The organism is Pseudoalteromonas sp. (assembly GCF_036960685.1).
In the GTDB taxonomy this organism is placed as follows: Bacteria; Pseudomonadota; Gammaproteobacteria; order Enterobacterales; family Alteromonadaceae; genus Pseudoalteromonas.
The window spans coordinates 1-57,671 of record NZ_JBALXK010000019.1; the positions used below are offsets into that span (position 1 = coordinate 1).

Annotated in this window: 56 protein-coding genes (1 of these 56 running past the window's edge); 23 read left to right on the plus strand and 33 right to left on the minus strand. The window is 41.3% G+C overall.

Translation table 11 applies throughout. From position 1 onward, the window contains the following. The 18 genes from V7783_RS14995 to ftsY all read right to left on the minus strand — a co-directional run. Window positions 1-362 (minus strand): hypothetical protein (locus V7783_RS14995; RefSeq protein WP_335679404.1); only part of this gene is annotated, 362 nt, incomplete at its 3' end. Window positions 363-476: 114 nt separating this feature from the next. Further along, window positions 477-857 (minus strand): hypothetical protein, encoded by a 381-nt coding sequence (locus V7783_RS15000; protein ID WP_335679405.1) that lies wholly within the window; start codon window positions 855-857, stop codon window positions 477-479. A 98-nt stretch (window positions 858-955) separates the two neighbouring features. Next, window positions 956-1,222: a hypothetical protein gene (locus V7783_RS15005; protein ID WP_335679406.1), complete on the minus strand. Its 267-nt coding sequence runs from the start codon at window positions 1,220-1,222 to the stop codon at window positions 956-958. A gap of 130 nt (window positions 1,223-1,352) precedes the next feature. After that, window positions 1,353-1,649, minus strand: a complete 297-nt coding sequence (locus V7783_RS15010; protein WP_335679407.1) for a hypothetical protein — start codon at window positions 1,647-1,649, stop codon at window positions 1,353-1,355. Between the two features lie 114 nt (window positions 1,650-1,763). Then, entirely contained in the window at window positions 1,764-2,252 is a 489-nt protein-coding gene (locus V7783_RS15015) for a hypothetical protein (RefSeq protein ID WP_335679408.1), read from the minus strand. Window positions 2,253-2,321: 69 nt separating this feature from the next. Then, a complete protein-coding gene (locus tag V7783_RS15020; RefSeq protein WP_182740870.1) occupies window positions 2,322-2,816 on the minus strand; it encodes a hypothetical protein in 495 nt (164 codons plus the stop codon). Between the two features lie 79 nt (window positions 2,817-2,895). After that, on the minus strand, window positions 2,896-3,366 hold the full coding sequence (locus V7783_RS15025) for a hypothetical protein (protein WP_335679409.1): 471 nt from the start codon (window positions 3,364-3,366) through the stop codon (window positions 2,896-2,898). A gap of 121 nt (window positions 3,367-3,487) precedes the next feature. Then, entirely contained in the window at window positions 3,488-3,868 is a 381-nt protein-coding gene (locus tag V7783_RS15030; RefSeq protein ID WP_335679410.1) for a DUF7668 domain-containing protein, read from the minus strand. A 126-nt stretch (window positions 3,869-3,994) separates the two neighbouring features. Then, complete coding sequence (locus V7783_RS15035; RefSeq protein ID WP_335679411.1) at window positions 3,995-4,429, minus strand: GFA family protein; 435 nt, start codon at window positions 4,427-4,429, stop codon at window positions 3,995-3,997. A gap of 108 nt (window positions 4,430-4,537) precedes the next feature. Further along, window positions 4,538-4,900, minus strand: coding sequence for a hypothetical protein (locus tag V7783_RS15040; RefSeq protein ID WP_335679412.1), 363 nt, complete (start codon window positions 4,898-4,900; stop codon window positions 4,538-4,540). 140 nt (window positions 4,901-5,040) lie between these two features. Beyond that, window positions 5,041-5,418 (minus strand): hypothetical protein, encoded by a 378-nt coding sequence (locus tag V7783_RS15045; RefSeq protein WP_335679413.1) that lies wholly within the window; start codon window positions 5,416-5,418, stop codon window positions 5,041-5,043. Between the two features lie 931 nt (window positions 5,419-6,349). Next, a complete protein-coding gene (locus tag V7783_RS15050; protein WP_335679414.1) occupies window positions 6,350-8,221 on the minus strand; it encodes a methyl-accepting chemotaxis protein in 1,872 nt (623 codons plus the stop codon). 410 nt (window positions 8,222-8,631) lie between these two features. Next, entirely contained in the window at window positions 8,632-9,045 is a 414-nt protein-coding gene (locus V7783_RS15055; RefSeq protein WP_335679415.1) for a hypothetical protein, read from the minus strand. Continuing rightward, entirely contained in the window at window positions 9,038-9,319 is a 282-nt protein-coding gene (locus tag V7783_RS15060) for a hypothetical protein (RefSeq protein ID WP_335679416.1), read from the minus strand. Before V7783_RS15060 ends, V7783_RS15055 begins: the two co-directional genes overlap by 8 nt. 170 nt (window positions 9,320-9,489) lie before the next feature. Then, window positions 9,490-10,353: an RNA polymerase sigma factor RpoH gene (gene rpoH / locus V7783_RS15065; RefSeq protein WP_169020506.1), complete on the minus strand. Its 864-nt coding sequence runs from the start codon at window positions 10,351-10,353 to the stop codon at window positions 9,490-9,492. Between the two features lie 224 nt (window positions 10,354-10,577). Next, complete coding sequence (gene ftsX, locus V7783_RS15070; protein WP_335679417.1) at window positions 10,578-11,564, minus strand: permease-like cell division protein FtsX; 987 nt, start codon at window positions 11,562-11,564, stop codon at window positions 10,578-10,580. After that, on the minus strand, window positions 11,561-12,238 hold the full coding sequence (gene ftsE, locus V7783_RS15075) for a cell division ATP-binding protein FtsE (RefSeq protein WP_064665448.1): 678 nt from the start codon (window positions 12,236-12,238) through the stop codon (window positions 11,561-11,563). The genes ftsX and ftsE overlap by 4 nt, the downstream gene beginning before the upstream one ends. Before the next feature lie 52 nt (window positions 12,239-12,290). After that, complete coding sequence (gene ftsY, locus V7783_RS15080) at window positions 12,291-14,642, minus strand: signal recognition particle-docking protein FtsY (protein ID WP_335679418.1); 2,352 nt, start codon at window positions 14,640-14,642, stop codon at window positions 12,291-12,293. Between the two features lie 212 nt (window positions 14,643-14,854). On the opposite strand from ftsY, the gene rsmD reads away from it, so the two are divergent. The 13 genes from rsmD to V7783_RS15145 all read left to right on the plus strand — a co-directional run bounded on the left by rsmD (window position 14,855) and on the right by V7783_RS15145 (window position 30,188). Continuing rightward, the gene (gene rsmD, locus V7783_RS15085) at window positions 14,855-15,454 is read left to right on the plus strand and encodes a 16S rRNA (guanine(966)-N(2))-methyltransferase RsmD (protein WP_335679419.1); all 600 of its coding nucleotides are present in this window, start codon (window positions 14,855-14,857) and stop codon (window positions 15,452-15,454) included. A 163-nt stretch (window positions 15,455-15,617) separates the two neighbouring features. Continuing rightward, the gene (gene rpsU, locus V7783_RS15090; RefSeq protein ID WP_002957797.1) at window positions 15,618-15,833 is read left to right on the plus strand and encodes a 30S ribosomal protein S21; all 216 of its coding nucleotides are present in this window, start codon (window positions 15,618-15,620) and stop codon (window positions 15,831-15,833) included. Window positions 15,834-15,853: 20 nt separating this feature from the next. After that, window positions 15,854-16,300, plus strand: coding sequence for a GatB/YqeY domain-containing protein (locus V7783_RS15095; RefSeq protein WP_054203056.1), 447 nt, complete (start codon window positions 15,854-15,856; stop codon window positions 16,298-16,300). 162 nt (window positions 16,301-16,462) lie between these two features. Continuing rightward, on the plus strand, window positions 16,463-18,214 hold the full coding sequence (gene dnaG / locus V7783_RS15100) for a DNA primase (RefSeq protein ID WP_335679420.1): 1,752 nt from the start codon (window positions 16,463-16,465) through the stop codon (window positions 18,212-18,214). Window positions 18,215-18,338: 124 nt separating this feature from the next. After that, window positions 18,339-20,180: an RNA polymerase sigma factor RpoD gene (gene rpoD / locus V7783_RS15105; RefSeq protein WP_335679421.1), complete on the plus strand. Its 1,842-nt coding sequence runs from the start codon at window positions 18,339-18,341 to the stop codon at window positions 20,178-20,180. Between the two features lie 71 nt (window positions 20,181-20,251). Further along, window positions 20,252-21,133, plus strand: a complete 882-nt coding sequence (prmA, locus tag V7783_RS15110; protein ID WP_064665444.1) for a 50S ribosomal protein L11 methyltransferase — start codon at window positions 20,252-20,254, stop codon at window positions 21,131-21,133. A 282-nt stretch (window positions 21,134-21,415) separates the two neighbouring features. Then, window positions 21,416-22,387, plus strand: a complete 972-nt coding sequence (dusB, locus tag V7783_RS15115; RefSeq protein WP_335679479.1) for a tRNA dihydrouridine synthase DusB — start codon at window positions 21,416-21,418, stop codon at window positions 22,385-22,387. 20 nt (window positions 22,388-22,407) lie between these two features. Continuing rightward, a complete protein-coding gene (gene fis, locus V7783_RS15120) occupies window positions 22,408-22,698 on the plus strand; it encodes a DNA-binding transcriptional regulator Fis (RefSeq protein WP_002957804.1) in 291 nt (96 codons plus the stop codon). A 190-nt stretch (window positions 22,699-22,888) separates the two neighbouring features. Beyond that, on the plus strand, window positions 22,889-24,475 hold the full coding sequence (purH, locus tag V7783_RS15125) for a bifunctional phosphoribosylaminoimidazolecarboxamide formyltransferase/IMP cyclohydrolase (protein WP_335679422.1): 1,587 nt from the start codon (window positions 22,889-22,891) through the stop codon (window positions 24,473-24,475). Window positions 24,476-24,582: 107 nt separating this feature from the next. Next, window positions 24,583-25,401: a class I SAM-dependent methyltransferase gene (locus V7783_RS15130; protein ID WP_335679423.1), complete on the plus strand. Its 819-nt coding sequence runs from the start codon at window positions 24,583-24,585 to the stop codon at window positions 25,399-25,401. A 14-nt stretch (window positions 25,402-25,415) separates the two neighbouring features. Continuing rightward, on the plus strand, window positions 25,416-26,699 hold the full coding sequence (gene purD / locus V7783_RS15135) for a phosphoribosylamine--glycine ligase (RefSeq protein WP_335679424.1): 1,284 nt from the start codon (window positions 25,416-25,418) through the stop codon (window positions 26,697-26,699). A gap of 92 nt (window positions 26,700-26,791) precedes the next feature. After that, window positions 26,792-29,302 (plus strand): EAL domain-containing protein, encoded by a 2,511-nt coding sequence (locus V7783_RS15140; protein WP_335679425.1) that lies wholly within the window; start codon window positions 26,792-26,794, stop codon window positions 29,300-29,302. A 76-nt stretch (window positions 29,303-29,378) separates the two neighbouring features. Continuing rightward, entirely contained in the window at window positions 29,379-30,188 is an 810-nt protein-coding gene (locus V7783_RS15145; protein ID WP_335679426.1) for a DUF2797 domain-containing protein, read from the plus strand. Here V7783_RS15145 and V7783_RS15150 read toward each other — a convergent pair. Beyond that, the gene (locus tag V7783_RS15150; protein ID WP_335679427.1) at window positions 30,167-32,683 is read right to left on the minus strand and encodes an EAL domain-containing protein; all 2,517 of its coding nucleotides are present in this window, start codon (window positions 32,681-32,683) and stop codon (window positions 30,167-30,169) included. The genes V7783_RS15145 and V7783_RS15150 overlap by 22 nt on opposite strands. Before the next feature lie 81 nt (window positions 32,684-32,764). On the opposite strand from V7783_RS15150, the gene V7783_RS15155 reads away from it, so the two are divergent. Next, complete coding sequence (locus V7783_RS15155; RefSeq protein WP_335679428.1) at window positions 32,765-33,055, plus strand: DUF4144 family protein; 291 nt, start codon at window positions 32,765-32,767, stop codon at window positions 33,053-33,055. Here the strand turns inward: V7783_RS15155 and V7783_RS15160 are convergent. The 6 genes from V7783_RS15160 to V7783_RS15185 form a co-directional block, all read right to left on the minus strand. Continuing rightward, window positions 33,038-33,958, minus strand: coding sequence for a histone deacetylase family protein (locus tag V7783_RS15160; protein ID WP_335679429.1), 921 nt, complete (start codon window positions 33,956-33,958; stop codon window positions 33,038-33,040). The two genes, V7783_RS15155 and V7783_RS15160, sit on opposite strands and share 18 nt — an antisense overlap. Before the next feature lie 99 nt (window positions 33,959-34,057). Next, window positions 34,058-35,605, minus strand: coding sequence for a serine hydrolase (locus V7783_RS15165; protein WP_335679430.1), 1,548 nt, complete (start codon window positions 35,603-35,605; stop codon window positions 34,058-34,060). Window positions 35,606-35,625: 20 nt separating this feature from the next. After that, window positions 35,626-36,126 (minus strand): gamma-glutamylcyclotransferase family protein, encoded by a 501-nt coding sequence (locus tag V7783_RS15170; RefSeq protein ID WP_335679431.1) that lies wholly within the window; start codon window positions 36,124-36,126, stop codon window positions 35,626-35,628. A 48-nt stretch (window positions 36,127-36,174) separates the two neighbouring features. Next, the gene (locus V7783_RS15175) at window positions 36,175-36,798 is read right to left on the minus strand and encodes a LysE family translocator (RefSeq protein WP_335679432.1); all 624 of its coding nucleotides are present in this window, start codon (window positions 36,796-36,798) and stop codon (window positions 36,175-36,177) included. A gap of 3 nt (window positions 36,799-36,801) precedes the next feature. Further along, window positions 36,802-37,584 (minus strand): hypothetical protein, encoded by a 783-nt coding sequence (locus V7783_RS15180; RefSeq protein WP_335679433.1) that lies wholly within the window; start codon window positions 37,582-37,584, stop codon window positions 36,802-36,804. A 35-nt stretch (window positions 37,585-37,619) separates the two neighbouring features. Further along, complete coding sequence (locus V7783_RS15185) at window positions 37,620-38,093, minus strand: CreA family protein (protein ID WP_335679434.1); 474 nt, start codon at window positions 38,091-38,093, stop codon at window positions 37,620-37,622. Window positions 38,094-38,191: 98 nt separating this feature from the next. On the opposite strand from V7783_RS15185, the gene V7783_RS15190 reads away from it, so the two are divergent. Together V7783_RS15190 and V7783_RS15195 are read left to right on the plus strand one after the other, a co-directional pair. Continuing rightward, window positions 38,192-38,779 (plus strand): hypothetical protein, encoded by a 588-nt coding sequence (locus tag V7783_RS15190; protein ID WP_335679435.1) that lies wholly within the window; start codon window positions 38,192-38,194, stop codon window positions 38,777-38,779. Between the two features lie 16 nt (window positions 38,780-38,795). Then, entirely contained in the window at window positions 38,796-39,125 is a 330-nt protein-coding gene (locus V7783_RS15195) for a 5-carboxymethyl-2-hydroxymuconate Delta-isomerase (RefSeq protein ID WP_064665428.1), read from the plus strand. Here the strand turns inward: V7783_RS15195 and V7783_RS15200 are convergent. Beyond that, on the minus strand, window positions 39,122-41,248 hold the full coding sequence (locus V7783_RS15200) for a winged helix-turn-helix domain-containing protein (protein ID WP_335679436.1): 2,127 nt from the start codon (window positions 41,246-41,248) through the stop codon (window positions 39,122-39,124). The genes V7783_RS15195 and V7783_RS15200 overlap by 4 nt on opposite strands. Window positions 41,249-41,622: 374 nt before the next feature. Between V7783_RS15200 and V7783_RS15205 the strand changes: the two genes are divergently transcribed. Then, the gene (locus V7783_RS15205; protein WP_335679437.1) at window positions 41,623-44,649 is read left to right on the plus strand and encodes a TonB-dependent receptor domain-containing protein; all 3,027 of its coding nucleotides are present in this window, start codon (window positions 41,623-41,625) and stop codon (window positions 44,647-44,649) included. 115 nt (window positions 44,650-44,764) lie between these two features. On the opposite strand, the gene zapE is transcribed toward V7783_RS15205, so the two are convergent. Next, window positions 44,765-45,877 (minus strand): cell division protein ZapE, encoded by a 1,113-nt coding sequence (gene zapE / locus V7783_RS15210; protein ID WP_335679438.1) that lies wholly within the window; start codon window positions 45,875-45,877, stop codon window positions 44,765-44,767. A gap of 58 nt (window positions 45,878-45,935) precedes the next feature. On the opposite strand from zapE, the gene rsuA reads away from it, so the two are divergent. Together rsuA and V7783_RS15220 are read left to right on the plus strand one after the other, a co-directional pair. Beyond that, complete coding sequence (gene rsuA, locus V7783_RS15215) at window positions 45,936-46,634, plus strand: 16S rRNA pseudouridine(516) synthase RsuA (protein WP_335679439.1); 699 nt, start codon at window positions 45,936-45,938, stop codon at window positions 46,632-46,634. A gap of 125 nt (window positions 46,635-46,759) precedes the next feature. Beyond that, window positions 46,760-48,388, plus strand: coding sequence for a methyl-accepting chemotaxis protein (locus V7783_RS15220; RefSeq protein ID WP_335679440.1), 1,629 nt, complete (start codon window positions 46,760-46,762; stop codon window positions 48,386-48,388). A gap of 73 nt (window positions 48,389-48,461) precedes the next feature. On the opposite strand, the gene V7783_RS15225 is transcribed toward V7783_RS15220, so the two are convergent. Continuing rightward, window positions 48,462-49,235 carry a YggN family protein gene (locus tag V7783_RS15225; RefSeq protein ID WP_335679441.1) on the minus strand — a complete coding sequence of 258 codons (774 nt, stop codon included), beginning with the start codon at window positions 49,233-49,235 and terminating at the stop codon, window positions 48,462-48,464. Window positions 49,236-49,369: 134 nt separating this feature from the next. Beyond that, complete coding sequence (locus V7783_RS15230; protein WP_335679442.1) at window positions 49,370-51,799, minus strand: zinc-dependent metalloprotease; 2,430 nt, start codon at window positions 51,797-51,799, stop codon at window positions 49,370-49,372. Between the two features lie 162 nt (window positions 51,800-51,961). Here V7783_RS15230 and V7783_RS15235 point away from each other — a divergent pair, with 162 nt between their 5' ends. Continuing rightward, the gene (locus tag V7783_RS15235) at window positions 51,962-52,930 is read left to right on the plus strand and encodes a class 1 fructose-bisphosphatase (protein ID WP_335679443.1); all 969 of its coding nucleotides are present in this window, start codon (window positions 51,962-51,964) and stop codon (window positions 52,928-52,930) included. Between the two features lie 182 nt (window positions 52,931-53,112). Here V7783_RS15235 and rpmG read toward each other — a convergent pair whose 3' ends face one another. From rpmG to radC, 3 genes are all read right to left on the minus strand, one after another. Continuing rightward, window positions 53,113-53,268 (minus strand): 50S ribosomal protein L33, encoded by a 156-nt coding sequence (gene rpmG, locus V7783_RS15240; protein ID WP_004335545.1) that lies wholly within the window; start codon window positions 53,266-53,268, stop codon window positions 53,113-53,115. An 11-nt stretch (window positions 53,269-53,279) separates the two neighbouring features. Next, on the minus strand, window positions 53,280-53,516 hold the full coding sequence (gene rpmB, locus V7783_RS15245) for a 50S ribosomal protein L28 (RefSeq protein WP_054203012.1): 237 nt from the start codon (window positions 53,514-53,516) through the stop codon (window positions 53,280-53,282). Between the two features lie 276 nt (window positions 53,517-53,792). Beyond that, window positions 53,793-54,467: a RadC family protein gene (gene radC / locus V7783_RS15250; protein ID WP_335679444.1), complete on the minus strand. Its 675-nt coding sequence runs from the start codon at window positions 54,465-54,467 to the stop codon at window positions 53,793-53,795. 155 nt (window positions 54,468-54,622) lie between these two features. On the opposite strand from radC, the gene coaBC reads away from it, so the two are divergent. Further along, entirely contained in the window at window positions 54,623-55,840 is a 1,218-nt protein-coding gene (gene coaBC, locus V7783_RS15255) for a bifunctional phosphopantothenoylcysteine decarboxylase/phosphopantothenate--cysteine ligase CoaBC (protein WP_335679445.1), read from the plus strand. Window positions 55,841-55,955: 115 nt separating this feature from the next. Beyond that, window positions 55,956-56,543, plus strand: coding sequence for a nucleoid occlusion factor SlmA (gene slmA, locus V7783_RS15260; protein ID WP_064665419.1), 588 nt, complete (start codon window positions 55,956-55,958; stop codon window positions 56,541-56,543). 28 nt (window positions 56,544-56,571) lie between these two features. On the opposite strand, the gene V7783_RS15265 is transcribed toward slmA, so the two are convergent. Beyond that, on the minus strand, window positions 56,572-56,952 hold the full coding sequence (locus tag V7783_RS15265) for a four helix bundle protein (protein ID WP_335679446.1): 381 nt from the start codon (window positions 56,950-56,952) through the stop codon (window positions 56,572-56,574). A 137-nt stretch (window positions 56,953-57,089) separates the two neighbouring features. Here V7783_RS15265 and V7783_RS15270 point away from each other — a divergent pair, with 137 nt between their 5' ends. Then, a protein-coding gene (locus V7783_RS15270; protein ID WP_335679447.1) for a S9 family peptidase crosses the window boundary here: on the plus strand, window positions 57,090-57,671 show its 5' portion. The gene runs 2,193 nt beyond the window's last position; only the first 582 of its 2,775 coding nucleotides appear in the window; the start codon lies at window positions 57,090-57,092; the stop codon falls past the right edge of the window.

Sequence of the window (57,671 nt, forward strand, 5' to 3'; positions counted from 1 at the left end):
CGATATAAGTACGTGATTAAATTATACTCTACATACATTGAGATATTAATTCGATCGTACTCTTGAGACATGCGCTCATTAATCGGATTTATCTCAATCTTCGTGAAATCATCAACATGTTGTAAACGAAGAATTGTAAATCCACTCATATCAATAAGCTCAGAAACTTGCTCTTTATCAAGCTGTGTTTCGAACTTGTTGAGTTCAGCTTCTTCAATCCATAGATTTCTTAAAGTGAACTCAGATTCTTGATTTTGAGTATTAAACTTTATATGTAGATCAAATTTAATAGAGCCAACCTGATCTTCAGTTTCCAAAGGATCAAGTGAAATCGAAATACCAGTCGTTTCTGCTGCGATCAACTTACCCTCTCCTGCCGCCTAACGCTTAACGCTTAACGCTTAACGCTTAACATAACTGGAAAATACGAGCGCTTTACAGCGAGTAGTTTTCCAGTTGATGTTTTTGTTATATTTTTAGTTAAAAGTAACCGGTACAGTTACCGAGATACCACAACCCTTACCATAAACGAAAACAAAAAAATGTTTGCGAACCAGTTCAGGACCAACTGTATACCAAACTATCTTTCCTTCATCATGCTCAAAAGCTTCTGCCAACAAAAATAATGACGGCTCCTCAAGACTGTCGATGAAAAGTGCTGAACTTTCATATTCTCGATTTTCAATTTTGTTGGGTAGCAAAATTTCTACTGAATAACTGCCATCAGAATACTCTGTATTAACTTTAAAAAGTGGGCGATATTTTTGATTCCAAAGAAACTCTTGTTCCTCGGTTAAAATACAGGTTGATGCGTTCGAGGCACCGCAGAATAATAAACTTAATAAAATCCATCTCAATTTGGACTTACTCCGAAAATATAACGCTTAATATAACTGGAAAATGCGAGCGCTTTTCAGCGAGTAATTTTCCAGTTGATGTTTTTGTTATGTTTACGTTACTCACCATACTCAGATAAGTACAATTTAATTCCTAACTTGCCCATTATTGCCATAGCTTCTGACGATAGAATAGCGCCACCGCCACAAGCGTTTTCCCTAATACTAAAGCCCACGTCAACTATGTATTTTGAGGGAGCTAAATTTAGCGGGTTTTCAAACAACCAATTTTCGAGTTCCGTAATTTGAACAGGAAGCTCCCAGTGCTCTTTTGCAAGGTGGGCAAGTTTCTCATTAGATTGTTCGTCTTTAACGTAAATCGGCACTCAATTTCCTAGTAAACATAACGCTTAAAGCACGCGCCAAATACCGGAGCTTTGTTTTTGTGCGAGTATTGTCCCGCACAAAAACGAAGTGGAGAGTATTTGGTCAACGTGACTTTTCTTGTTATGTGATTTACCACTCTTCTGGCTTCAATTTTGATGCTGCTATTTTAAGTTCATCTTTGGTTAAGCCGATAATAGTGTGAAAATCCTTATCATCTAATCCAAAGCCAAGATTGTGGGCATTGAGCGCATTTATGATACCACCAAGCTCCGATGCCGATAGAAGATTAGGTGAGACCTGTTGTACGGTGTTGAATAGCTTATTAGCTACAGCACCCTCAATAGGATTAACCACGACAATATCGCCAGACTCCTCAAGCTCTTTTATGGCTTTGGCTAATACTTCTTTGACTACAGATTCGCTCATGCTAATTTTTCACATAACGCCCGCATAAATAGCGGATAATAGTTGGCTAAAATTAGCGAAGAATGAGCGTCAGCCAACTGTTAGACGTCCATTTTAATGCGTTTGTTATGCATCCTACCCAAAGTAACGCTCAAACAAACGTGGACACATAAATTGATCACAACTTTCTTCAAACAACCAATCTGAGGAAAATTGAATATGGCAAAATACATAATCAATAAAATAAGCCATCTCTATTAGATATTTCCTAGAATCTCTGTTATTCAATCCTTTAGAGATCCTCACTTGAACTAGGTCAGCCTTAACATCTTTATTGACTCTAAAGTAAACGCGAACACCTTGTTCAGAATAATATTCGGTTCCAAACGCATTGCCTTCAATTTCCCATTCACTTTGATGAATTTGCTTTTTAGTTGCGACTCCCCGAAGGAAATTTCTAGCGACTTTCAAGTTTTTGGGCAAGCACTCACCAGACCGAAATCGTATTAATTTTACACAACAGTCCAGCAAGTAGCGTTTCACCAAAATCTCTTTGCTTTTGTTCTGATTAATTAATCTTAGCTTATTAGTTAAATTCATATTTTGGGCATCATCTGGATGCATAACGCTTTAAACAGCGGAAAACGCGAGCGCAGCGAGTGGTTTTCCGATGATTTAACTTGTTAGGATCTGTTATTGAGTTTTGCAATTCTGATCCAGCCATTTATTGGTTGCATTTTTTTCATGGGAAAGGCTTGATAGTGCGTAGAGCCTTTTCCCTGAGTCTTCATAGACAATATCGAAAAACCAAATTGCCCCATATGCTGCATCAAACCCTTTATATTTATCGTAAATCATATTTTGAGGTGTAATACAGTTAATTAAATCTATGAGGGTATCAGTAAAAATTTCATCAAATCTTTGCTGCAACTCCTCTTTAGTTAATATTTTTTGAGGCTTAATAGGTAAAGCATCATCCTTTGTAATTACTTGGGCACTACTAATATTTAATGGGAAAAAAATATAGCTACTAAATAGTTCTACATTTTTCGTCCTAACCCCTTCCTTTAAAGCATTCAAAACAGGAGCAACCTTAGCTTCAGCAGTTTCCCTATCGTAGATAGCATATGTTTGCGAGTTGCTTGGAAGTGCAAGCAGAATTAGCAGGAAAAACGTAAGTATTTGCATTAGATCCTAACGCCCAAAGCAGCGGCGCGCGTTAGCGTGTCCAGCCCGCAGGGCGATGCTGCCTTTGCTTGTTATGTTTTTAATAGTATTGGGTATAGTCTGCTTCAATGTCAGCCAACCTTGCCAATTGATCTAGGATTGATTTCCCTGTAACTAATAAGTCTTGTGTTCGTGCTGGATTATCCCAGCCCTCTGCACCGTGTTTACCTCCGTGAAAGAGGTTGTTTCTGATTGTTTTAAGTAAGCGAACAACTCTACAGAGTTCAGAGTTACAATCAGCTAAACCTACTTCTCGCCACTGAAGGTCTGAATGCTCCCCAACCTTTTGTCTTTTGGGGTTAAGTTCAATTAGCTTATTGGTTTCCGCTGTGTGTTCGAAAGTCCCTGCGTACTTTTCTACGAACGCATCCCACCCCGGCTCTGCATTTTCTCCAACGTCATTGCGTTTTAAGAAACTGTTTTCTTTAAGTGCAAACTCAAATCGTGAGAACCAATAAAAGAAATCAAACGCACAATCCTTTAAAGGGTCTTTAATATCTTCTTTACGCACGATCTCTCCAGAAAACATAACGCCTCAGTTAAAAGGCAAAATTTGGTTGGCTATAATGTGAAGCGGAGCGAAACCAGCCAACTGAATTTTGTCCGCTTTTAAACTGTTTGTTATATGCCCATTACGGCACATACACCATCTCGACAGTAAATTTAAAATCAGCTTCAAGCTCGGAAATAGATAGCTGCATTACCAAGCCGCTAACTTCTTCTTTATCTGTCGACAAATCAACTAATGCCAGCCAGTCTTTGCCTTGCCAAATATATACTGATGAATCCCAACACTTTTCAGATAATGATATAAGTTTTTCGCCATAATCTTCTATATATGATCTCATCTGACTTGCTACATCTGGGCTTCTTAGCTCTGAATTTGGAACAACAGAACGTAAAACGTAATCTTTAGCAACCAAAGCGTCGACTATTTTAGCAATAGTGCTTCGCCATTTAGATGGTATTGGAAGCTCTGCCTCTCTATTCTTTATTACACTATTCGTTTCCATTCAACTCAGATCCTTCGAGGGCATATAACGCCTTTAGCATGGGCTGGCAGAAGTGGCACGTAATTGCGAAAGCAATTTAAGTGACGCTTTTGACAGTCCTATGCCTAATATTGTTAGGCGCAGCTACTACTCCTCCTGATAAAGTAGACCATCTGTACCCCTTAAGTATTTTGGCAAATCATCTTGAATATCGGTAACTCTTTGCTCATAAAAGAAGTGGCGATTTGAGATGAGTTCTTGCGGCAACTCATTTCCATTACACTTAGATATTAATAGCTGCGATACCACACACCAATTCATGCCGTTGGTGTTAAATAGCACCTCGCCACAATGTTTGCAGAAGTGCTTTTGCATGTTGAGCGTTGGATGCTGAAAAACCGTAATTGTATCCAAACCTTTATTTATGGAAACTTCTTCCTCTTTCCATGCGGTGACAGAATGGAAAGGAATATCCAAGAGTTCTCTGCAATCTTCGCAATGACAAAAGGCATGTACTATTGGTTTATTCGATAATGAGATTTCAACTCTTTCGCAATTGCAATGAATTTTGTAAGTCATCATCTATCCTCTTCATATCGCCTAACGCCCTAATAATGGGCAAAAAAGTGTTTGCTAAAATGTTGAGGAACGAAAACAGCAAACTGTTTTTTGTCCTTATTTATTAGCTTGTTAAGTGCCCCTAACATACTCAACCATAATCAAAAAACTACCCAAACACAAGCTAATTGCCGACACTAAAAACCAAGGCTCTGCGTATAGTCCCATGTACAACGCTATTGATAATGAAGCACAACCTGCGCCGACAGAGTAAATGGTAAACTTATTTATTTGAGGGTAGAGAATCACAGCTATTACTGCGACTGATAGTGAAAATAATCCAACCAAAATTACTGCGGTTATAAAAAATGAAGGGAAATCACGGAAAGTACCATGCGCAAAAATAGTCAAACCAAGCAAGCACATCCCTAACCAATGAAAACTAGCAGGAATAAATAAAATGATTAATACTGCTTTCTTAAATATTATGCTCATACTTCCTTGGGGCATTTAACGCCTTTGTCAGCCGCGTTTTGGTTGTAGTGGATTTTTGTGCAAAGATGGCCGTAGGCCATGCACAAAAAGGAGCGAAGACCAAAACGTCGGCTGGACAAAATTGTTAGGCTTATCACTCATTAGAATATCTCCATAACGAAGGCTTCGCCTTCAGGAGGAAAATCGAATATTACAGATTCGAATTGGTTTTCCTCAGTCTCGATATCGATTGAATCACCACTTTCGAACTCTATGGTTAATAGCTTGGGTGATTTCAACGCTGCCTTTTTAGCAAGCTGCCTACCTAATGCACCCCACGGCCCGGAATTCGGAGCATCATCCCACTCGTATTCTCTTCCACCTATTGAAGCGAATACCCGCTCATTACATTGAATTCTGAAATTAACAAACTGAATATTGAAGCCATATGACGCAAGTAATATCGACTCAACATACTCCTCCTCTTTGGCGAAGTACTGATTGAGCAGCTCAACAATTTTTTCGTTAAATAAGATCACTCTCAATTCACCCAGGGCCTAACAATTTTATAGTGCGCTCGTCGCGCATCTTTGTGCCGATGTTACGCGCATGTATTAATGAATCTATTTTTAACAAATAACGTAATGCATTGCCAACTTTAATATTTTTATGACACTAAAGGTATTCAGAAAAAGAAATTACGCTCGTCGCTCATTTTCTTGAATATGGGAGCACAACAACAAAACAGTATATTAATACAGTTATTTATGTCATCACCAACATAAAAGTTAGTGGAATATCAGATTATGGAGTAGAGCCAATATCATTAGATGAATAAAAATGTATCTGATAGCTCATAGCCGCCCTTAGAGCATTTACGTTAACTCGTTTTGGGGGCAGAAACGAGTTACCCCTGAACGTCTGCAATTGGCGCATCCAAAACAGCCGACAATGCAAAATATTGACGCTAATTGGTTGGGTATTTTTTCGTTGGGTTTCGCTGCGCTCAAACCAACCTACGTTGATAACTCTAAAGCGCAGCGCCTCTAAACCTCTTTGTGAATAATTCACTTTACGCTCTTTTCTATAATGTTTCGCAACAGAAAGCCAAAGGGGTCAAGCCAAAGGGGTCAAATCTTGACTTCAGACATTATAACTCCTGATCACCTGAAACTGACACTGAGCCTTACTTTAGCAAAGGACTTACTTCAGACAGCCGATAATGCTAAATATTGACGCTAATTGGTTGAGTATTTTTTCGTTGGGTTTCGCTGCGATCAAATCAACTTACGTTGATAACTCTAAAGCGCAGCGCCTCTTAACCTCTTTGTGAATAATTCACTTTACGCTCTTTTCTATAATGTTTCGCAATAGGGCAAGAAAATAGTGATCTGACTCCATAAAACTTACCACTTAAAACTAAAAAGAAGCTAGTGGGGCTGTATCCGCCCTACTAGCTATATCAACAAGCTACAGGATAAAAGTGGCGACTTTGTCATTTAAGTCAGTGGCGCGGTCTTTAAGTGTTTTAGCTTGGCTTAAGTGGGTCATCGCTGATGCCGTGATTTCATCCGTGACGTCTTTGATAGCCACTGTGTTACGAGTGATTTCGTTAGTCACTTGAGTTTGCTCCTCGGCTGCGACTGCAATTTGCCCTGCCATGTCGGAAATCTCATTCACTGCTAGGGTAATTTCCTCTAACGCTTTTGCTGCTGCATTGACGTCGTTAACGCTGTTGTTAGCTAGCCCTTTGCTGCTGTCCATCAAGTTAACTGCTTGTTTAGTGGTATTTTGCAATGTTTCGATTGTGGTATAAATCTCTGCGGTAGAGTTTTGCGTTCGGTGCGATAGCACCCGCACTTCATCAGCAACTACAGCAAAGCCACGGCCTTGTTCACCGGCACGCGCCGCCTCAATTGCAGCATTTAATGCCAGTAAATTAGTTTGCTCAGCAATTTCCTGAATGGTGGTTAAAATGCTTGAAATCGCTTGTGCATGATGACTCAACTCACCTATCACCACGGTAGTTTCATCTATTTCAGAGGCTAAAGAGTTAATCGTGGTTCTGGTTTTATCAACCAAGCTTTTACCCTGAATGCTGCTTTGCGCCGATTGCTGTGATGCGGCAGCGGTATTTTCTGCATTTGCTGCAATCTCATGGGTGGCACTGGACATTTCAGTGACCGCGGTTGCAACCATAGTAACTTCTTGTTGCTGACGCTGTAGTTCATTAACGCTCGAGTGATTTGTCAGTAAGCTTTTTTCTGCGTCTAAATCTAAGTCAATCGCGAGTTGTCGAATATGACTAATTAGCTGATGTTGGCTCCCAACAAAGGAGTTAAAGCTATCTGCTAATGCTCCCACTTCATCTTTGCTATCGACATTAATACGCTGGGTTAAATCGCCATTGCCTTGTGCAATGCGTGATAAAGCTTGCGATACACGACTTAGCGGTTCAAGTAACAGCCCCAATAGCCACGAAATAGCCAATACGCTAATAATTAGTGCTAAGGTCGCTAATCCTAACTGCGTGACCATTAGGCTCAGCAGTGGCGCTTCTAGGGTTTGTTTGTCGAGTACAAAAACAAGTTGCCAATCGGTACTAGGTATTTTTTCACTCCACACTAGTTTGTCACGATCTTCGCCTGAAAAATACACCGGCGTGAGCTGGCCTGTTTGCTCACTTAATTGAATAAGGCGGTTATCTAATTTGGCCTCAATATTAGTTATTTTACCCATTAATTTATTTGCATCACGGTAGGCAATCACTGTGCCATCGTTATGCATCATGATCGCATAGCCATTTGCAGGTAATGACATGTTACTCACGCTATCAACAATGCTCGCAATTGATACATCACCGCCAACTACACCGTCACGGGTTGATTGAGCAATCGTTACCACGAGTAGATTATACGCGACATCTAAATAGGGCTTGGTAATAATACTGTCACGAGTTTGTTGTGATTGTTGATACCAAGGCCTAGTGCGTGGGTCATACCCTGAACGGTCAATTCTCGGATTCGAGTCAACCATTACGCCATCACGGTTACCATAATAAGTTAACTGAAAATCGCCAGAGCGCTGTGCTTGCTGTAATCCATACAGGGTATTTTCTTCAATCTTAGATGCCACAGAAGTAATAACTCGCTGGCGATCAGCAAGCCACCCTGCAATACGTTCCGCTTGTTGTTTGCCCGATTGACTTACACTAGCAACGCTACTTTGTAGCAACAATGCTTTTTGTGTGGAATAGCTATACCACGATAATAAGGCAACCACGATTGTCAGCGCGAGAACGACTGATAATAATATTTTTTTCTTGAGTGAATAAGAGTTCATAGTGAGTGCTAATACTGATTTTAATTAAATAGAAACGAGGATAAATACAGCTTGGAGTTAGCTTAATTTAGAGTATGAATTGAGAGGCAATCTCAACCTTGTTCTATTTTCGCATACTAAATTTAAAAAAAAATTAAAATCAAACAATTAGATTAAAATTAAAGAGAGGTGACACCGAAAAAACCTAAACGTTAATTTAAAAAATAAAACTAGTGTAAATGAGTAGCGTTGTATAAATACTAGATGTATATTTTTGTTTAAAATAAATGTAGCTCCTAGTCATTATATTAAATTAAACAAAAGTAATAAGCCGTGATCAGGAAATTGTCGCTCTGTATGAAATCGATATTAATGATCTGCTGTTTAAAATTGAACACAGCAGATTTGCTTATTAAATTGAATTGTCGCTATTATTTCGCATTCTTTTGAGCCTGCGCTTGGTAATATTTAATGATGCTCTTTTGATCATCTTCTGTAAAAGCTCTTAACGGGATTTTTCTCGTCAGCTGTTTATCTTCTTCATTAATTTTTAGTAGTAACGTTTTTCCATCCACCTCAGCGCTTTCAATACTGGTATCTAAAATAAGCCAACGCGGACGTACTATTGCTAACTTCACTTCAGAGTATTTTGGGTAAATTCTTACCACTTCAATGCTGCTATTCACAAAATAAAATATGATCAGCATGACGCCTAAACCAATAATGTTTGGGATCATCGCAATACCTGCAATGACGATTATAAAACCGACAATTAGTTGTGGGATCAGCTTTTCACTCGCTACTTTAATTACCGTGGTTGGCTTTTCAATTACCATATCAGTCATTATTCAATTTCCTTATAAATTTAAGTTTCATTTGTTTATCCATTGCCTCTCGAATAGACAAAATGCCTAAAGCGCCAATGGGTAAAAAAACGATAAATCCTGCCATAGATATATAACCAAAAATATTCTTTTTACTGTACTGATAAGCAAAGCCAAATAAAGCCATTATCAAAGCTGGGAGCGTGACATAGTTAATCACGTAATAGGTAGGATCAAGCTGGATGAATACAATAAACAGAACAATAATAATAAGTGATAGATAATAAAGTCGCACATTAACTCCCTTTAATAGTGGCTAATGCTGAGGATATAGAAGTCAGCTCAATTTTTCAACTAAAGGTACACAATGAGGCTAAACGAAAATTGCAGTTTAATTCTTCAAGGGATTAAAACAAAAAACCCCGCATTTTCATGCAGGGTTTTAATAATTTTGCAAGGCAGGTATTAGCTCATTGCTGTTTGTAGCTTTTTCATCGCTGTTTTCTCAAGCTGACGAACACGTTCTGCAGATACGCTGTATTTTTCAGCCAGTTCTTGCAGTGTTGCTTTGTCATCAGATAACCAACGAGCGCTAACAATATCTTGCGAACGTTCATCTAGCGTTTTTAATGCGCTAAATAAGCGTGTATGCGACTGCTCTTGCCATTGCTGTTGCTCAACTTCTTCAGCTAAATCGTTGCTGCCATCAGTTAAGTATTGCACTGGTGAGTAAGTGCTTGTTGGAGCGTCATCGCTGTCGTCACCGGTTAGGTCAAAGCCCATGTCTTGGCCGCTCATGCGCGATTCCATTTCACGTACTTCTTTTTCACTTACACCTAGCTCATTCGCTACAGTGGCAACTTCAGCTTGGTTAAACCAACCTAAACGTTTTTTGTTCTTACGAAGATTGAAGAACAATTTACGTTGCGCTTTAGTGGTCGCAACTTTTACGATACGCCAGTTTTTCAGTACGAATTCGTGTATTTCAGCTTTTATCCAATGCACTGCAAATGAAACTAGACGTACACCCACTGATGGGTCGAAACGTTTTACAGCTTTCATCAGGCCGATATTGCCTTCTTGGATCAAATCAGCTTGTGGTAAGCCGTAGCCTGAATAGCCTTTAGCTATATGTGCCACAAAACGAAGGTGAGACATGATGAGTTGCTTTGCAGCGTTAAGATCGCCATCTTCCTGTAAGCGAGTCGCCAACTCTTTTTCTTGCTCAGCACCTAGCATAGGTATCGTGCTTACCGCTTGAAGGTAGCCGTCCATACTTGCGCTTTGCTGTCCAACTGTGAGTGCCATTGCGTATAAATCTTTACTCATTTTTCACCTCAGTGATAAACATTTGAAACCATCTTAGCACTCTTTAACTTAGAGTGCTAACTTCAATTTAAAACTTTTTTTAGATTGAAGCAAGTGGTTTTTTAGTGTTTTTTTATTCTACTTTAACCGTCTGAATAAGCGATGAATTCTAGCTTAGTGAACAATTGGCTGCGGGAAAAAAATTCATCGCAACCAATTTAATCGATAATAATAGATACTAATTGTTACACTTTATCGGGTTCAATTTCTTTAATGTAACGATTAACCGATAAATAAGAGCCTATAAATCCTAAGCTTGTTGCCAGCAATACCAAAGCACCAAACTCAGTTATACTTAAACCAATTAAGTTAAAGCTCGTTTGATACACGCCTGCCACTTCTGATACCGCAGAACCTAGCCACCACATCATTAAAGCAACGCATACAAATGCAAACAAACCACCCACAATACCATACCAAATCCCGGTCCATAAAAATGGCGCATGAATGAAGGTATTGGTTGCACCTACTAATTTCATTACTTGGATCTCTTCTTTCTTATCCATTATTGATAAGCGAATGGTGTTGCCTATGATCAAAGTAACCGATGTTAGTAATAGCAAGGCAATGGTGATAACGCTTTCTTTTAATAAGCTTAGTAATGCGTTTAAGCGCTCAAGCCAGGCAATATCTAATTTACCAAAATCAACTTCGCGCTCTGCTTCAAGCTTTTTTAATAATGCTTGCGCGGCGTTTGGCTGACGATGGCGAGAAGTCGGCGTGACGATAACAACATCTGGCAGAGGATTGCTATCCAAATATTCAAGTGCTTGGCCAAACCCTGATACTTCTTTAAATTCAGTGAGCGCATTTTGTTTAGAAATAAAGCTGACATTGTCTATTTCGGGATACAGCGCTAAACGTTTTACCAAGGTTTGCGTTTCTTGCTCACTCATAGACTCTTTAACAAATAATGATATTTCTGCCGCTTCTTCAAAGCCGCTACTTACTTGCTGCACGTTTTTAACCACTAAATACAAGGTTGCTGGCAAGGTTAAACTCAACCCCAGTACCGCGATGGTCATCATTGATGCCATGGGTGTACGCCACATTTCACCTAAGCTATGTACGCCTTGGCGAAAAATATTCAGCACAAAAAAATAGCCGGCTGCAAATAGTGATTTTTTAGCACGCTCATTTTGGCTTTTTCGGCCTTTAAATAACAAGCTCATAGTGTTGCCTCTGCCAATGGATCTTGGCTCATGCGGCCATCTTTTAACGTTAAGCTGCGGTATTTCATTCGCGAGATCAGTCCTAAATCATGGGTAGCAATAAGCACTGTAGTGCCATGATTATTAAACTCTTCAAACAACCGTAAGATATCCATTGAAAGCTCAGGATCTAAATTACCTGTTGGCTCATCGGCAAGTAATAGTGGCGGAGAGTTGACGATTGCACGGGCGATACCAACACGCTGTTGTTCACCACCAGAGAGTGTTGACGGGTGGCATTTCACTTTGTCGAGCAAACCAACTTTGTCCAGCGCACCGTGAACACGCTTTTCAATTTGCTTATGATGCGTGCCCTCAATAATCAATGGCAAAGCAACATTATCAAAAATAGTGTGACGCTCTAATAAACGATGGTTTTGGAAGATAATCCCAATATCACGACGAACGTACGGTATTTGCCGCGATTTAACTGCATTTAAATCAACGCCATTAATGAAAACGTGTCCCGCAGATGGGCGTTCCATTAAGCTTATTAATTTAAGCAAGGTACTTTTACCTGCGCCACTGTGGCCCGTTAAAAAAGCGAGTTCACCTGGTTTAACATGAAAATTAACTTTTTCCAGCGCTCGATGACCACCGGGATATGTTTTACTGACTTGCTGAAAATTTATCATTTTAATTATCAATCATCCGCAGCTAAAAAGGGAGCAAGCTCCCTTTTGAAAGTTAAACTTCGTCCTCATCTTGGCTAAATAGCGCATCAATGAAGTCATTACTATTAAATGCGCGTAAATCTTCAATACCTTCGCCCACACCAATATAGCGGATCGGAATATTAAATTTATCGGCCACAGCGAAGATAACCCCACCTTTGGCTGTCCCATCTAACTTAGACAAAGTGATCCCAGTAAGGCCAACACATTGATTGAATAAGTTAACTTGGCTAATAGCATTTTGCCCGGTTCCAGCGTCGATAGTTAGCATCACTTCGTGTGGCGCATCGGCATCGATTTTTTTCATCACGCGAGCTATTTTTTCAAGCTCTTGCATTAGGTTATCTTTATTTTGCAAGCGCCCAGCTGTATCAGCAATTAATACATCTATATTACGTGCTTTTGCAGCTTGAAATGCGTCAAATACGACTGATGCACTGTCAGCACCGGTATGTTGTGCGATCACAGGAATTTTATTACGCTCACCCCACACTTGTAATTGCTCAACAGCCGCGGCACGGAAAGTATCACCCGCCGCTAGCATGACCGATTTGCCTTGATCTTGAAATTGCTTTGCAAGTTTACCAATCGTCGTTGTTTTACCAACGCCGTTAACACCCACCATTAATATAACAAATGGTTTTTTATCAGCAGGAATTTCTAATGGTTGCTCGGCTGTTTTAAGCATTGCTGCCATTTCTTGCTTCATTAACTCATACAGCGCATCACCATCTTTTAATTGCTTGCGATTGGCTGCATCAGTCAGACGGTCAATCAGCTTCATGGTGGTATCAACACCTAAGTCGGCTGTTAATAGCTGGGTTTCAAGATCTTCAAATAATTCATCATCAATTTTCTTACCGGTGAAAATCGATGCAAAGCCAGAACCTAAGTTTACTTTGGTTTTTAGTAAGCCTTTTTTAAGACGTGCAAAAAAGCCTTCTTTTTTTGGTTGTTCAGCTTTTTTAGCTTCATCATTAGCAAGCTCGGCTGTTAATCGCTCTTGCTCTACACGTTCAGCTTCAGCCTCCTCTGCAGCAATGCGCTGTTGCTCTACCCGCTCAGTTTCCGCTTTTTCTGCTGCGATACGTTCCTGCTCTAAACGTTCTGCTTCAGCCTGCTCTGCGGCAAGTCGCTGTTGCTCTACACGCTCAGTTTCCGCTTTTTCTGCTGCGATACGCTCCTGCTCTAAACGTTCTGCTTCAGCCTGTTCTGCGGCAAGTCGCTGTTGCTCTACACGCTCGGCTTCTGCTTGCTCTGCGGCAAGTCGTTGTTGTTCTATACGCTCAGCTTCTGCTTTCTCTGCGGCAATGCGCTGTTGCTCTTCACGTTCTGCTTCTGCTTTCTCTGCGGCAATGCGCTGTTGCTCTTCACGTTCTGCTTCTGCTTTCTCTGCGGCAAGTCGCTGTTGCTCTGCACGTTCAGCTTCTGCTTGCTCTGCGGCAATACGTTCGGCTTCACGTTGCGCTTGCTCGGCTGCTTGACGCTCTTGTTCTAGCTGCATTGCCTCTTGTTGCTGGGCTAAACGAGTGGCTTCATCGCGACGTTGCTGCTCTGCTTTTTCAGCCGCAGCTAATTCAGCATTTGCAATTGCTACACGTTCCGCTTCCACTTTCTCTGCGGCAACACGCTGCTGTTCTGCACGCTCAGCTTCTGCCTTTTCAGCGGCAATACGTTCGGCTTCACGTTGCGCTTGCTCGGCTGCTTGTTGTTCTTGCTCTGCTTTCTCAGCTGCGGCTAATTCTGCTTCTGCAATTGCGACACTTTCAGCTTCCGCCTGCTCTGCAGCAATACGCTCTTGCTCTACACGCTCTGCGTCAGCCTTTTCTGCTACAATGCGTTCGGCTTCACGTTGCGCTTGCTCGGCAGCTTGTCGCTCTTGTTCTAGTTGCATTGCCTCTTGTTGCTGAGCTAAACGAGCGGCTTCATCGCGGCGTTGCTGCTCTGCTTTTTCGGCCGCAGCTAATTCAGCATTTGCAATCGCTACACGCTCTGCTTTTTCTGCAGCAATGCGTTCTTGCTCTACACGTTCAGCTTCCGCCTGCTCTGCAGCAATACGCTGTTGCTCTGCACGTTCTGCTTCGGCCTTTTCTGCGGCAATACGCTCTTGCTCTACACGCTCAGCTTCTGCCTTTTCTGCGGCAATGCGCTGTTGTTCTGCACACTCAGCTTCGGCCTTTACTGCGGCAATGCGCTCTTGCTCTAAACGCTCAGCTTCAGCCTTTTCTGCAGCAATGCGCTCTTGCTCTAAACGCTCAGCTTCCTCATTTTGGTTATTGAGCTCTTCAGTGTTTTGCTCTGTTTGTTGATTTTTATCTGGCTTACCAAAGCCGAACCAAGACAGGAATTTACTTTTTTTTGCCATACTTGCTAATAACCACTTATAAAAATCTGATAAACTAACGGTAATAATTTGTGAATTAGCTGCTTTGCATTAAAGCCAAGCCGCTCATAATCACAATATATTGTCTAAGACGCTCATAGTAACACTTTTAGTGCAGTTGAAAAATGACACGCTGCTATATGAGTGCAATATTATCTGAGCTAGATACTAGATACCATTTTTTAGTGAGCTAAATGAGAAATAAATCACCACAAAAACAAATGAGTAATAAAGCCAATGATGGCGTTATTAGGATCATTAGCGGGCAATTTCGTGGCCGTAAATTACCAGTAAAAGATGTGCAAGGCTTGCGCCCAACCACAGATCGTATAAAAGAAACGGTATTTAACTGGTTAATGCAAGATACCCGCGATGCTAAAGTGCTCGACTGTTTTGCAGGCTCTGGCGGATTAGGCTTTGAAGCGCTGTCGCGATTTGCTCACTCAGCCTGTTTTTTAGAAATGGATAAACTCGCAGCGGCGCAATTAAAAACCAATATAGACACATTAAAACTTATAAATGCTGAAGTTGTATGTACTGATAGCTTGCTGCATTTAAGTAAAAACTCGCAACAACAGCAGTTTAATTTAGTGTTTATTGACCCGCCATTTCGCCAAGGTTTAGCGCAACAATGCTGTGATTTACTCACAGAAAATGCTTGGTTAGATAAAAATGCCCTCATTTATGTTGAAGTAGAAAGCGACATGCCGGCATTACAAACGCCTAGCAATTGGCTGTTAATAAAAGAAAAAGCGGCTGGACAAGTATTGTCCCGCCTCTATGAATTACAGTAAAATTAGTAACATACAAATATTTTCGGTTTCCTATTGGAACAGACTATATTTATCCTTTACATGTGGTGTGGCTTCGGATTACAATACTGCACCATTTTTGAACCACTTGATCATTGTTTGATCAACTTGAGCAACGCTCATTATTTAGGTAGGTGAATTTTTAATGCCAGTAATTAAAGTAAGAGAGAACGAACCGTTTGACGTAGCACTTCGTCGCTTCAAGCGTTCATGTGAAAAAGCAGGTATCCTTTCAGAAGTTCGTCGTCGCGAGCACTATGAAAAGCCAACAGCTGAGCGTAAGCGTAAAAAAGCTGCAGCGGTTAAGCGTCACATGAAGAAGCTTTCTCGCGATAACGCACGTCGCGTTAAATTATATTGATCAGTATTGGTCTTGTATAAATGAGCCTTTTAATAAAGCTAAAAGATGCGCAAAAAGATGCGATGCGAGCGAAAGACAAACAACGTCTTAATCCAATTCGTATGGTACTTGCTGCAATCAAGCAGCGTGAGATTGACGAGCAAATAACACTTGATGATGACGGTATTACCGCAGTATTAGTGAAGCTTGTTAAACAACGCCGTGACTCTTACACTCAGTATACTGATGCTGGCCGTGAAGATTTAGCCGAAATTGAAGCCAATGAAATTACAGCACTTGAAGAATTCTTACCTCAACAATTGAGTGAAGATGAAATCATAGCTCTCATTGATGCGGCTATTGCTGATACTAACGCAGCCGGTATGCAAGACATGGGTAAAGTAATGGGTATAATCAAAAGCAAAGCTGAGGGTCGCGCCGATTTAGGTAAGATCTCTGGTTTAATTAAGCAACGATTAACTGCCTAATACTCCCACATACAGATGTATGATTTAAGCAAACCGAGCCATGCGCTCGGTTTCTTCGTTTTTAGCTTTAATAAAAATAGCATTTGTGTTCAAATCTAAATTTGTAGAACTCAAGCTAGTTCGTTCACCTTTTTCTATTTATCTCAGGACTACATTTTACTAATGGCTGGAAAGATCCCACGTAATTTTATAGATGACTTACTTGCCAGAACCGATATTGTTGAGCTAATTGACTCCAAAGTTGGCTTAAAAAAAGCGGGCAAAGATTACCAAGCCTGCTGCCCTTTTCACAACGAAAAATCACCATCATTTACCGTATCTCAAGACAAACAGTTTTATCATTGCTTTGGTTGTGGCGCCAATGGCAATGCAATTTCATTTGTTATGGAATATGACAAGCTAGAATTTGTTGATGCTATTGAAGAACTTGCCAGTATTCTCAATTTGGATGTACCTCGAGAGCAAGGCACCAGCAATGGCCCCGAACGTACTGCAGAACAAAAACGCTCCGATTACGATTTAATGCTGCACAGTGCCCGTTTTTACCAACATCAATTAAAGCATCATGCCAATTCTGCAACCGTAATAGACTACGTAAAAGGCCGAGGCCTGAGCGGTGAAACGGTTAAAAAGTTTATGATCGGCTATGCTCCCAGCGAATGGGAAGGCCTGTGCCAACAACTAGGTCGAAATAAAGAACAAAAAGAGCAACTTGTTGAGCTAAAACTGGCCTCAGAGAAAACCCCAGGCCGACAGTTTGACTTTTTCCGTGATCGTTTAATGTTCCCGATCCGTGATAAGCGTGGTCGTGTTATTGCCTTTGGTGGCCGCGTTATGCAAGCGGATCAAGGGCCTAAATATTTAAACTCGCCAGAAACCCGTATATTCCATAAAGGCTTTGAACTATATGGATTATATGAAGCAAAACAAGCGCATAAAAAGCTCGACCATGTACTCATCGTTGAAGGCTATATGGATGTTGTGGCACTGAGCGAACAAGGTATTGAATACGCAGTGGCAGCACTTGGCACTGCAACAACCGCTGAGCATATGCATACTTTATTTAGAACCACAGACCGCGTTATTTGCTGTTACGACGGCGACCGTGCTGGTCGTGATGCGGCCTGGCGTGCACTTGAAAACGCCCTGCCTTACCTAAATGACGGTAAAGCATTACAGTTTGTGTTTTTACCTGATGGTGAAGACCCTGATTCGCTGGTACAAAAAGAAGGCAAAGAGGCCTTTGAGCAACGATTAGCTAACGCTGATGACTTTACCAAAGTACTGTTTAATAAACTCAGCCAAGAAATTGATCTAACCACTGATGCAGGTAAAGCTAAGTTACTCAGCGCGGTATTACCGTTAGTTGAAAAAATCCCTAGCGAGTTTTATCAAGAAAACCTGCTAGAACATTTAGGACGCTTAATTGGTCGCACTAAGGAGCAACTTAATAACCGCCTAAAAACGCCCAAGCAACAGCACTCTATTGAACGTAAATTTAAAATAACGCCAATGCGCCGCGCTATAGGTTTGCTGATCCAGCACCCAAATTTAGCGCATGCCGTGCCCTATTTGCCTGATTTAGCACAAATGAATATTGCAGGAATTGAGTTACTCATTCGTTTACAGCATTACGCACTGCAAAAATCACCAATAACCACTGCACAATTGCTTGAATCATTTCGTGAAACGCCCGAATATGAAGCGTTGATCAAGCTGGCAACTTGGCGACATGAGATTGGCGACGACCGTTTAGAAGCTGAATTTAAAAATACTTTCAAATTTATTGAAGATCAGTGTTTAAATTATCGACTAGAGACCCTATTAATAAAAGACAAGACCCAAGGCTTAAATAGTGAAGAACGACTCGAATGTCACCTATTAACACAAGCTTTAAAAGGCACTAACAACTAGTCAAAAACGATTTATGCTGTTATACTGTGCTATTCACTGCGTCAAATAATACTTAGCTTGGCTTTATAAATAAGCAAGCTGGCGCCTGTTGTATCAACTTATCAGAGTGGAAGAAACAATCTCTATGGATCCAACTCCTCAGTCACAATTAAAACTTCTGATTCAAAAAGGTAAAGAGCAAGGTTACTTAACTTTTGCAGAAGTTAATGATCACCTTCCACAAGATATTATCGATTCAGATCAAGTAGAAGATATCATTAGTATGATCAATGATATGGGTATCAAGGTTAGCGAAAATGCGCCTGATGCCGATGAATTGATGATGCAAGAAACAACAACAGATGAAGACGCAGCAGAAGCTGCAGCCGCTGCGCTTGCTACTGTAGATAAAGAAATCGGCCGTACTACGGATCCGGTTCGTATGTACATGCGTGAAATGGGTACTGTTGAACTACTGACCCGTGAAGGCGAAATTGTAATCGCTAAGCGTATTGAAGAAGGCATCAACCAAGTACAAATCTCGGTTGCTGAGTACCCTGAAGCAATTACATACCTGCTTGAGCAATGGGATAAATTTGAAGCAGAAGAGATGCGCTTAAGCGACATTATCTCTGGTTTCTTTGATCCTAATGAAGATGAAGCCCCAATTTCAGCTACTCACATTGGTTCTGAATTAAGCGAAAAAGAGCTTGATGATGAAGACGATGATGATAATGATAGCGATGATGAAGATGAAGAAGAAGTAGATACTGGCCCAGATCCTGAAGAAGCCCGTGTTCACTTTGAAAATCTTCGTGATCTTTATAATAAAGCACGCGATACATTTGAAAGTAAAGGCCGTTCACACCCAGAGTCGCAAGCAGCGATTTTTGAAATTGGTGAACTGTTCAGAACCTTTAAATTAGTGCCAAAACAGTTTGACCGCATGGTTAATAACATGCGCGAAATGATGGATAGAGTTCGTGTTCAAGAACGTATCGTCATGAAGCAAGCTGTACAAATTGCAAAATTACCAAAGAAAACCTTTGTTAAGCATTTTGCTAACAACGAAACAGATACCGCATGGATTGACCATGAAATTGCTGCGAATGAAAAATACTCAGCAAAATTAGACGAAATCAAACCAGAGATCATTCGTTGTATCAATAAACTACGTGTTATTGAAGAAAGCACAGGTTTAAGCATTGAGCGTATTAAAGACATCAACCGTCGTATGAGCATTGGTGAAGCAAAAGCCCGCCGTGCGAAAAAAGAAATGGTTGAAGCTAACTTACGTCTTGTGATCTCAATTGCTAAAAAATACACCAACCGTGGCTTACAATTCTTGGACTTAATCCAAGAAGGTAACATTGGTTTGATGAAAGCTGTTGATAAGTTTGAATATCGCCGTGGTTATAAGTTCTCAACTTATGCTACGTGGTGGATCCGTCAAGCAATCACCCGCTCTATCGCCGACCAAGCGCGTACAATCCGTATTCCGGTGCATATGATTGAAACGATTAACAAACTTAATCGTATTTCTCGTCAAATGCTGCAAGAAATGGGTCGTGAGCCAAATCCAGAAGAATTAGCAGAACGCATGATGATGCCTGAGGATAAAATCCGTAAGGTACTTAAGATTGCTAAAGAGCCAATTTCAATGGAAACGCCAATCGGTGATGATGAAGATTCGCACTTAGGTGACTTTATCGAAGATACCACTATTGATTCGCCAATCGACTCGGCAACAATGGAATCTCTTCGTGGCGCTACCAACGATGTGCTTGCTGGCTTAACAGCCCGCGAAGCTAAAGTATTACGTATGCGTTTTGGTATCGATATGAATACCGACCATACCCTAGAAGAAGTAGGTAAGCAGTTTGACGTAACGCGTGAGCGTATTCGTCAAATCGAAGCGAAGGCACTGCGTAAATTACGCCACCCTTCACGTTCAGACTTACTGAAAAGCTTCTTAGATGCTAAGTAATTAGCAACTAATACATGTAATAACCTAAAAGGCCGCTGTAGCGGCCTTTTTTCTATTTCAAGGAAATAATCATGGCTTGGATCCAAATCCGTATCAATGCCAACGCAGCAACCGCTGATGCAGTAAGTGACTTATTAATGGAGGCAGGCAGTGCGTCTGTTACCTTTATTGATGCTAAAGACACCCCTATTTACGAACCAAAAATCGGCACTGTGGTGTTTTGGGCTGATACTACAGTGATTGGTCTATTCGAAGCTAACCACGATATGAATGCAGTCGTTGCTTTATTAAAGCGCCATGACGAGCTAAAAGACACCTTAGTGTACAAGATAGAACAGCTTGAAGATAAAGACTGGGAAAGAGAATGGATGGATAACTTCCACCCTATCCAGTTTGGTGAAAAACTGTGGATTTGTCCAAGCTGGCGCGATATTCCTGATCCTGATGCAGTCAATGTATTGCTCGATCCCGGCCTTGCGTTTGGTACTGGTACTCATGCCACCACGGCACTGTGTTTAAAGTGGCTGGAAAGCCAAGACTTAACCGGTAAAACTGTGGTCGACTTTGGTTGTGGCTCAGGCATTTTAGGCATTGCAGCTATCAAGCTCGGTGCTGAGCGCATGATTGGTATTGATATCGATCCACAAGCCCTTGAAGCCAGCCTTGATAACGCACAGCGTAATGGCGTTGCCGATAAGCTAGAAGTATACCTGCCAGAAAATCAGCCAGAGTTTACTGCTGATATCGTGGTTGCCAATATTTTAGCAGCGCCGCTGCGTGAATTACACAGTGTGATATTAGGCTTGCTAAAACCTGGTGGTAAAATTGCCATGTCAGGTATTTTAGAAGAGCAAGCACAGTCAGTTGCCGATGTTTATGCGCCATTTTTAGCCTTAGATGAGATAGCTGTTGAAGGTGAATGGACTCGCGTAAGCGGTGTTAAAAACGCATAATCGGCAAACTTTAGCGGTTTAGAGTATTAACTCAAAACCGTTAGGTAAAGCCTGCCATTAACAGGCTTTACCTATTATTTACACACTGTTATGCAGAATGATTTTCTTGACGAAAATTAGCTCTGTATAAAATTCAGACAAATAAAGCCTTTCGTCAAACTGTTATCAAATGTCAATACGCAAAAGTCAAAAAAAAGTCACTTTTGTTCAATTTATAGCCTTTGATTTTTGCAAAAAAAACCGTAAACTTAGCGCCCCTTGAAAAGAGGCCTATTGAATACAGTGCGTATCGGAACATACCAATTAGAGAACAATGTAATTGTAGCGCCAATGGCGGGAATTACTGATAGACCATTTAGACAACTTTGTCGCCGCTTAGGTGCGGGCCTTGCAGTGTCTGAAATGCTCTCGTCAAATCCTTTGGTATGGAAAACCGAGAAATCGATGAACCGTATGGATCATAGTGGTGAATCGGGAATACGTGCGGTGCAAATCGCAGGAGCTGATCCTGAGCTTATGGCTCAGGCTGCACAATTCAATGTAAGTAATGGTGCACAGATCATAGATATTAATATGGGGTGCCCAGCTAAGAAAGTGAACAAGAAACTCGCAGGCTCCGCCCTGTTACAGTTTCCTGGTTTAGTGGAAGAGATTATAGATGCGGTGGTTAGCGCTGTTGATGTACCTGTAACACTGAAAATCCGTACTGGATGGGATCAGGACAACCGTAACGGTGTTGAGATTGCGAGAATAGCTGAACGTTATGGCATAGCTTCATTGGCCGTACATGGGCGTACACGCGCATGTATGTACAAAGGTGAAGCTGAATACGCCACTATTAGGGATATTAAACGTTCAGTGTCGATACCTGTCGTTGCAAATGGAGATATAACGTCTCCTGAAAAAGCAAAACAGGTTTTGGACTATACGGGTGCAGATGCCATTATGATTGGTCGAGCCGCCCAAGGTCGCCCTTGGATATTTAGGGAGATAGACCACTATTTGCGAACCGGTGAACATTTACCTGTGCCTCCTATTGAGGAAGTACGCGGTATTTTGATGGAACACTTAGTGAACCTTCATGCGTTTTACGGCGAACCAATGGGAGCGCGCATCGCTCGCAAACATGTATCTTGGTATTTGCAAACCCATGACAGTGACGGTCAGTTTAGGCGAGTATTTAATGCTCTCGATAATCCACAGGCACAAATCGAGACATTAGAGCAATACTTTAAAACACTAGCAGCTAACTAAGAAAGAAAGAGATATAAACAATGTTCGAACAAAACGTGACTTCTCCATTTATCACTAACCCTCATGTTCAGTCACACGAGAAACCGCAGCCATTACGCGATGCAGTGAAGAAAGCTGTTCATCACTATTTAAAACAGCTTAACGGTCAAGATGTGCAAGACGTTTACGACCTTGTTCTTTCAGAGCTAGAAGCACCATTACTTGAAGAAGTAATGACTTACACACGTGGCAACCAAACACGTGCGGCAATCTTACTAGGTATCAACCGCGGTACTTTACGTAAGAAACTAAAGAAATACGGCATGAACTAATACGATGTTGTGAATTATCACAACATTCGTTTGAAAAAGCACCTTCGGGTGCTTTTTTTATCTCTTTAAAAACCCTCAAAAAAGCGGCTAATTGCAAAATCCTCACTCTTTAAACATCGTTTTTTAAGCGATATTCAGTTAAAATAGCGCCTTTCTAAGCTAGCTCAAACACTGAGGTAATCAAACTACAATGGATACACATCGTCCAATTCGTCGCGCACTACTAAGTGTGTCAGATAAAACCGGTATCGTTGAATTTGCTCGTGCACTTGAATCACAAGGTGTCGAACTTATATCAACTGGCGGTACTTGTAAATTACTTGCTGATAATGGCATTAAAGTCACTGAAGTATCTGACCACACAGGTCACCCTGAGATCATGGATGGTCGCGTTAAAACTCTTCATCCAAAAATTCATGGCGGCATCTTAGCGCGTCGTGGTCAAGATGAAGACGTAATGACTGAGAACAACATCTCAGCTATCGATATCGTTGTAGTTAACTTATACCCCTTTGCGAATACAGTCGCTCAAGAAAACTGCAGCCTTGAAGATGCCATTGAGAACATTGATATCGGTGGTCCAACTATGGTGCGTGCTGCGGCTAAAAACCACAAAGACGTGACTATTGTAGTAAACGCGAAAGATTACGACCGCGTGATCTGCGAAATGCAAAGCAATAATGGCTCAACAACGTACAAGACACGTTTTGATTTAGCCATTGCAGCATACGAGCATACTGCACAGTACGATGGCATGATTGCTAACTACTTCGGTAAAATGGTTGCTGACTACACTGATGAAGCGGCTGAGGAAACTAAATTCCCACGCACTATCAATATGCAGTTCACTAAAAAGCAAGACATGCGCTACGGTGAAAATTCACACCAAGATGCGGCTTTTTATGTTGAAAACGACGTGCAAGAAGCGTCTGTTGCAACCGCCGTACAGCTTCAAGGTAAAGCATTGTCGTTTAACAACATTGCTGACACTGATGCAGCCCTAGAGTGTGTAAAAGAATTTGATGTACCGGCCTGTGTTATCGTAAAACATGCCAACCCGTGTGGCGTGTCAATCGGTGAAAACATCCTTGAAGCCTATGACCGTGCATTTAAAACCGACCCTACATCAGCATTTGGTGGCATCATTGCCTTTAACCAAGAGCTTGATGCCGATACCGCTGAAGCGATTGTGTCACGTCAATTTGTTGAAGTGATCATTGCGCCTAAAGTATCAGAAGCCGCAGCACAAATCGTATCTGCAAAACAAAATGTACGTTTATTAGAATGTGGTGAGTTCTCTGCAAAAGGCACAGGCCATGACATTAAACGTGTAAATGGCGGTGTATTAATTCAAGACCGTGATTTAGGTATGGTAACGCAAGGCGACTTAAAAGTTGTGTCTAAACGCCAACCTACTGAGCAAGAGCTTAAAGACTTATTATTCTGCTGGAAAGTCGCTAAGTTTGTTAAATCAAACGCCATTGTTTATGCCCGTGACGGTATGACCATAGGTGTAGGCGCAGGCCAAATGAGCCGTGTTTACTCAGCTAAAATTGCTGGTATTAAAGCTGCTGATGAAAACCTTGAAGTGAAAGGTTCTGTAATGGCGTCTGATGCATTCTTCCCATTCCGTGATGGTATTGATGCAGCAGCAGAGGCTGGTATTACTGCTGTGATCCAACCAGGTGGTTCAATGCGCGATGAAGAAGTTATCGCCGCTGCTGACGAAGCTGGCATGGCAATGGTGTTTACTGGCATGCGTCACTTCCGCCACTAATCACACAAAGAGCTAACTGTATAAGTTAGCTCTTTTTGTTTGCACCAAATTCACGTATTCTGCTTATTCTATAACCGCTATAAAATTATAATGTGAAGGAACAGACGATGAAATTTGCACTAAAAACACTACTGGTTACTACCCTTGCTATGAGCTCAACGCTCGTACTTGCCCATGATCATGGCCAAAGTTCAGCCGTTGCTCAAGCCGTTAAAGCAAGTGAGAGAAACACGGAACGTGACCAATATCGCCACCCTGTTGAAACCCTCGAGTTTTTTGGCCTAAAGCCAACAATGACAGTGGTTGAGATTGCGCCAGGCGGCGGCTGGTACAGTGAAATTTTAGCGCCAGCACTGAAAGAGCAAGGCACCTATTATGCCGCACACTTTCCTGCTGATTCATCAGTTGGCTACTATCAACGTTCACTCGCTGGCTTTAAACAGAAAGTTGCCGAAGATGAGCGATTCAGTAAAGTAAAAATCACTGAATTTGCCCCTTCAACACATTTAGATATTGCACCTGCGGGCAGCGCAGACATGGTATTAACTTTCCGTAATGTACATAATTGGTACATGAGCAAAGATAAAGACGCCGCAGCGAATGCCTTTAAGTCTTTTTATAAAGCACTTAAGCCAGGTGGCACTTTAGGTGTGGTTGAGCATCGCCTACCTGAAGCGCAAGCTGATGAAATGCAAAAGTCATCAGGTTATATGAAGCAAAGCGTAGTAATCGAACTTGCTAAACAAGCAGGCTTTGAACTTGAAGCAAGCAGTGACATAAATGCAAACTCTCTTGATACAGCCGATCACCCTAAAGGGGTATGGACCCTTCCACCAAGCCTTAGACTTGGCGAGCAAGATGCCGCTAAATATAAAGCAATTGGTGAAAGCGACCGCATGACGCTGAAATTTAAAAAACCGCTTTAAATAGGATATTCGCCATGAATGTATTAGTCATTGGCAGCGGCGGCCGCGAACACGCACTTGCGTTTAAGGCCGCTCAAAACACTAAAGTTAACACTGTATTTGTAGCCCCAGGTAACGCAGGTACTGCACTTGAGCCAAAACTTGAGAATGTTGCCATTAACGTTGACGACCTCGACGGCCTACTTAACTTTGCCCAAAACAATAATGTAGAGCTAACGATTGTTGGCCCTGAAGTGCCGTTGGTACTTGGTGTGGTAGATAAATTCCGTGAACACGGTTTAGCTATCTTTGGCCCAACTGCTGGCGCTGCGCAGCTAGAAGGCTCAAAGTCGTTCACGAAAGACTTTTTAGCACGCCACGCAATTCCAACTGCTGATTACCAAACTTTTGAGCTAATTGCCCCTGCACTTGCGTACTTAAAAGAAAAAGGCGCGCCGATTGTTATAAAAGCAGACGGTTTAGCGGCGGGTAAAGGCGTTATTGTTGCCATGACCGAAGTTGAAGCTGAAGATGCTATTCGCGATATGTTGGCGGGTAACGCTTTTGGTGAAGCCGGTAGCCGAGTTGTAATTGAAGAGTTCTTAGAAGGTGAAGAAGCCTCATTTATCGTAATGGTAGATGGTAAGAACGTATTACCGTTTGCAACTAGCCAAGATCACAAACGTGCTTACAATGGCGATCAAGGTCCAAATACTGGCGGTATGGGTGCATACTCACCGGCCCCTGTAGTAACCGATGAAATCCATCAACGCATTATGAATGAAGTGATCTACCCAACGGTAGAAGGTATGGCAAGCGAAGGCCATCCATACACTGGGTTCTTGTATGCAGGTCTGATGATCGACAGCGACGGTACACCTAAAGTTATCGAGTATAACTGTCGTTTTGGCGACCCAGAAACACAACCTATGATGCTACGTCTGCAATCAGATTTGGTTGAGTTGATTGAGGCCGCTAATCGTGTTGAACTTGATAAAACCACCATTGAGTTTGACCCTCGTGCGGCTGTAGGTGTGGTACTGGCAGCGAAAGGCTACCCAGATAACTACCCGAAAGGCGATGCAATCAATGGCCTAAAAATAAGCTACCCAGAAGGCGAAAAAGTTTTCCACGCGGGAACTAAGCAAGATGGCGACAACGTAGTCACTGCTGGCGGTCGTGTATTATGTGCTACAGCACTTGGCAATACAGTTACCGAAGCACAACAACGAGCTTACAAACTAGTTGATGAAATTAGCTGGCAAGGCATGGAATATCGTACAGATATTGCCTATCGTGCCATTGCTCGGGAAAAATAGGTCCAACCAGTATTTATAAATAATAAGCGCAGTTTATCTGCGCTTTTTTAGTGCTACACTAAAGCGGTGATGGATAACCTATAAGTAATACTTTGGAACAGCAACCGTTTAAATATCATATAATTGCATTTTTAATTTTGAGCACATTAGTGTTCATTATTTATACCTTTGCCAATCATTTAGCCACGCCAACACGCTATACTATCGATAAAACAACGGCGATTTATCTCGATCAAGCCTATCGTATAGACCCTACAAAATCTTTAACATTAAGTTCATTTTTAAATGAGGCTGATGAGCTTATTCACGAACCCTTTAGCACTATTCCATGGCAGCTGGCGCCACAAGATTATTGGCTTTCAATGAAGTTAGATAATCGCTCAGCAGAAAAAAAAGAACTGTTCGCCCACTTCGATAATCCGATGATAGACTATTTAACTGTCTATCAACTAGATGACCAAGGCCACTTACTGCAGACTTTTAATTTAGGCGATCGACAAGAGCAACTTAGTTTATTTGAATATAGCGTGCCGCATATTGAGATAGCAATTGCAGCTAAAACTCAAAGTTACCTAGTTTTCAAAATTGATACTACGGGGATCAGTAAAACCCCTATAAATCTTTATGGTAAAGCTGAATTTAAAGATTTATTACGTGCGCAAGCAGCTATTTGGGGGATATTTGTCGGCGTACTGGTGATGGCTGCGCTATATAACCTCGTGCTGTATTACGGGATCCGCGATCGTGTTTATTTAATATACATCGGCTATATTATATCGGCATTAGTATTAATGGGCTCAGTGCTTGGCTTTGGCTTTTACTTGTGGCCATTAGCATTACAGAAACTATTTAATCATTATATAGTCGTGAGCAATTACGCTATTACCTTTTTTACGCTTGCCTTTTGCACCATGTTTTTACGCTACCATAAAGATAAATGCTGGCGATATAAAATGAGCATTGCACTCCTGTTTTTGATGTTTTGCTTAGCAATTGTCAGCTTTTTTATGGTGGAGTATATTTCTTCGCAGATTTTCTTTGCAGTCTTTGCGGTACTTTATTTTGTTTGTATTACGTTAATTTATAATAAATTACGCAGTGGTTTCCGGTGGGCTAAATTTTATGTAATTTCATGGATCCCCCTGATAATAGGCGCGGCGGTGCAACCCTTGGAGCTTACCGGGATCATCGAGTACAGCTTTACTACCCGCCATGCATTATTAGTGGCAATTTTATGTGAAGTGACATTAATGGCCATGGCATTGGCTGATCGTGTGCGCTACCAACGAGAAAAAGCGCTCTATCACGCCACTCATACCGAGCAAACTAAACTGTTAAATAGCGCCATGCTAAAACATGCATATATGACTTTGCAGCTAAGCCAACGACCTGCTAACTTATGTTTAATTAAAATCGGGCACTTTCAATCACTCAGCCAAATTTTAAATCATAGCCAAAGCAGTCAACTAGTAGTAAGCGTTGCTAAAGCTCTTGAACTACAGCTAAGTAAAGAACGAGAATTTATCAATTTAGAGAACGATTTAGATAAATGCCCACGCATCGCTGATTTAGGCGGTGGCGTACTGGCGTTTATTTCGGTAAAAACTCAAAGTACACAGACACTATATGACAGCTTATTAAAAATCCGCAAAACCTTACCCAAGCACTTTCCCGTGCAGGGTTTTGATCTACAGTTAAGTTACTCTATCGGCAGTTGCCCTTTGAAAAGTGGGATTGGCTTTGAGACTTGGTTACAAGACGGCTATTTTTCGCTAATTGAGCCTACAGCCTCCGCGCGCTCAAACGAGCCTGCAAAAGCGATACCTGCAACAATGAATATAAGCTTGGCGACGGCATTTCAAAATGCTTTAAAAGCGAACAAATTAACGATTTATCATCAGCCACAAATAAATTTACTCAATGGCAAAACAATTGGTAGTGAGGTGTTATTACGCTGGCCTAATGCGCCTTACGAGCAGATCAATATTGAGTCCTTAATTTTATTAGCTGAACGTACTGGGCTTATCAACGAACTAACCTTGTGGGTACTCGATAAGGCTTGCCAAGATATCGCTAAATTAAATCATGCAGGTTATACCGAGCATAAAGTGAGTATTAATTTTAGTGCTAAGAATCTGATGATTCATAATTTAATTGAAAAAATCGAAAACACCTTAATCAAACATAACGTACCTGCAAAGCAGCTTAAATTTGAATTAACTGAATCCGCTTTAATTAAAAACCAACAACAGATGATTAGCTTAGTAAATCAATTAACAGATCATGGTATTGAGGTAATTTTAGATGACTTTGGTACCGGTTATTCATCGCTAAATTGTTTTGTTAGCTATAATTTTTCAAGCTTAAAAATAGATAAATCATTTATCATCGATCTACCTAACCACAGCGCCAACAAGGTCATTGTTAAGGCTGCGATTGAAATGGCTCATAGTCTAGGTTTAAAAGTAACTGCCGAAGGCATAGAAAATGATGCAACACAGCGACTTTTAAAGGCCATGGGGGCAGACTACGGGCAAGGGTACTATTACTCCAAAGCCATCGCTGTAGATGATTATTTGCTCTGGTTAGCTGAAAATAAATAAGCTAATTAAGTAAAATTGCCACATGTTTAAGGATTACTGATAGAATCCCCTTTTTCACATCTTTAGGGGCGTAAAGATGCAAGGCACACTTAAAAAACTAAAATCATCACTAACACAACCAATTCAATATCATTTACCTGTGGGTGATGAGTTAGTCGATCTTAATGCCTATATTGGCAAACAACTAACGCTGACTTTTAATGGCGCTATTTTATGCTCTAATTGCGGTAAGAAAACTAAGAAAAGTTACTCACAGGGACATTGTTTTGTCTGTATGCGTAAGCTGGCAAGTTGTGATATGTGCATTATGAAGCCAGAAACCTGCCACTACGACCAAGGAACTTGCCGTGAGCCACAGTGGGGCGAAGAAAACTGCATGATCCCGCATTATGTCTATCTGGCTAACACATCGGGGCTTAAAGTCGGTATTACCCGCCATACGCAAATACCCACTCGTTGGATTGACCAAGGTGCTACTCAAGCGCTACCTATTTTTAAAGTACAAACCCGTTTGCAATCAGGTTTAGTGGAAGTGGCACTGGCACAGTTTATTGCCGATAAAACCAATTGGCGTAATATGCTCAAAGGCCAAAGTGAAGTGCTTGACTTAAAAGCTGCCGCCGCTGAGTTAATTCCACAAATTGCCGGTAAACTTAATGAACTGGCTGAGCTATTTGGCGCAACGGCCATTGAGCAACTAGATGAAGAGGTTGTTGATTTAGAGTTCCCTGTTACCGCCTACCCAACTAAAATTAGCTCTTTTAATTTTGATAAAGAGCCCGTTGTAAGTGGTATTTTAAACGGTATTAAAGGCCAGTACTTGATCTTTGATACTGGCGTGATCAACATTCGTAAATTTACCTCTTACGATATCACCGTAGGTTGATTTTGCAGCTGATAAAACTCTAACCATTGCCGCTGCGTTAACGGGCGGCAATAGTAATATCCCTGGATCACTTCACAGCCAATACTTAACAAGTGATTATATTGAGCAGGCTTTTCGACTCCTTCGGCAATAACTTGTAAATTTAAACTATTAGCCATCGCAACAATGGCTGCAACCACCTCACTATTGCCGTATTCATCAGGGATTTTAGCAATAAAGCTTGCATCTATTTTTAACGTATCTATAGGCAGTTTTGTCAGGTAGCTCAACGCAGAGTACCCGGTACCAAAATCATCAAGTGCAATGTGTACGTCCATTTTTTTAAGTTGCTGTAACTCTTTTTTAGCTTGGCTAAATGAACTAATAAAACTACTTTCAGTAAGCTCTATTTCCAAGCTGTGACCTGGCACGTTATAGCGTTTTAGCATCTGTGCAACACTACTCGATAAATTACCCTGGCTGAAATGACAAGCGGATATATTGACAGCCAAACGCCCAGCTTTAATTCCCTGTTGCTGCCATAGAGCCAGTTGCATACCAGCATTATTAAGTACCCAAAGATCGAGTTTTACAATCAAACCTAGTTCTTCTGCTAGAGGAATGAACTGCGCTGGTGAGATCACCCCAAGCGCCTGATCGTGCCAACGTAACAGCGCTTCTACCCCTTTAATTTTACTGGTTTTTAAACACTGTTTGGGTTGAAAGTACAATTCAAACTCATCATTTTCAAGGGCGTGCTGAAACCGACTCATCATCGCCAGCCGCTCTAATGAGCGTGCATTCATTGATGACTTAAATAACTGAAACGAATTACGCCCCGCTGCTTTTGAACGATACATAGCAATATCAGCATGCTTAAGCAGAGTTTCACTATCAAGTCCATCATCAGGGTAAACTGCTGCGCCAATTGATGCCGTAGCCCTCACATCAAACCCTTCAAGTTGAAATGGAGCGCTTAAATGACTTAAGACTTTATCTGCTAAGCTGATCACTCCTGCAATATCGTTAATTTCACATAACATCACAAATTCGTCGCCACCCAAGCGTGCTAACGTATCGTCTTCGCGCAAAACACTTTGTATTCGTTTAGCAACTAATTTTAGCAGCATATCACCGGCGCTGTGGCCTAAGCTGTCGTTAATTTCTTTAAAGCGGTCTAGATCAATAAACATCACCGCGAGCATGTCTTTACTGCGGTGCGCCGCGGCGAGTGCCATGCTTAATCTATCATTAAATAAACGTCGATTTGGCAACCCCGTTAATTCATCAAAATAAGCGAGTTGGACAATTTTCTCTTCTGCATTTTTACGCTCGGTAATGTCGCTAAAAATAGCGGCGTAGATAATGTCATCACTATTAGGCTCATGTATTTTGATAATGGTGAGCCACTCAACATACACTTCGCCATTTTTTTTGCGATTACAGATCTCCCCTTGCCATACTCCTTTCTCTGTAATGGATTGCCACATTCTTATATAGAAACTTTTACTGTGCTTACCTGAACTTAAAATGCGAGAGTGCTGACCAATGACCTCTTTTGCTTTATAACCAGTCAGTACTGTAAAAGCGGGATTCACTTGAATGATCACTCCATCTTGCTGGGTGATCATGATGCCATCCAATGATGCATCAATAATTTTATTAGCTAAGTAAAGATTACGCTGTGAATGCTGCAGCGCCATATCACGCTGCTCAAGTACTTTTTCAAGCTCACTGCAATACGCATTTTCTATTTCATTAATAAGGTGTTCTAGGGTAAGCACGCCTTTAATTTCTTGCTCGTCACTTACCACTAAATGACGCACATTGTTTTTTGACATTAACCGATAAGCATCGAACAAACTACTTTTAGAGTGTACTTGATACAAAGGACGGCTTGCTAATTGCCAACATGATATATCCCTATCAGGCGTAATGATCCGATGCAGCAAATCTCGCTGCGTAATAATGCCATGCTCATTGTGCTGCTGGTTATATACTAAGATGACGTATTCTGAACGCTCTCGCATCATTTTAACCGCTTCATTAAGAGGGCAATGACTTGGTACCACTAATACATCTTTATGGTATTGCTCTTTGATCGGTCTAAATTGCAGGTAATGATCAAGCCCCTGATTTCGTACGATATCACTAATACTAACAACACCGCACGGCAACTTATTTTCATCAACAACCAATAAGTGATGAACATTATATTGATGAAAAACAAGCGTAGCATCGCTCAGTAATTGTGAATATGAAATGCTTAAAACGGGGCTAGACATCACACTGTGTATCTCTAGATGCTTAATATTACGGTCGGTAAAATCGAGTTTAATGCAATCGGCTTCAGTCCAAATACCGCATATCTGCTGATCTTCTTGCACAAAAATAGCGCTGACATTATGCGCCCGCATTAACTTTACGGCGTCGATAAGTTGCGTGTATTTACTACATGAAAGTACTTTATCAGTAAATACATCACAAACTTTCTGGTAACGGCTACTTTTTGGCATTACAGCATCCCTAGCTTTACACGAACCAACAAGTATAATTAAGGCTACAAATGATAATTTGATTTAGGACAATAAATAAGCATGCCATACCCAAAAATCATTATTTATAATGAAGAAATAGAGCTTGCCACTCAGCCTAGTGACGTAGCTGACTTTTTATATGGGATGACTAAAGATACGCACGCGTATGTAACCGTGCTAGATAACGATGGCAGTTACCACACCCTTGATGGCGAGCCTTGCCAAGCACTGAGCAGTGCAGCATTGACTCAGTACGTTAAACAGTATTTAGCTAATGAGGGACACTGCTGTCTTAGCAAGCTAGAGCAACTCACTCCACAGCAAGCATTTAACTTACTGGTTATCGACTAACGCTTTGACATGGGCAATAGCACTACGACCAAGTGCTGAGAGTGCATACCCCCCCTCTAAGTAAGAGATTATACCTTTGCAGCCAAGTTTTTTACTCAGTTGCGCTAGCTGTTCAGTAAGCCAGGCGTAATCATCTTCAACAAACTTCAAACTTGCCATATCATCTTCAAGGTGTGCGTCGAACCCGGCACTGATAAACAATAACTCTGGTTTAAATTCGCTCAATTTTGGTAACCACTGCTGTAAGTAAACCTCTTTTAAATCATTACCATCGCTTGCTATAGGCATAGGCGAATTGACTAAAGTCTGATTATTTTCAACGGCGGTATTTGGGTAAAAAGGATGCTGAAACAACGAGCAAAACAACACGTTTTCATCATCGATAAAAATATCTTGAGTACCATTACCATGGTGTACATCAAAATCAACAATCGCAATGCGCTTTACTCCTTGGCTTTGTGCGTATTTTACTGCAATCGCTAAATTGTTAAACACGCAAAAACCGGCAGACGTTGAGCGATTAGCGTGATGCCCGGGAGGACGCACCGAGCAAAATGCGGCATCTAAATTATCAGCCAATATTTCATCAACCGCTAACACTCCAGCCCCTACTGCACGCTCAATAGCCAACAGTGAATCCGGACATAACCAAGTGTCACCATCAAGTGATGCTAAACCTTGCTCAGGTATGCTTTTTTCCACCAGCGCAACAAGGGCTTCATCATGGGCTAATAAGTAATGTTCGCGGGATGCCTTAGGTGCCTGCTTTTGCTGTACAGCAATATCTAACCCACTTGCTAACAAACGATCGGCAATCGCATCTAAGCGCTCAGGACACTCAGGATGATCATCAATCATTTTATGTTTACGACAAAAAGGGTGTGAAATAATCGCAGTACGCATACCAGCTCCAAAACTAATTTACGCGATAACTATAACAAAGCCACTAAACAGTGGCTTTGCGACTTTGGTTTACTATTGTAAATTCAATCGTAGTAAGCGTTACTTTTTAGCTTTGAGGGTCAAATTTCTAAAATCAAAGCTAAAATCGGTTACAGCTGTAGATACAGCCCGCATTTTTGCTTTGTTAACGCGATTTTTAGTGCTCATATCAAAAGTAATATAAGCATCGGCTTCAAGTAACTTTTCATCCCACTTAACAATGAAGGTATTGCCCGTGTAATGCTCTAATTGGCCTTTTAAGCGCTTAGTATGCGTAAAATCAATACGTAGCTTAGAATCAAGCTCTTCAATCACTACATCGCCATACCAATCATCATGTAAGGTGCCTGTGTAGCTGATGTTTGGTAGTTGTGGTTGGTAATCTGCAGGTGCTTCAGGTTTCGCATTTGCATGGGCTTTTTGCTTGCCTTCAAAATGCTTTTTAGCTAAGTCTTCAACCCAATCCTTATCTTCTAAATCGAGTGCATCTTCAAGTATTTCATAGGTTACTGCCGATAAAGCACTAAACGCTTGCTGATTACTCAGGATCACAATCCCTAAATTTTTCTCTGGCAATAACGTCACCTGCGACACCATACCTAAAATACCACCACCATGACCTAACTTTTTAATGCCATGGAAATCTTCAATACTCCAACCTAAACCATAACCTCTAAACTGTTGATGGTATGCGTCGTACGCACTTTTTGAAGCTAATGAAGTGATATGCGGGTGCCACATTTGCGCTTGTTGTTTTTCACTAAACAGCTGTTCACCATTTGGCATGGTGCCATGTGCTAACTGGGTACGTAACCATTGGCTCATATCGCTAACACTTGATGCTATGGCTCCAGCACCGCGGAAATCTTCTAAATAGTTCACAAAAAATGGGTGTAACTTACCATCCATCGGGATATGACCCGTTGCCCAGTTTTTATTACTTTTTGGAATACGTGAAAAGCCAGCACGTGAATTATCCATATGCAAAGGCTGAAGAATATTCTTCTCTATGTAATCGTTCCAGCTCATACCAGAGACACGCGCGACCACTTCACCTGCGGTGACAAACATTAGATTGTTATACGCGTATTTGCTGCGAAAGCTGCTAGCAGGTTTTAGATATTTTAGGCCTGCGAGAATATCCTCAATCGATTTATCGGTATCAGGCCAAATCATTAAATCACCTTGGCCAAGCCCTAAGCCACTACGATGACTTAGTAAATCACGAATAGTCAGTTCACGAGTTACATAAGGGTCATATAAGCGAAACTCAGGGAGATAATCAATCACTTTGTCATCCCAACTAATTTTGTCTTCATCGACTAATTTTGCTAATGCTGCAGCGGTAAAGGCTTTGGTATTCGATGCGATACCAAATAAAGTATCTTTATTTACTTTATTGCCGGTATCTAAATTACTAATACCAAAGCCTTTAGCCAAAATAACTTTATCGTTTTCAACAACGGCAACAGCCATACCTGGAACATCAAAACGTGCCATTGAGTTTTCAATGACTTGCTCAATCTGCTTAGTGTCGATAGCGGCGTAGCTATTAAATGCACAACCTGTTAATAATGCGCCAGCTACCGCTAATTTTGTTAACTTCATAACAATCCTTGGGGTTATTTTTAGTTTTTATTTTTATGTACAGCAAACTCAATGGCCGCACGGGCTATATCGCTATCTTGGCATGTTGGCCGAGATTTAATGGCATCACTGTACGCATTTGGTACGCCTGCTTCAAGTGCGCCGCGATAAACGTGCTGCATATACCAATCATAGGGCAAAATGTTTGCGTCTATCGTATTGGCAATATAACAATGCGCAGCTAATTCTTGCCCATCGAGCAGCGTAACCTGAATATCAACACAATCATAACGTGGCCCTTCAATGGCATCTAAAATTGTTTTTTCATCGTCATTAAGTTGATATACCACACCATACACGTGGGAATTTTCATTACCTGTAGGCCTTATATTGCCTTTTCCTGAGCCGTCGCTACTTACCATATCAAAGCTTAACTCATAACCTGATAATATTGCCGTCCCCATACGCCGCGCGTTTGGTAATCGTGCCAATAAACGACTAGATGACATATTTGAACCAAACGAAAAATTATAAACAGCCATACCCACCTACTTACTTTACTTATCCGAAACTCAAATTACTAATACGTTTTACACCACAATTCTTATTGCTAAGGCAATGAGGATAACGCCAATCCCACGGTCGAACCAATGACCACTTCTTTGAAAGAAACCGCGTACTTGTGGCTTTGATAACACTAAAGATAAAAACGAAAACCACAGCCAAGTTGCAACAGCCATATAAAGCCCATAGCCTGCTTGAATAATTAACGGTGTTGATTGGCTGATCACTAAGGTAAATAGTGACATAAAAAATAAGGTCGCTTTCGGGTTGAGGGCATTGGTTAAAAAACCACGACGAAAAGCAACCCAGCTTGATTCGCTAACCTTATTACCCGCCATCACTGGCTGCTCTGGGGTTGCTGGTTTGGCGCTTCGAAGTGCCTGTACACCTATATAAGCTAAATATGCGCCAGCTAAATACTTTAATGCCATAAACACATTAGGTGATTGAGTTAATAGTACCGCAACACCTAACAAGCAATAACTAACGTGGAGCAAAATTGCCATTCCAACCCCAAAGCTGGTCCACAATGCATTCGCTCGTCCTTGTTGAATACTCTGCTTAAGCACAATTGCAAAATCGGGGCCTGGGCTTGCTACAGCAAAAAAATGTGCCAGTGCAATTAATAAAAATTCATCTAAATAGGCCATTTATCACCCTGCTTTTTGCTCATCAAGTGCCAACAACAGCGGGTTAGCCGTATCACTAACCAACGCTTTAATTTCTTTTTGCGCCTTTTTAAATTGGCTACGCAAATGTGGTTTTAAATACTTTTTAGAACCTTGATGACCTTTAAAGTGACAAACCAAAGCATGCATAAATACGGTTTGCGTTTCACTCAGAGCTGCTTGCCTATTTGCATAGGGATTGTAACATGAGCCACAACCACCTTTAAACTGATACACAGTGTTGCTCATCATCACCCCAAAACCTAAAAAGCACGCTAATGCATCTGCCGCTTGTGGTAAAAACTCTTTTCCACCTGGCGGCAACACACCGACATGATGGATCATGATCGTTGCCAGCGTGCCAGCAAAGCTGGCCACTAAATCTTGTGGCTGGTTAATTTGATTAGGATTAAACGACACATTCACGTTATGACCTGGTGGCACAATTAATTGGCTTTGTTCACCACGTAAAGAGTTACTAAAGGCAAAATGTGGAAATACTTGCGGTTGGAGTTGTTGCGGCGCCACCAGCTTAATTGGCCATGCCTGTAAGCCTGCATAACCCACTACACGTTGAAACACTTTGCTCGCCATTTCCTCAATACTCGACACCGCATCAGGAAAACATTGATGGTTAGGCAATACTAATTGCGAGTGATTAATAAAGTAGTCACTGTCAAAATTTTCAACAGCCCACACAAAGGTATCGATCAGCCATTGCTGCTCTTGTTGTTCTAATAATGGTTTGCTTTTAAATAACGCTAACATAGTCTGCTCTTTTTACTTATACCAATGGCATTGAGTTATTCTTGCTGTTGCTGTGCCCACGCCCAAGCTTGGGTGTTATACAAAGGCACAGTAGATAACGCATGATGATGACTACCCGATGATTCTTTAGTTGAATATGATAAATACAGTAAAGTACGAGTGGGTGCATCATAAATGCGACGCACTTTTAACGATTTGAATAAAATACTTTTTGATGATTTAAATACCACTTCACCTGATTTACTTCGGTCAATCGCTTGCAGTTGCTCTGCAGTAATTGGCCCCGTTTGACGACATGAAATAGACATATCGGATGGATCAGAAAAGTCTAAATTCGCTTCAACATGACTGATATGGCAGGTAACCCCTGTGATTAAAGGATCTTGCTGCGATACAACTTTAATATCTTTGGTGGTAAATAACCCTAAACTAACTGATGCGGCATCGTCAGAACAACCCGATAGCGTGATCAGTAAACTTGCCAATACGCCAAACATAATCGCTTTCATAATTTTCCTTGCTCCAAATAAGTAGAACGGTTTGTGGCTTACATTTAACTATGTTTCAATACTAACTCAAATAAATCACAACAACGAGCACCGACACAATGAAAAAAGCATTCTCATTACTTTGTTTACTGCTAATAAGTCACGGCGCAGCCGCAGGTTACTCACTCAGTGTTTACACCGGCAAAAGTTTTAATCAATCATTACAGACCGAAGAAGGCTTAGCGATTGAACTTGAAGATAGTAATCATCTGGCTTTTAGTATTGATAGAACTATCGATTCCGCTCGTTACGGATTTTATTTCTCTAATACCAAAAGTGACTTTCAATCATCACCTGAGTTAGATGTAGAAATGCAGTATTTTTTGTTTCAAAGTGCCGTTGAAGTCCCTTTAGGCAACCGTGTTAACGGCTATGTTGGTGCACAAATTGGCGCGAACTATGTAAAGCCTAATTTTGCCAGCTCAGATATCTTCTTTGCCAGTGGTTTATATGGTGGGTTTGAATACCTATTTAACGACCAAGCACGGGTTTTATTTGAAACTCGCTGGCTGGCAACTATCGTTAATAATGCTAGCAACGTTTCTTGTACATTACCCACAGATGAAGACAATCAATGTTTATGGCATTTTGATGGTGACGTACTTAATCAATTTCAAACAAGCTTAGGCTTCACATACCGTTTCTAAGGGAAGTAACAAGATCATGCCGCATATTATTATTGAGCACTCAGAAGATTTACCCGTGTTACCGCAAGTATTGGTTGAAAAAATACACAATGCAGCATTTGCGACCGGCTTGTTTGAACTGCCAACAATCAAAACCCGCGCTATAGCCTACACCCATTATCAGCTGGGCGATGGTAAGGAGGGCTTTATCCATATTGCTGTGCATATTATGGCTGGGCGCAGTATTGAACAAAAACAGCAGCTCAGTGAAAGCTTACTGCATTGCTTGCAAATTTATTGTCGGGACTCTGACAGTTTAAGTGTCAACGTACATGATATGCAGCACGAAATTTACCGTAAGTGCTAAGGTAAATACTCAGCTTTAATACGCTTAATATCTATTTGCGGTGATTTATAGGAAGTATACACAAGCCAGCCCACCGCTGAGATATAACTCAAACCTGAGCTGCGGCTAAATGCCCGCTCAGGTAAACGCATCACATCATGCTTTGAGTGTGTCGCAAAGTCATAATAACTTAAGCGATAATCGCCCTGCTCTACATTAAAATAATACACACGTGAAGTGGCTTGGCTTGCCCCCTCCTCATAATACCAAGAGAGATGGTTCGATAAATTTATCGACTCAACAAGTAATTGCTCTTTGTCACTGTCGGGGTGCTTGATCCAGAGTTGCTGAGCACTGTGATCTGCAAAAATTAACGCCCCCTGTTTATCTTCATACACATACATAGTTGATTGTGCGACCACTTTACCTAAGTTAGTACCAGTTAAAGTAAACCGATATACGTCCTGTGTATTTGAGATTAACACACTGCGACTATCTGGTGCCCAACTAGGCTTGCCATGATAATTAAAACCAGTATGAAGTTGAGACGATGTCTTTGCGTTAACATCATAAATACGAAGGCTATTTTCCCCCTTACTCGATACCGTAAAAGCAATATAGCGGCCATCTGGAGACCAAACAGGGCTATAAACATTGGCATGTAAGCGAGTTAACTGCCGGCGTTCGGTGCCATCTTTATTGGCAAGCCAAAGTTCGGTTGCACCAGATTCATCGGATACAAATACCAGCTTATTTTTTACCGCATTATAATCAGGAAAACGGGTATTAAAATGAGTAGATAAAATAGGAAATGGTGAACTGGCTACAGCATTATTAGTTTCTACCCGCATCAACGCGGAATCAATATGCCATTGATGAAAGTACAAATCACCATTTTGCCCATATTCTGGATAGCTTAAGCCATCGATATGAGCATCAATCAACCGCTGTGTTTTTAATTCATAAAAATAACCACGTCGCTTACCTTGCTCAACACCTGAGAAAACCAGTAAATCTTTTGTTGGATGCCAATCTACACCACGGATATCAACAAACCCAGAAGTTAGCTGCTTGGCTTCCCCAGTGGCAATTTCAACTAAAAATAACTCTTCGTGACCAGAAGACAGATTACGCGCTACCAGCAATTGCTCGCCATCAGGTGAAAAAACAACAGACTCATCATAAAAATTACAGTCTCGAGGACAAGGTACTTGGGTGATTGCCAGCTCACTTGAACGTAAATCAACTATATTTAGCTCGGTTTGATCGTAAGCATGCTTTTTATCACTAATAAATATCAGCTGATCACCAGCAGCATTGAGATCAAGGTCAACACCTCTGCCATCACCGCAAGTCTCTATGAGCGTTATTTTTGCCGTCGCTATATTTTGTTTTACTATCTCACAGTGATTTTGTGCATCTCGTCGATAATAAAATAGCGTTTCTAAATCATGACTAAACACTGAGCGCCCTTCAATATAAGCACTATCGGTCAAGGCTATTGCAGCTTGCTCGGGAGAAAGTAAATCTCGCAAGTAAAGATTTGTTTGCTGACCCGGACGCCGCCAAGAATAAGTAATAAAATGGCTATCATTGGAAATTGCCGGAAAGAGCTCACGGCCAGGATGGGTGGTAATGGTTTCTATATGCTCAAACAAAGGTGTAAATTGTAATGGCTCAGATAATGGCTGGGTGCTTTGGAAATAAAATAGCGTACTGCATAGCAACACAACCGCCATAACAATAGCTGTAATTTTGAGAGTAAGTAGCGGCTGTTGTTTATTTACGCTAAGCGTGGCTTGCTGCTGCTTTTGTGAAATGGGAAATACGGGTTGTTGCGCCAAGCGATAGCCCGTTTTACGCAGCGTAGCAATATAAGTATTGCCAGCATCAAGCTCTTTAAAGGTTTTACGTAGATGCCAAATAGCATTGGTTAGGGCTTTTTCACCAACAAATTGATTACCATCCCACACTCCTGCAATGAGCTCTTCACGGGTGACGGGCTCAGGATAATGACTAACTAAAAAGCACAGTAGCTCCATAAATTTAGGTTGCAAAATACATTCATGTTCACCACATAACAGCTTATTTTCAATTGCATTCACTTGACACTGGCCAAGTAAGAATAGCTGATTAGTTTTCATAAATTATGTATTCACACCCTATATTTAGAAGTCTAGAAGGTTAACCTTTTCTAGCTACAAAAAGCAAAATAACGCGATAAAAACATCATATTTTTTCCTCTATATATTTCAAAAATAACGCTAACCATCTAATTTAAAACGAATAGATATTAAATAGATGTAAAATAGGGATATAAACGAGATACCTATCATTGTGTTTTTGTTCACGATTACTTAAAACAACTCACGAATATACCCAAATCATCGCAAGATACAGAATGAGATGGTTTGGGTATAAACCCCATCCGCTGATGCATTAGTCGAAGTACTTTGAACTGCCCGTCAAAAGTGACTAATGCATTAGCTTTATAAAATTAAAAAAATAAGGGAAATCTGTGAGCAAAATATCAACAAAAAAGTGCGCACTAGCACTGGCGATCACAGCAAGCTTTTCTGGCCAATCAATCGCAAACGATGCACAAATTGAACGCCAACAAACAATAAATAAAACAACTATCAATGAAGCTAAGCAAGCAGAGCCTGAAAAAATTACCGTAACAGGCTCACGTTTAAAGCGCGATAGCTTCTCTGTAGCCACACCACTGGTCACCATGGATCGCTCTGCAATCCAAGATACTGGTTTAGGTAACTTATCCGATGTATTAGTTGATAACATGCCAGGCTTGAGCCAAAGCATTGGTAATACCACGAGTCAATCAAGTATTTCTGGCACTGGTCTTTCAACCGTGCAGTTACGTGATTTAGGCGCTAACCGCACCCTAACTCTTATTGATGGTCGCCGCGTAGTATCAAATAGCTATGGTGGTAACTACGTAAGCCTAAATACTATTCCAAGTGGCATGGTTGAACGTGTTGAAATCATCAGTGGGGGGGCATCTGCGACTTACGGTGCAGATGCGGTGGCTGGTGTAGTTAATATTATTACCCAATCAAAAAAAGAAGGTTTTGATTTTCAAGCCCGTGGCGGTCAAACCACTGAAGGTGGCGGCAAAGAGTTCACCCTCGATTTAAATTACGGTGATTCATTTGCAGATAACCGAGGTTACGTTTTTTTTAGTGCTAACTGGGACCGTGATTTCGGGATTAGTTACTATGACCGCGATCGTGCAAAAATTGAAGCCGCACATAGCTACGATGATGAATTAATGTGCAACCAAATGGTCACAGCCACAGGCTCGCAATGTATGCGTGACATTACTCAAGCTGATTGGATGAGTAAAAGTGATGGCACCTTGGGCGGCGTTTTTCTAGAAAACAATAACAATGACACGCAATTTTGGTATGACGGTCAAACACTACGAGATGACTGGAAAGGCAATGAAGAAATATACGGTATTAACTCAAGTCAGTACGTAATGCTGGATGTACCAAGCGATAACTTTTCAACCGCTGTAAAAATCGATTTTGATATCAGCGACGACATCATGAGTTACTTCCAATTGCAATATAGTAAAAGTGGCTCATTCAACGATAAATCACCAGAAGATGATTATGAAGCAGCTTTTGTACCCCGCTACGACGCAGTAACGGGCGATCCAATCGCAGATATCGCACCGGGCTACATTCCTATTAATAACCCGTATGTACCACAACAAATCTTAGATGCAAACCCATACAAAGATCGTATTTATTGGGATCGCCGCTTTGGCGAGGTGGGTAATATCAGCACCGATAATGACCGTACTACCATTCGTACTTGGGCAGGCTTACAAGGTACCATGTTTGATCACCAATGGGACTGGGATATATCGGCAGGCTACGGGCAATTTAAGCAACATCAAATCCGCAGTAATGAATTAAATGTAGTTAACTTAAACCAAGCATTACAAGCTGAAAAACTCGCCGATGGCAGCATTCAATGCATTGATGAAGCGGCACGAGCTGCAGGCTGCGTACCAATAAATCTGTTTGGTGAAGGCTCGATTACCCCAGATATGGCTAACTGGATCCGTAGTAACCCAATTATTGATACCAAAATTCAGCAATACACTTTGATGGGTTATATCACTGGCGATTTATTTGAATTGCCAGCAGGTAGTGTGTCTGCCGTATTTGGTGGTGAATACCGTAAAGATTCACAAAGCTTAGATACCAGTGAAGACATGAAAGTCGGCGGGATCACCTTTAACGTGGTTCCTTCATTTTACGGTGAGGTTGAAGTTTATGAAGCCTTCGCTGAACTGGCAATTCCACTTTTGCAAGATGCGCCGCTAGCAAAAAGCTTATCTGCTGAAACCTCATTACGTTTAGCTAATTACAGTATGGAAAACGTCAATACCGTAGCCAGCTATAAACTCGGCTTACTATGGCAGCCAGTTGACGGCTATATGGTACGTGCTAACTACGCTCGAGCGCAGCGCGCCCCAACAATCACAGAGTTAATGTCACCACCGCGTGGCGATTTCGACTCATATGATGATATTTGTGATGGTTTAACGGCTACTTCAACTAAGCCTGGCCATGCTAACTGTCGTTTAGAGCCGACTCTGGCAAAACAGCTTGCTGAAAATCCAGACTTTAAGTTTGACAGTGAAGATAACAACTATTCACCGGGCACAGGTAACCCTAACCTAAAAGAAGAAACGGCTGATACTTATACGTTTGGTGTGACATTAGCACCAGAGTTTTTCCGCGGTTTTAATCTTGCTATAGATTACTACGATATTGCCATTGTTGATGCCATTGATGAGATCAGTAACGAAAACATAATGAATGAATGTTACGACTCAGAAGCCGCTTGGGGTAGTGACAACGAATTTTGTAATGATATTACCCGTAACAGCGAAGGTAACATCATTAAAATTCTCCAACGCGAATATAACTTAGATGAGTTAACAGCTCGTGGTTATGACGTAGTCGCAACTTATGATTTTGACTTAGGTAGTTATGGCAACGTAGCGCTAAAGCTTGATTACAATCATGTTATTGAAAACTCACAAACTTATGAAGGGTTAGATGGTAACGACGTTGTTACTCAATATGCAGGCTATGGCAGTAGTAAAGACAAAGCCGCGATGTCAATCGCATGGCGTTTTGACGACCTACGCATTCGTTGGCGTACCAACTTCTTAGGATCGTTTAAAGCCGACCAACAGGATGAATTAGATTACCAAAAAGCACTTTCGGCTAATGATGAACGCTGCAGTGAAGGCGAAGCAAGCTGTGTTAGTAACCCTGAAAAGCTGGCTTATCAAGACTATGGTTCATACCTAAAACACAGCCTTTCAGCATCTTACACTATGGCATTAACGCCACAAAGCGATGTACGCGTGTTTGCTGGGGTTAATAATATTTTTGACAATAAAGGGGCATTCTACCCTAGTGGCACTGGTAATTATTACAGTGGATACGGCGGTGGCGCAGGCCGTTATGTGTACTTAGGTGCGCAATATAGTTTTTAAATGATAGCGTCTAAAATTTATTGCTGCGAGCTCATCGTGCTTTAGCAGTTTTATTCCTACTAGGTTGTTGTCAAAGGCACGTCTCGCAAGAGCGTGCCTTTTTTATTAATTTTAACTAACGCCAGTTTTGCATTTCAATTAACCGTGATTCTGTACGCGCATATTCAAAGGCTAACTTTTGCCCTTGATATAAATCAGCAATCTCCACCTCGCTACTTAGCACCAACAGCTTGCCACGATCATAAAACTCATCTACCAGCGCAATAAAGCGGCGCGCTTCATCATCAAGTGTATGCTCTTGTAAGTCTTGATGTTCACGTTGATAACTGTCTTCAACACCATGGACTATTTGTTTTCCCGTCGCAGCCAACCCCATTACTGGAATATTGCACACGTATACGCGCTGATAATGCTGAGCTAAATAAATGTAATCTGCGGTACTTCGCGGGCCAGAGCACAGCGCCATAAAATCGAACATAATGGCATTATTACTGCGTTGTAGACATTCAATGTTACGTCCACAAATAGTCACGTTTTTATCTGTGATCAGTTGCTCTGCAAAAGCTAAAAAATGACTATGTAACTGGTTTTCAACTGCACTATTAAAATAATAAGTCGCGTGTTTGCCAAAACGAAAACGGTGATCAACAACCCCAGCAATATTGATAATGTGACAGTGAGTTTTTAGTAATTCGATGGTCGGTAAAAATCGCGCACGCTGTAAACCGTTGTAATAAAGCTGTTCTGGCTGGCAATTTGACGTAGCAACTAATACTACACCTTTGGCAAATAGCGCTTTAAAAAGCCCAGCCATGATCATCGCATCACCAATATCAGAGACAAAAAACTCATCAAAACAAATAAGTTGCAATGTTTTTGCCCATTCACTGGCTATTTGTTCAAGCGGGTTTTGCAGCCCTTGTAATTGCCCCAATCGGGTGTGAACTTGGGCTATAAAATGATGGAAATGTAATCGTGTTTTTTGCTCGATTGCGACCCGCTCATAAAACACATTCATTAGCATCGACTTACCTCGCCCTACCGGACCATGTAAATAGATACCTTGTGGGCTCACCGACTTACGCCACCAAGCTTGTGGCTGCTGTAGCGCTTGCGCTAACTCATCAAGCGCCTTTACAGCCTGAAGTTGGGAATCATCGCGCTGAAGTTTGCCGCAATTAATTTGCGCATAATAATGCTGTAATATTTGCCCGCTTGGCACTGTCATAGACTGTATTGATTCGTTATACTCGCCCCCATTGTAGCTGACTAAAAATGTGAACCCAATGAAATTTCCTTGCCGCTTAGATAAATTTATTAGCCATCTTGCTGAAATACCACGCACCAAAGCAAGAGCAGGCATTAAACGCAAAGACGCGACAGTGAATGGCGAGGTGATCACCGCTTATGATCATCAAATCACAGCCACTGATGCGATTATTTTCCAAGGTAACTCTTTGGCATTTTTAGGAAAGCGCTATTACATGCTCAATAAACCGGTTGGCTATGTGTGTGCCAATAGTGATGATTTACACCCCACAGTATTTGAATTGCTAGACGAACCTAACATGAGTGATTTTCATGTTGCAGGGCGTCTAGATCTGGATACCACAGGGCTGGTACTAATCACTAATGATGGCGATTGGTCGCATAAGATCACCTCACCTAAACACAATAAATTTAAAACCTACTTAGTTGAAACACAAGAAGCACTCACTGACGAGGCACTAGAACAACTGCGCCAAGGTGTGCAATTACATAACGAAAAAGAGCTCACTCGCCCGGCAATCGTAGAGCAACTTGCCACTTACAGTTTACGGTTATCAATTTGTGAAGGTAAATACCACCAAGTAAAACGCATGCTCGCGGCAGTTGGTAATAAAGTGGTTGAATTACATAGAGAAAAAATAGCCAACATTAGCCTTGATGAGACACTTGCCAGTGGCGAATACCGACTCCTCACAGCCAATGAAGTGAAACTCTAATTTACCCACAAAAGAAACTTGAGTAAAAGTCACGTAAAAATCCCTTATTATTGTTAATTAAAACTAACATCTAGCCGATAAACATGTTAGAAATTTAAGGTCATAAAAATAATAAGGGGCGCAATGTGCTGTCAGGTTTAGCATTAAGAACTAAAATAATCTTGTTTGCTGGAGCGATGTTTATAGCACTTAACGCTATTGCATTGCTGGGCTTACAATCTCTTCGTCACGCCAGTGAAAACGATAATATCGCTCGTATCAACCAGTTGATGAAAAGTACTACAAATATTGTTGAGCAATTCGAATTACTTGCAAAAAAAGGTCAATTAAGTGAGCAGCAAGCGCGGGAATTTGCCACCCAAATGTTGCGCGAAAACAAATACCACGACAGTGAGTATGTCTACGTCGTTAATGACAAGCTCGACTTTATTGCCACCCCCCACGATCCAGAGCTACACAACACCAGCTTTAATGATTTTAAAGACGCCAGTGGTAATAGTATTGGCCGTATGGTTGAACAGTTAGTTGGCAATCAAACTAATAAAATTATTACCTATCACTGGGATTCAGTACGTGACGGTGAAACCGTTGATTTAACCTCTGTAGTACAGAAAACTCCGTACTTTGGCTGGTATGTGGGCACTGGGATCAGCGAAAAAGAAGTTGATGAACGTTACTGGAATACCGCTAAATGGTTAGTTGGTTTATCACTGATTATTGCACTTGCTTTAACTGCTGCAATCGCTCGGTTTGGTATTTCACTCAGTAATGCTTTAGGCGGTGAAGTAAATGAAGTTATTGATATTGTTAAGCAAGTTTCGCGTGGCAATCTCAAATCACATATTCGCACCGATGCTCAGCCAGAAAGCATCATTGCCGCTATGCACTATATGCAGCAAGGCTTACGTGGCGTAGTTGGCAGCATTAAAGATGTCACTGATAGCTTAAAAAATCAGAGTCTCGATAACGAATCACGTTCGACTGAGCTGGATAAACTAACCCGCAGCTTGAATGAAGAAACCCACATGGTAGCATCAGCTATCACAGAGCTGACCGCATCCGCACAAACCGTTGTTGAACATGCCGAACAAGCGGCTTTTTCAGTGCAAGAAGCCGAGCGTCAAGGTCAAAGCGCAAATCATTTGACCACTGAGGCAGCAAACACTATTGCTCTTTTAGAGCAACAAATTGACAGCGCTGGTAATAACATCCAACTCCTTGATGATGAAGTAAATAATATCGCAAATGTGTTAAGTGTTATTCAAAGTATTGCCGAGCAAACTAACCTCTTGGCACTCAATGCCGCGATTGAGGCAGCCCGTGCTGGGGAGCAAGGGCGAGGCTTCGCGGTAGTTGCTGATGAAGTACGTCAACTAGCGCAGCGTACGCAAACCAGCACTGAAGAAATTCGCACTATGATAGGTAAGTTACAATCTGCGACCAAAGATGCCAAAACATCGGTTAATTTAAGTATTACCACCAGTGAACAAACGGTAGCAAAATCTAAAGATGCCAGTGAAGAGCTACAGCGTGTTGCTTCATCACTGAGCGCTATCGCGCAAATGAGCCATCAAATAGCGATTGCAGCCAAAGAGCAACTCGATGCAGGAGAAGATACCGCAAAACGTATCGTGACTATTTCTGATACCGCATCACAAACCGCTGATGTATCACATCAAGCCCATGCAGCAACAGACTTAATTAAAGGGTTAACCAACAACCTAGAGACTGAAACAGACAAGTTTAGATCCTAGCAATTAATTGGTTAGCTACAAATCAAAAAACCCGCATAGTCTGCGGGTTTTTTATATGGATACATCTAATAAACTAAGATTTAATTTGTACTAAGTCAAAGTCAGCCATGCTTGGCACTATCATTTGTAATCGTGATTCAGTGACATCCAACGAATTTAGGCACTCACAGTATTCTGAGGCTTTAAGTTCTAATTGTTGTGCTTTTTTCTGTAGTGACTTATCTATTTCTTTAGAAATAATATCCATGCGCAGACCCATGTCATTAATGCGATCTTCGATATTTCCTTCACGGGATTTAAACGCATCGCCCAGCGACACTAAAATAGCACCTAAGGAACCGTGAACGGCAGAGTGAATTTTTTTACTGATCTCTTCGGTAAAAAAATCATCAATTTTTGAAAGTGATTGCGGCGCGATAAAAAAGAAGTCATCACCGCGTTTAAATTTATCCATTAACGCACGTTCTACATATTGTAATTGCGTTTTCAGAACTTCAGGCTCTTTATCTGACATACCTTCAACAACTTGCTCTATGGCACTTAAACCAAGATTTACGCCATCAGTTGCAAGCTCCACCAGCTCCGGCACAGTATCGCGGATACCGGCACTAAATTGCATTAAAACTTCGCTTTCTTCAGGGCTCAAATCGATCCAATAACCGCGAATAAACAACTGATTATCATTGTTGATCTGCACACGAGTTTGGCCTTTATCAACAATACGAATGACATCATCGGTGATGATCAAACCATGCCCTAGTTCAACTTCGCACACGGCTTTAGCGCTGACATTAAGACTTGATAGTGCTATGGACATCGCCAATATCGAACGAGATAAAAACGCCATAAACACCTCAAAAAGACTAAAAATGGAAGGCGGCTAGGTTAACAAAAAACCAGTTTTATGCAAGAAAAATGGTAAGCGCGATTTTACATCGCGCCAAAATGGAGCAAGTGCGCGGGATAAACCCGCGCCTACATTTAAATAGGTGAGCCCGGAGGGATTGGTAATGCTTTAAAGTTTGCAGGCCAATTACCCGTTGTTAAGAATTGTTTAACTTGATCAGCTAAGTATTGCTTAAAAGCGCTTTCGCCAACATCCGCACTGCTAAGTAGCGATTCCTGCTGATACGCCTTAGCAAGTTTTGTTAAGTAATAACGCAACTGGGCTTGTACTTCTGGAGCCACTTTATCACTGGCCACTAAGTCAGCAAATTGCTTTGCGGTCAGCAATTGCACTCGTTGCGTGATCTTCTCAGCCATACCTTTTTTACTCTGGCTCAAAAACACCTGCTGATATACTTTTTCAAGCAATTCATCCAAACTAAAAAATGCCTCGCTACGCGCTTGCTGTTGCGCTAAACGGTTTAAGCGCTGGCTATTTAGCAATAATGCCAAACAATGCTGCGCTGCAACTTCAGGCAGCGCCATTGCATCAAGGGTAAGCCCAGTGCGGCCAATAACACTTTCTCGGCTTTTCGATTCGCCATACGCTTTCGGTGGAATGAGTGCTAAGACTGACTCTGGTAGCACTAAGTTGTCAGCATCCAAAGTCGTTAACAGCGCCTCTAACGCTTGCTGTTGAGTTTGTTTAGCAACCACTTGCGCACCTTTTACTCCACCTTCTCCACGCACTTCGTAATCATAATCAACACCTGCAATCAGTTTTACAGCTGATTCAACCTGATAACGATGAAATAAGTACAATGGCACTAGCATTTCTTCAAGCTGCGATAATGAAGTACCAAACTTGATATTATTAATACCAAAGTTAGCCAATGCTTGCTGCCTTACTTTAAGTACTCTTAATAACTCTTCGCTTGGAGAACTACCGTTATCCCATAAGTGAGCGGTTGGATGCGCGCCGCCAGCAGCACGTGCGTCACTATCAGAAATAAACTCCAGTCCTTTAGCTTGGTTATCCGCTAAAATTGCAGCAAGCTCGACGGCTTCATCTAGGCCTGTAAAATCACTATAGCCATATTTAATGACTTGGCTATCCCATTGCCCCATACCATGTGCATAGCCACGGCTAACATCCAGCTCACCTTTGTCATTAAAGCCCACTAATGGGTGCGGGTAATCCATCACAGAAGCACGATCTGCTACTGACGCTGAGAAGTTATGCGCAATACCAAGAGTGTGGCCAATTTCATGGGCGCTTAACTGACGAATACGATCAAGCGCCATCGCTTGCAATGTTTTAGCAACTTCATTGCCTTGTAAATAAGGTGCAGCTAGGGCTTCAGCAATTAAGATATCTTGTCGTACACGTAGTGAACCTAAGGTCACATGGCCTTTTAAAATTTCACCGGTGCGCGGATCAATAACCGAGCTACCATATGACCAACCACGGGTTGCGCGATGCACCCATTGAATAACGTTATAACGAATATCCATAGGATCTGCGCTATCAGGCAATACTTTAACCACAAAAGCATTTTTATAACCGGCTTGAGCAAAAGCATCATCCCACCATTTTGCACCATCAAGTAATGCTGTTTTTACCGGCTCTGGTACACCTGGGTCCAAATAATAAGTAATAGGTTCAACAGGTTCGCTAATAGGTAAGCTTGGGTCTTTTTTATTAAGGCGGTGACGCGGTATATAACGAATCATCATAGATTGATCTAATGGCGCAGCATAATCCTTATGTTCAATGCTCCAATAACCTGATTGCGGGTGAAATGCCCGTGGCGTGTAATTATCATCAGGTAATTCAATTAAAGAGTGATGCATATGCACAGTTAACGCATAAGGATCTGCACTAACTTGGCGAATATATTCACCTGGTTGACTACCGTTAAAGGTCAATACCGCTTCCAATTCGGTGTTTTTCATAAATGCTTTAGAGCGATCCATGTTTACCGCACTGCGACTTTCATCAAGACTAAAACTACCTTGATTACGTGCTGCAAGTGTTCGGCTTACGCCGTGAACATCACTTAATAAGTAAGGCGTGTAATCAATCAGTACGGCTTGCGGGTTTTGCGCCACTACTTTAAAACCAGCTAAAATACTTGAGGCAAACGCTTCTTGAATACTTTTTTGCTCTGCTTTATTGGTCGTATTTGCGCGGTAATAGGTATTAATTGCTCGCAGCATCACTTTGTCGCCAAAGCGTTCAAACTGCACTAAATGCGTATTGCCTAATTGACCACGGTCAAGACCAATATCATTAGAACCAACTCCGTAAGGTAAACTTTGTTGTAATAGAAACTGCTGCTTGAGTTTATCTACTTTTAAGTAAATTTTGCCATTTTGAGTATCATAATAAAAAGAGAAATAGCCCGGAAAATGATTCATTTGTTCAGTAAAATCATTAATTGACTTAATTGCTGCGTGCGCTTGGGTTATCATAGTCAGCAACACAGTAAAGAGTATGTAACGTATCGATGGTATTTTTTGCATAATCTTATCTTTGTTATTCGCGTTTTAAATACTTTCAAGGTGTCTCCAGTATAGGATATTGCGCCTAAAATACAGTTATTTAAGACGAAATTCAGCGCTTGCTTTGATGATCCCTCTCACCCTTATGATTATCATAGCTAATAACGTTATCAGGAAAATAGAATGCGTAGACTACCTCCAGTATTACTTGAAGACGGTTGCCCTAGAGAGTTAATCTCATTGATCAGAACAGTTTTGGCGGCCTGTAAGGAAATTTCTTTTCGCGTAGGTCAAGGTGCACTATCTGGCGCACTTGGTTCAACACTTGATGAAAATATTCAAGGTGAAACGCAAAAGAAACTCGACGTACTAACTAACCAACTACTTAAAGATATATTACTGGAATCTGGTTACGTAAAAGCCATTGCCTCTGAAGAAGAAGATTACACTGTCGCGGGTAACCCAGAAGCTAAATATATAGTTGCTTTTGACCCATTAGATGGCTCGTCAAACACTGACATCAATTCATTGGTCGGCACTATTTTCTCAATCATGGAAGCGCCTGCAGGGTCTGATCCAGCGGATCAAAGCATCTTTATGCAGCCAGGTAAAAACCAAGTTGCAGCAGGGTATGTATTATACGGCCCATCAACAGTGCTGGCGCTAACCACAGGAAAAGGCACACGCTTTTTCACATTAGACAAAACCCATGGCACCTTTTTACTAACCCAAGATTTTGCCCAAGTGCCCGTTGATACCAACGAATATGCTATCAACGCGTCAAATCAGCGCCACTGGCAGCCAGCAATGCAAAGCTATATTAATGACTTAATTGCAGGTGACACAGGCCCACGGGCACGCAACTTCAACATGCGCTGGATTGCCGCCATGGTCGGTGATGTACATCGCGTGTTATGTCGCGGCGGTATTTTTACCTACCCTACCGACACTAAAGATCCAAATAAGCCAAATAAACTCCGCTTACTCTACGAAGCAAACCCAATGGCAATGCTAATCGAACAAGCCGGCGGTATCGCATCAACTGGCACAGAGCGCATTATGGATATTCAACCTGATGCCATCCACCAACGTGTAGCAGTGATTTTAGGCTCTAAAAACGAAGTAGAGACCTGTTTGGGATATCATAAGTAACTAGCTGTAAGCTGTAAGCTGTAAGCTGTAAGCTGTAAGCTGTAAGCTGTAAGCTGTGAAAATACAACCTTGTGGGCTTTGTCCGCAAGGTTTTTTTATGCCTGAAACTTGAAATATGACGGCTAACTTAAAACAAAAAACCCAGCCTAGGCTGGGTTTTTAATATTCATAGAAAACTAAAATTACTTGATTTTAGCTTCTTTGAAAAGAACATGTTTACGGATTTTTGGATCAAACTTTTTGATTTCCATTTTTTCCGGCATGTTACGCTTGTTCTTGTCGGTAGTGTAGAAAAAACCAGTACCAGCTGTAGAAACTAAACGGATCTTATCACGCATGACTCAGGTCCTTAAACTTTTACGCCGCGACCACGGATTTCTGTAAGAACCGTGTCGATGCCTTTTTTATCGATAATACGCATACCTTTAGTAGTAGTGCGTAATGTTACAAAACGTTTTTCACTTTCAACCCAAAAACGGTGTGTTTGTAGGTTAGGTAGGAAACGACGTCTAGTCGCGTTTCTCGCGTGTGAACGGTGATTACCAACCGCAGGACGCTTACCTGTAACTTGACATACTTTAGACATGTCTATATATCTCCAATAACTTCGCTCGAGCTTAATTTTCCCCTAGGCTATGTATTTTGTGCCCCAGGGATAAATCGAAGGGCGCTCTTTATACAGCTTATACAGGCAAAGATCAAGTGATTGATCTAATCCAATCAGCTCATGTGTAAATTTGATAGCGGCTAATTATAAAGATCGAATGCCCTTAGGGAAAGTAAAAACTGCATTTAAATTAAACTAATTTGCAAATAAGTGCTAAACCGCTCATTTTTAACACGCTTAGTGATTTGAATGCACTTAAATCAAGCCTCGTTCTGCGAACGAAACACAATTATCGCCGCCAACAATGATGTGATCTAAAATATTTATATCAACTAATTGTAAAGCTTGTTGCAATTTAGTGGTAATTAATTTGTCAGCCTGGCTCGGCTCGGCAATTCCTGATGGGTGATTATGTGCCAAAATTAGCGCCGCCGCATTATTTTTCAATGCAGCCTTGAGTACTTCACGCGGATAAACTGATGCGGCGTTAATTGTGCCGTAAAAAAGCGTTTCCTCTTTTATTAAGCGATTCTGACTATCTAAGTACAACACCATAAACACTTCTTGCTGTAACCCCCGCAGTTCAAGGGTTAAATAGTCATACACTGATTGGGGTGAATTAAATACTGCATCCCGCTGACATCGCTCTATCATATAGCGGCGGCTCAACTCCAGCACAGCCTGTAATTGCACAAACTTTGCGGTCCCCAAACCTTTCTGTGCACAAAAATCTTCAATTGATGCATTAAATAAATTATGTAGGGTTTGATTTTGTGTCATTAAATGTTGTGCAAGTTCCACTACATTCATACCCGGCAAACCGGTGCGCAAAAATATTGCTAATAACTCAGCATCACTTAACGATTTAGCCCCTTTGGCTAATAACTTTTCACGTGGCCGCTGGCTACTTGGTAAAGAGGTCAATTGCATTATTTCGTCCCTGAAAAGTAATCTTATGATTTAACTGTAATGCAAAAATAAAATTCCGCCTGCTTAACTAACAATAAAATTCCATATTAAAACTTCGTCCCTCGCACAAAGATTTGCTATCGTTAGCGCATATCGACAAAGAGTTTCAGCAGAATATGACAAAGTTAATGACCAATTTAGCTACAGAACTAGCGAATAAAAAAATTGTACTGGGGATCAGCGGTGGTATTGCCGCTTACAAATGTGCCGAACTAGTTAGGCGTTTAAAAGAGCGTGGCTGTGATGTCAAAGTAGTGATGACCGAATCAGCCAAGCACTTTATCACACCACTTACCATGCAAGCGGTCAGTGGTGAAATGGTATCAGACTCTTTGCTCGACCCCTCTGCTGAAGCTGCTATGGGTCATATTGAATTTGCCAAATGGGCTGATTTAATTTTAGTTGCGCCTGCCACCAGCAATATAATTGCAAAAATGGCCGCTGGCATTGCCGATGACTTACTCACTACCTTGCTATTAGCAACGCCAGCCAAAGTAGCGGTTGCGCCAGCAATGAATCAGCAAATGTATGCTCACCCTGCAACGCAGGCTAATTTAGCCACGTTAGCACAGCGTGGCATCGCAATTTGGGGCCCTGGTAAGGGTGAACAAGCCTGTGGCGATGTAGGCGCAGGACGTATGCTTGAACCGCATGAGCTTGTTAGTTTATGCACGCAGCCTGCGCAGCAGCAACTCCTTGGCGGTAAAACCATTACTATCACCGCAGGTCCAACCCGCGAAGCACTCGATCCGGTGCGTTTTATATCGAATCACAGCTCTGGAAAAATGGGCTACGCGTTAGCGCAAGCAGCCTTGTTATTAGGTGCGCAGGTTAATTTAATTTCCGGCCCTGTTACAATCACTGCCCCTGCAGGCGTTAACCTTATTAAAATAGAAAGTGCAGAGCAATTGCTTGAACAAGCGCTTATTTTTGCCCCTCAGTCAGATGCATTTATTGGCTGTGCTGCGGTTGCCGATTATCGCGCTGCTGCGATTGCTGAGCAAAAAATGAAAAAACAAGGAGACGAACTAACTATTACATTAGTAAAAAACCCTGATGTGATTGCTGCGGTTGCCAACCTGACAGATGGACGCCCTTATACCGTGGGTTTTGCTGCTGAAACACAAGATGTTGCAAGTTATGCAAAAGGCAAACTGACGAATAAAAACTTAGATATGATCTGCGCTAATGACGTATCACAAAGCGGTCTTGGCTTTAATTCAGATCATAATGCTTTAACATTATTCTGGCACAATCAGCAAAAAGAATTAACTATCGATACCAAGAGCGCACTAGCACTGAGTGTAATGAGTGAGCTTTCGAAACGGTTGTAAAAAGGCTGGCAAGAAGCTGAATAAAACATTAACATAGCCTTAATCGCTTGTTTAAAAAGTGAGTGGGATTCAACCACAAAAGCTAAGTAAATTATTATAAAAGAAAGGAATGTTCATGCCTGCGACAAAAAGAAGTAATCGCAAAGAGCAAATACTACAAGCACTCGCACAGATGTTAGAAACCAGCCCAGGCCAACGTATTACAACAGCAAAATTAGCTGCTGAAGTCGGTGTATCTGAAGCAGCGCTATATCGTCATTTTCCGAGTAAAGCACGGATGTTTGAAGGCTTAATTGAGTTTATTGAAGACACCTTACTTTCGCGTATTAACTTAATTCTTGAAAATGAAAAAGAGACGCAGAGCCGCATCTATAACATTTTATTATTATTGTTGGCCTTCGCTGAAAAAAACCCAGGTATCACCCGTATTTTAACGGGTGATGCACTGCAAGGTGAGCAAGAGCGTTTACGTGAGCGTGTACAAGGTTTGTTTGAAAAGCTTGAAACTCAGCTAAAACAAGTACTACGTGAACGGAAACTGCGTGAAGGTAAAACCTTTCAAAGTGATGAACTAACCATAGCCAACTTTTTACTTGCCTATATCGAAGGCAAAATGAATCAATTCGTACGCAGTGACTTTAAAGCCAAACCTAGCGCGCAATTTGAAAAGCAGTGGCTAGAGCTGCAGAAGATTTGGCTTTAAGTTAGGTTCAAGGTTCAAGGTTCAAGGTTCAAGGTTCCCAAGAGTTGACCGTATTCATTAGACCGGTCAACATTTTGGAAATTTCTATTGACTCATTAATCCAATTAACGGCTGAAGCCTCTTCAATCTCACCTATTTTACATGCAATTTGTAGCTGAGACCTTAATTCTCCACAACTTCCTTTGGCGTATGATAAAAAACGTGCATAATCTTTAGTCGTTTTACGCTCATGCCCCTCAGCTATATTTGAAGAAATAGAAAGAGCTGAGCGAGTAATTTGATCTTTAAGCCCAAACTCTTTGCTTGTTTTAAAGTGAATATAAACCTCACAAGCCAAATCAGCGGAGCGCTGCCAAACATGAAGCTGCTCAAATCTCATCATAACCCTTAATAAAATAGACAGGAACAAAGTTTAGTTCCTACTTTGTAACTTGCCACTTTCAACTTGCTACTTTTAACTTCCTTTTTAGTGCACTTATCGTTTCTACTCGAATTGTTTAACAAACCCGTTATGATGGAGATGATCAAATAACAAGAGAATCAATAATGAAAGCCCAACTTTCCCTACTAAGCATTGCCCTCGTTGCAAGCCTAAGTAGCGCTGCTGCCGATGCAAAAGATGCGCTACAATTTAAAAATGTATTCGATTTCAAAACCGCCAAAACAACACAATTATCTGAAAACGGTGAAATACTCAGCTTTAGCGCTACACCATACCGCGGTGATGCAACAGGCCAAGTTTATACTTTAAACAATAATAAACTACTCGCAGAAATTGAGCGCGGCACTAAACCTACCATCAATAAAGCAGCCAACTGGGTAGCCTTTACTCAAGTCCCTACTTTGCTTGAAAAAGAAACCACGAAAAATAAAGACACCCTAAAAAACAATTTGGTTTTGGTTAATATAGCCAATGCTAAGCAGCAAACTTTTGAGAATGTTAAAGACTATCAACTAGCTGATGACGGTAACTGGTTAGCGTATCGCTTAGATAAAAAAGCCGATAAAGACGATGCAAGTGCAGATAGCGATGATGCAAAAAACACAGATAAATCAAGTGAAATTAAACCAGACAAGAAAGATAAAACATTTGATTTGATTGTTGTAAATTTACAAGATGAAACAACT

Excerpts from the sequence above, each read along its gene's own strand:
- ftsE (WP_064665448.1), bottom strand. The coding sequence starts at position 12,238 with ATGATAAATTTTCAGCAAGTCAGTAAAACATATCCCGGTGGTCATCGA.
- V7783_RS15035 (WP_335679411.1), bottom strand. The coding sequence starts at position 4,429 with ATGATGACTTACAAAATTCATTGCAATTGCGAAAGAGTTGAAATCTCA.
- radC (WP_335679444.1), bottom strand. The coding sequence starts at position 54,467 with ATGCAATTGACCTCTTTACCAAGTAGCCAGCGGCCACGTGAAAAGTTA.
- V7783_RS15130 (WP_335679423.1), top strand. The coding sequence starts at position 24,583 with ATGAAATTTGCACTAAAAACACTACTGGTTACTACCCTTGCTATGAGC.
- V7783_RS15015 (WP_335679408.1), bottom strand. The coding sequence starts at position 2,252 with ATGCATCCAGATGATGCCCAAAATATGAATTTAACTAATAAGCTAAGA.
- V7783_RS15145 (WP_335679426.1), top strand. The coding sequence starts at position 29,379 with ATGCAAGGCACACTTAAAAAACTAAAATCATCACTAACACAACCAATT.
- V7783_RS15180 (WP_335679433.1), bottom strand. The coding sequence starts at position 37,584 with ATGTTAGCGTTATTTAAAAGCAAACCATTATTAGAACAACAAGAGCAG.
- V7783_RS15030 (WP_335679410.1), bottom strand. The coding sequence starts at position 3,868 with ATGGAAACGAATAGTGTAATAAAGAATAGAGAGGCAGAGCTTCCAATA.
- V7783_RS15175 (WP_335679432.1), bottom strand. The coding sequence starts at position 36,798 with ATGGCCTATTTAGATGAATTTTTATTAATTGCACTGGCACATTTTTTT.
- fis (WP_002957804.1), top strand. The coding sequence starts at position 22,408 with ATGTTCGAACAAAACGTGACTTCTCCATTTATCACTAACCCTCATGTT.
- ftsY (WP_335679418.1), bottom strand. The coding sequence starts at position 14,642 with ATGGCAAAAAAAAGTAAATTCCTGTCTTGGTTCGGCTTTGGTAAGCCA.
- rpoH (WP_169020506.1), bottom strand. The coding sequence starts at position 10,353 with ATGAGTAAAGATTTATACGCAATGGCACTCACAGTTGGACAGCAAAGC.
- V7783_RS15020 (WP_182740870.1), bottom strand. The coding sequence starts at position 2,816 with ATGCAAATACTTACGTTTTTCCTGCTAATTCTGCTTGCACTTCCAAGC.
- coaBC (WP_335679445.1), top strand. The coding sequence starts at position 54,623 with ATGACAAAGTTAATGACCAATTTAGCTACAGAACTAGCGAATAAAAAA.
- rpoD (WP_335679421.1), top strand. The coding sequence starts at position 18,339 with ATGGATCCAACTCCTCAGTCACAATTAAAACTTCTGATTCAAAAAGGT.
- slmA (WP_064665419.1), top strand. The coding sequence starts at position 55,956 with ATGCCTGCGACAAAAAGAAGTAATCGCAAAGAGCAAATACTACAAGCA.
- V7783_RS15095 (WP_054203056.1), top strand. The coding sequence starts at position 15,854 with ATGAGCCTTTTAATAAAGCTAAAAGATGCGCAAAAAGATGCGATGCGA.
- purH (WP_335679422.1), top strand. The coding sequence starts at position 22,889 with ATGGATACACATCGTCCAATTCGTCGCGCACTACTAAGTGTGTCAGAT.
- V7783_RS15160 (WP_335679429.1), bottom strand. The coding sequence starts at position 33,958 with ATGCGTACTGCGATTATTTCACACCCTTTTTGTCGTAAACATAAAATG.
- V7783_RS15040 (WP_335679412.1), bottom strand. The coding sequence starts at position 4,900 with ATGAGCATAATATTTAAGAAAGCAGTATTAATCATTTTATTTATTCCT.
- V7783_RS15010 (WP_335679407.1), bottom strand. The coding sequence starts at position 1,649 with ATGAGCGAATCTGTAGTCAAAGAAGTATTAGCCAAAGCCATAAAAGAG.
- zapE (WP_335679438.1), bottom strand. The coding sequence starts at position 45,877 with ATGACAGTGCCAAGCGGGCAAATATTACAGCATTATTATGCGCAAATT.
- V7783_RS15190 (WP_335679435.1), top strand. The coding sequence starts at position 38,192 with ATGAAAAAAGCATTCTCATTACTTTGTTTACTGCTAATAAGTCACGGC.
- purD (WP_335679424.1), top strand. The coding sequence starts at position 25,416 with ATGAATGTATTAGTCATTGGCAGCGGCGGCCGCGAACACGCACTTGCG.
- rsmD (WP_335679419.1), top strand. The coding sequence starts at position 14,855 with ATGAGAAATAAATCACCACAAAAACAAATGAGTAATAAAGCCAATGAT.
- V7783_RS15185 (WP_335679434.1), bottom strand. The coding sequence starts at position 38,093 with ATGAAAGCGATTATGTTTGGCGTATTGGCAAGTTTACTGATCACGCTA.
- V7783_RS15150 (WP_335679427.1), bottom strand. The coding sequence starts at position 32,683 with ATGCCAAAAAGTAGCCGTTACCAGAAAGTTTGTGATGTATTTACTGAT.
- V7783_RS15230 (WP_335679442.1), bottom strand. The coding sequence starts at position 51,799 with ATGCAAAAAATACCATCGATACGTTACATACTCTTTACTGTGTTGCTG.
- V7783_RS15235 (WP_335679443.1), top strand. The coding sequence starts at position 51,962 with ATGCGTAGACTACCTCCAGTATTACTTGAAGACGGTTGCCCTAGAGAG.
- V7783_RS15165 (WP_335679430.1), bottom strand. The coding sequence starts at position 35,605 with ATGAAGTTAACAAAATTAGCGGTAGCTGGCGCATTATTAACAGGTTGT.
- rpmG (WP_004335545.1), bottom strand. The coding sequence starts at position 53,268 with ATGCGTGATAAGATCCGTTTAGTTTCTACAGCTGGTACTGGTTTTTTC.
- V7783_RS15155 (WP_335679428.1), top strand. The coding sequence starts at position 32,765 with ATGCCATACCCAAAAATCATTATTTATAATGAAGAAATAGAGCTTGCC.
- ftsX (WP_335679417.1), bottom strand. The coding sequence starts at position 11,564 with ATGAGCTTGTTATTTAAAGGCCGAAAAAGCCAAAATGAGCGTGCTAAA.
- rpmB (WP_054203012.1), bottom strand. The coding sequence starts at position 53,516 with ATGTCTAAAGTATGTCAAGTTACAGGTAAGCGTCCTGCGGTTGGTAAT.
- rpsU (WP_002957797.1), top strand. The coding sequence starts at position 15,618 with ATGCCAGTAATTAAAGTAAGAGAGAACGAACCGTTTGACGTAGCACTT.
- V7783_RS15050 (WP_335679414.1), bottom strand. The coding sequence starts at position 8,221 with ATGAACTCTTATTCACTCAAGAAAAAAATATTATTATCAGTCGTTCTC.
- V7783_RS15055 (WP_335679415.1), bottom strand. The coding sequence starts at position 9,045 with ATGACTGATATGGTAATTGAAAAGCCAACCACGGTAATTAAAGTAGCG.
- rsuA (WP_335679439.1), top strand. The coding sequence starts at position 45,936 with ATGAAATTTCCTTGCCGCTTAGATAAATTTATTAGCCATCTTGCTGAA.
- V7783_RS15200 (WP_335679436.1), bottom strand. The coding sequence starts at position 41,248 with ATGAAAACTAATCAGCTATTCTTACTTGGCCAGTGTCAAGTGAATGCA.
- dnaG (WP_335679420.1), top strand. The coding sequence starts at position 16,463 with ATGGCTGGAAAGATCCCACGTAATTTTATAGATGACTTACTTGCCAGA.
- prmA (WP_064665444.1), top strand. The coding sequence starts at position 20,252 with ATGGCTTGGATCCAAATCCGTATCAATGCCAACGCAGCAACCGCTGAT.
- V7783_RS15170 (WP_335679431.1), bottom strand. The coding sequence starts at position 36,126 with ATGGCTGTTTATAATTTTTCGTTTGGTTCAAATATGTCATCTAGTCGT.
- V7783_RS15225 (WP_335679441.1), bottom strand. The coding sequence starts at position 49,235 with ATGGCGTTTTTATCTCGTTCGATATTGGCGATGTCCATAGCACTATCA.
- V7783_RS15195 (WP_064665428.1), top strand. The coding sequence starts at position 38,796 with ATGCCGCATATTATTATTGAGCACTCAGAAGATTTACCCGTGTTACCG.